A 56,784-nucleotide genomic window follows, 5' to 3' on the forward strand; every position below is an offset into this window, starting at 1 on the left:
TGCGCATACTGCGTGTCCTTCCGGCTCTTAATAACCGTTTCAATGGTTACTATGGTTCGCATGGGTGCCTCCACGCAAGAGCAACCCCGGCGGCGGGTGACCGAGCAGCAGCGTGAGCTGCGCTTCGACGCGGGTGCGCTCTGCCTCGACCTCGTGGCCACGGTGGGCCGCCGCCCCCTCGTGCCCGTCGAACGGATGGGAGACGCAGCGCGGCTCGCGGCGTGGTGCCAGGGCACGGGGGTCACCCCCCGACCCGGTTACGACGCGGCCGCCGCCCTCGCGTCGCTGCACGAGCTGCGCACGGCGGCGTTCGACATCGCGTCCTCGGCCGTCGACGGACACGTGCCCGACGGGCAGGCCCTCGCACTCGTCAATCGCCTGGCCCGCGCCCACCCTCCGGTCCCGCAACTCGAGCTGACACCCGACGGCGCGCGAAGCAGCCCGGACCACGAACTGCTCACCGTGCAGCAGTTGTTGTCCGTCATCGCCCGGGACCTGATCGACCTCATGTCCGACGATGCACGGCGGTCGCGGCTGCGCGCGTGCGCATCCGACGCCTGCCGGATGATCTACCTGGACAGGCCCCGCGGCAGAGCTCGCAAGTGGTGTTCGATGCAGCGCTGCGGAAACCAGGCCAAGGCCGCCAACCACCGCAGGAAATCCGCGACATGAAAGTCTCACGATGGACGCTGTGAGTCATCTGCTCCGCTTGGCGAGGGTCATGGCCAGCCTCGACCGGCGCTGTCTCCTGGGCGGCTCCACCAGGATGAACGTTCCCCCACGCCGTCAACTGGAGGCGCATTTCCACGTTCTGCTCAAGGGCGAGTGCCGGCTGCAGGCCGGCAAGACCGTGCTGAAGATGAAGGCCGGCGATCTCGTGCTCATTCCCAGCGGGTCGCCGCACCGCGTCATCACTCCCGGAGACGGCGCTCTGCGGACCACGACGGAGACGGTCGGGGACTCGTTCATCACCACGAACAGTGAGGGCGGTGGCGCGGCGGTCATCGATCTGTTCTGCGGGCACTACACCTTCGCCCCGGGGGCCGGGGCCGTCCTGTTCCGCAGCCTGCCGGATCCGGTGCACGTGTCCTTCGGGGACTCTCCGGAGACCGACAAGGTCCTGCGCATGCTCAGTACCTTGATGCGGGGCGAGGCTCAGCGAGACGACGCCGGCACCTCCGCAATCCTTTCGGCGCTCTCGACCGTTCTCCTCGCGATGGTCCTGCGCACGTCCCGGGGTTCCGCCACCACGGAAGCGCTGTGGACGGCGGCCTCGGATCCTCGTATCGCCTCGGCGATCGAAGGCGTTCTGGATGATCCCGGAGCCGACTGGTCCATCGAGCGGCTCGCTCGTGCGGCAGCGATGTCCCGTGCCACGTTCCTGCGCCACTTCGCGCAGGACACCGGGATGACCGTGGGCGCTTTCGTCGCCCGGGCCCGGGTGATGGCCGCCGCGGAACTGCTCGGATCGTCGGACGCGACCGTCGCCACCATCGCCGCGCAGGTCGGCTACCAGTCGGAGTCCGCTTTCTCCCGCGCGTTCCGGTCCGAGGTCGGCATGACCCCGGCCAGGTTCCGCCGTGAGCAGCGCCGCCAGGCCGTTGCGACGGCATTGCCCGACGGCGCGTTGGGCACCTGAGAAGTCGGTCACCCATCGCGTGGCCATTCGGTGGCGCCGCGCGTCGCGAAGCAGTGGTACTGGGCGCTGACGCCCAGCAGGTAGACGAGCGTCGTGGCCGCTCCGACGAGGCACCAGAGCAGGGGGCCCGCGCAGGCTCGTGTCAGCAAGAGGCTGATCAGGGCGGCGCAGGCCGCCGTCGGGAGGTGGAAGGCCGCCCAGACTCGAGGGCGGTGCCGGCCCGGTCGCTGCGACGGCATCGTGGCGCCGCCGTACGCGACGGTGGCCAGGGCGACGAACGCGAAGGTCGCGCCGGCGAGGAGTGCCAGCACGTCCGGCACGTCCGGGGTGCCGCGTCCGGAGGAGGTGATCGCGGTCGCCGTCCATAGCGCCAGGGTGTAGCCGTGCGGGGCCGCGCTCGCCGACACGGCCGCGCGGAGCCGTCCGCGGTAACCGCCGTGCGGCTCCCCTGGGGACGACCACCTGGTCACGGGGCGCTCCTTCCCGAGGGGCAGATGGGAGGCCGAATCACAGAGACAGCGACGGTGTCGCCGGGTCTGGCCCTTCCTCCAGCCTCACAGGCGGCGCGGGCACGGGGCATCACTCATTCAAGGGATTTCAGGCCGATCTACCCTGCGGCGGGCGGCCGTTCAGTCGGTGTCCTCGGTGCTCACGCCTCGCTCGATGGCCAACCGGGTCAGTTCCACCCGTGAGTTGATGCCGAGCTTGGTGAAGATGTGTTTCATGTGGGTGTTGACGGTGTGCACGGACACGTAGAGCTGGTCGGCGATGGCCCGGTTGGTGAGGCCCTCCACGACGAGCGGGATCAGTTTCCGCTCGGACTCGGTCAGGTTCCCCCATCCCTGAAGGTCGGGCCTGTGGGTGCTCGCGGGTGCGGTACGTACACCAAGTCGCCGCAGGCGACGCCTGATCCGGTCCTGATCGCGTCCGGCTCCCGAGGCCGAGGCCCAGTGCGCCGCCTCTTCGAGGTGCAAGATCGCCGAGGTCGTGTCCGCCGATGCCGCCTCGAGTTCGCCGAGGTCCTCGCAGGCGTCCGCCAGCGCGGCCGGTCTGCCCGTCGCCCGGTAGTGGGTCACTGCCGAGGCCAGCGCGCGGGGGTCGCGGTGGAGCAGGCCCTCCGCGTGGGCGTTCACCGCTCCCGCGATCTGCCGGGTCGCCGTCTCGGCGGTCAGGGCGCGCAGTGCACCGGCCACCGTCCGGCCGAACTGCCGGTCCCCGCCGCGCAGTGCGATGCGGACGAGCGCGGGCCAGTGGGACGGCGGCAGCGCGAGCAGTCTCGTCGGGCCGTAGGGGGTGAAGCCTTCGGCGAGGATCGCCGCCGCCTCCTTGTGCTCGCCCTCCGCGTCCGCCAGGCAGGCGCGCGCGACGGCGAGCCAGGGGCCGTAGCGCTGAAGGCTGGTGCCGGAGCCGGCACGGGCGGCGTGGAGGTGGGCCTTGGCCTTCACCAGGTCACCGCGCCTGGTCTCCACCAGCGCCAGCACCGAGCGGGCCTGCAGGTTCGGCAGGGTGATGTCGAGTTCGTCCGCGACCATCAGGCTGGCCTCGGCTTCCACGGCGGCGTCGTCCAGCGCTCCCTGTTCGAGCAGCGCGCAGGCGCGCACGGCGTGCCAGTGCGGCAGGGACCAGCCAAGCCCCAGCGCCTCCGCCTCGCGCTGTCCGTCCCGCAGCACCTGCTCGGTGTCCGCGAGGCGGTCGGTGACGGTCAGCACGGTGGCCAGCCACAGTGCGGGGATGCGCGGGGGCCGCAGGTACAGCGCGGCGGGTTGGGTCGCGGCGCGGCCGGTGGCGCCCTCGGCGAGTTCGAGGGCGCGGTCCAGCCGCCCGCGGTAGAAGAACGCCTGCGACTGGAACACCATGGCGCTGACCACGACGGCCGGGTCGTGGCTGCGGTACGAGGCTTCGACGAGCCCGGGTCCGGTCCGCTCGGCAGCGGTGATGTCCCCGAGGTAGATGTGGCCCGTCGCCTTGGTCTTGAGCAGGCGGTCGCGGAGGTCGGACGGCAGCGCGGGCAGGTCGAGTGCCTTCCGCAGGTGCGTCATCGCGGCGGCGTCGTCGCCCGCCGCCTGGTGGATTTCGGCGGCGACGAGGCGCAGACGGGCTTCCTGGAGGGGTTCGAGGCCGTCGGGCAGTGTGGCGTCGACGAGGTCGAGTGCGTCGTGCACCCGGCGGGTGCGGCCGAGGTACTCGGCGGCGTCGGTCAGCAGGACGAAGCGGCGCGGGTCGTGCGCCGGCAGCAGGCCGGCGACCCGCTGGGCGAGCTCCGCGGCCGCTTCGGGCGCGGACGACGACATGTCCCGTACCGCGGTGGTCATGGTCGTGACGGCCTCTTCGTCGACGGGGCCTCCCGACATGACGACGTGCCAGGCCACCTCCGCCTGCCGGGCCCCGGTCCCGCGCAGGTTCTCGGCCGCCTCCCGGTGCAGGGCGGTCCGCACGGCCAGGGGCAGGTTGTCGTGGACCGCCTGCCGCGCGAGCCCGTGCCGGAAGACCAGGCGCGGGCCGTCGGCCGAGAGCAGACCGGAGTTCAGGGCCGCCTCGACGCCCGACAGGAGGCTGCCGACCGTCCGGCCCATCATCCGGGCGGCCGTGACGAGGTCGAACTCGCGGCCGAGGACGGAACCGATCTGGAGGAGGTGCACGGCGTCTTCGGGGAGCCGGTCCACGCGTGCGGCCACACTGCGCCGGAAGCTGACGGGAATGCCGTCGCTCAGCAGGCTTCCGTCACCGGTCTCCGGTCCGGCGACGCCCGTGTCGGCGAAGGCGCGCGTCAACTCGCTGGCGAGGAAGGGGTTGCCGGCGACGCCCCGCAGGTGCCGAGCGAGACCGGGCGACGGTGCCGCGCCGAGGATGTCGGCCGCGATGTGCTGCAACTCCTGCTGCGGCAGCGGGCCGAGGGTCAGCCAGCGGGCGCCGAGGCGTTCGAGGTCCTCGCGCACCCTTGCCACGGTGGGCCGTTCGGTGTCCGACCGCACGGCCAGGGCCCACAGGATGCGTGCGGAGGTCAGTCGGCCGGGCAGCGTGCGCAGGACGAAGAGCGTGGCCGGGTCCGCCCACTGGGCGTCGTCCACGAGCACGGCCACCGGGGCCCGCTGCGCCCGGTCCTCCAGGGCGTCCGCGATGCTGTCCAGCAGCCACAGCCGCTGGTCGTCGGTGGCCGCGAGCGCGCGGTGGGCGCCGTCGGACGACTGCAGCGCGGCCAGCAGGGCCGCGCCCGCCGCGTACTGGTCGAGCTCGTCGGCCCGTACCGAGACCACGTCGAACCCGGACTGCCGCGCCATCCGGTCGAGCTCCGCCAGCAGCCGGCTCTTGCCGATGCCCGCCGCTCCCTCCACGACCACGCAGGCACCGCGGCCGCCGCGTACGGCGTCCAGGGCCTCGCCGGCGGCTTCGATCTCACGGTCCCGTCCTCGCAGGTGGGGCCCGGTCGCGGTCTCGCTCGCCCGCTCACCGTCCTCCTGGCCTGCGGGGTCTGTGCTCTGCATGGGCTCAGCATGGCTCACCCTCTCGGCGGTCCTCAATCGCAGGTCACCGGCGGCCGCCGCTTTCACCCGGGTGATTGCCGCTTCCCGGCCGTCGCCTCACCCCGTCGCGACGCATGCTCCGGGCCATCCAGATCTCTTGCCCCTGGAGAGGAGCACGACGTGCGTACAGGCAAGGAATACCTCGCCGCACTGAACGACGGCCGCAAGGTGTGGGTGGGCGACGAAGTGGTCGACAACGTGGCCACGCATCCGAAGACCCGGGCCTACGCCCAGAGCCTCGCGGCCTTCTACGACCTCCACCACCGCCCGGACCTCCAGGACGTCATGACGTTCGTGGACGAGGACGGGGTGCGGCGGTCGATGACGTGGTTCCAGCACCGTTCGAAGGACGACCTGCGGCGCAAGCGGCGGTACCTGGAGACGGTGCAGCGCGAGCTCGGCGGCGGGGCGATCCCGCGCACCCCGGACGTCAACAACTACGTCCTGCTCACCTACATCGACGACCCGGAGCCGTGGAGCAGCCAGTCCGTCGGGACCGACGGGAGGGACCTGACCGCGGGGGTCCTCGACTTCTGGAACGTGGTGCGGGACGGGGACCTCAACGCGCCGCCGGCGTTCGTCGACCCGCAGGCCGACCGCTCACGCGACTCCGCCCAGGCCGAGTCGCCCGCCCTGCGGGTGGTGAGCACCTCGGACGAGGGCATCGTCGTACGGGGTGTCAAGGCGATCAGCACCGGCGCGGCCTTCGGCGACTGGATCCACATCGGCGTCTTCTACCGCCCCGGCATCGTCGCGGAGCAGATCATCTACGGCGCGGTGAAGCCCAACACCCCCGGGATCACCATCATCTGCCGTGAGAGCAACGTGCGTGACGGCGAGGAGGTGGAGCACCCGCTCGCCTCGCAGGGTGACGAGCTGGACAGCATCATCGTGTTCGAGGACGTGCTCATCCCCTGGGACGGCGTCTTCCACATCGGCAATCCCCAGCACGCCTCGCTGTACCCGCAGCGCGTCTTCGACTGGCTGCACTACCACTCGCTGGTACGTGCGCTGGTCAAGGCGGAACTCATGCTCGGTCTCGCCCTGCTGATCACCGAGCACATCGGCACCTACCAACTGCCGCCGGTCCAGGCCCGTATCGCACGGTTCGCCGGCTTCCACCAGTCACTCAAGGCGCATGTGGTGGGTTCGGAGGACGAGGGCTTCTTCACGCCCGGCGGCATCTTCAAGCCCAACGTCCTGATGTTCGACTTCGGGCGGGCGTACTACATCGAGCACATCACCGAGATGGTGCACGAGCTGATCGACCTGGCGGGCCGGGCCGCGCTGATCTACCCCACCGAGGGGCAGTGGCAGCAGCCCGAACTGCGGCCGTGGCTCGAGGCGTTGCAGACCGGACCGGTCGGGCGGCCGCACGACCGGCTGAAGATCAGCCGCGTGATCCGCGACATGTTCCTGTCCGACTGGGGCGACCGGATCGGCGTGTTCGAGAACTTCAACGGCACGCCTCTGCTGGCCATCCGGACGCTGACCATGAAGCGGGCCGAGATGTCCCCGAGCGGCGCCATGGCCGACCTGGCGCGCAAGGTCTGCGGCATCGAGAGTGTGACCGAGGAGCAGGAGAGCGCGTACCTGTCCCAGGCGAACTACGCCCGGCGCCAGGACGCCTCACGTCAGGAGGCGTAGCCGCCGAGCCGGACGCCTCACGTCAGAAGGGGCAGTCGGCAAGGCCGGGCCCGGGTCACAGCACACCGCTCTCCCGGGCCCTGGCCACCGCCTCGCCCCTGTCGTGCGCGTCGAGCTTGCGGAAGATCGCCCGGACCTGCGTCTTGACGGTGTTGTGCGACACGTAGAACTCGGAGGCGATCTCACGCAGCGTCAGCGTGCCGCACAGGGCGCGCAGGATCCGGCGCTCCCCCACCGACAGGTCCTGGGGGCGAGGGGCGGTGGGTGCGGCCGCCGTCTCCCCGCCGGCCCGGGCGAGCAGTCCGGTCAGGATGCCGGGGCACTCGCACCGGGCCGCCTGCGCTTCGGCCTCCTCGCGCGCGTTCTGCGCCGCGCCGGTGTCGCCCCGCAGGCTCTCCAGCCGCGACCGCGTGAAGTGCCACAGGGCCCGCACATGGGGTTCCCCGTCCGCCCGCGACGTCCTGGCCATCGCCAACTCGGCGGCGTCCAGCATCTGTTCGGCCTCCTCGGCCTGCCCCTCCTGGAGCAGGAGCCCGGCCCGGCCGACGTAGGCAGGCACCGCGACGAAGTGCCGGTCGAGGCCCGCGGCAGTGGCTTCCCGCACCGCCTCGTCGCAGAGGGCGCGTGCCAGTCCGTGGTGTCCGGCCAGGAGTGCGCAGAGCGTCCGCAGGCCCAGCGCGCGGACGAGTGCCAGAGCGTGCCCCGCGGCGTGCGCGTCACGGGTCGCCTCGCCGAGCAGTGCCTCAGCCTCCTCCCAACGGCCGGTCCACAGCAGGGCGGTGCCCCTAGCCGTACAGACGAGGGCGCGCCAGGACGTCAGGGGCATCGTGCCGTCGACGGCGGACTCGCCGAGGCGGTCGGCGGCGAGCACCTCGCCCTTCAGGCAGCAGGCCACGGTCTGGGCGACGGCTGCCGCGGCGTCGACCGTGCTTCCGTCACCGACCGTCTGCGATGCCGACTGCCTCAGCCGTGCCACGTCCAGCCAGCGGCAGGCCGACTCGGGTGCACCGGCGGCCAGAGCCGTCATGGCCGCCACGACACACAGTCTCGCGTCCCCGGTCACCGTGCGGTGCGGCAACTGGTCGAGCCACCGGACGACTTGGGCACCCTGCCCTGCCGCCAGGGTCTTCTCCCACGCGTCGAGAACCGACGCGACGGCGGCAGGTTCGTCGCCGCCGAGCATCCAGTGCCGTACGGCTGCGGTGGTGCGCCCCTGCCCGGCGTACCACCGGGCCGCCGAACGGTGGAGAGCGGCGACGGTGTCCGCGCCCTCGGACGCGAGCGCGTCGGACAGCAGAGACGACAACGCGCGGTGATGCCGGTAGGCCGCCGGCTCGGCGGCCACGGGTACGAGCAGTTGGACGGTCCGGGCCAGTTCGTGCAGCACGACGCCCGCCCGCTCACCGGCCAGCGCCTGGCACGACCCGGCGCTCAGCTCGTCCAGCACGCAGGTGCGTACGAGGAACCGGCGCTGCTCGGTGGTGAGCCGGTCGAGAACCTCAGTGACCAGGTATTCACCGACGGCCTGCTTGCCACGCGCCAGGGAGCCGTCGGTGCCGGACCCTTCGGCGGCCCGGGCCAGACTGCGTCCCATGAGGCAAAGCCCCGCCGCCCATCCCTCGCTCGCCTCGTACAGGGCCGCCGAGTTCTTCGCTGCCGGGGCCGACCCCGTCAGCCCGGTGATCAGGGTGGTGGCCTCCTCGAAGGTGAACGCCAGGTCGCACTGGTCGAGTTCGGCCACCAGCCCCCGGGCCCGCAGAGCCGGCAGGGGCCTGCCGGGCACGTGCCGGGTCGCCAGGACGACACGGAAGCCGTCGGGCAGCCGGGTCAGGAAATCGGCGAGAGTATTGAGTGCGTCCGGATCCGTGATGGCTTCTAGTCCGTCAAGGATGAGGGTGAGCGGTTCTGCCGCGCCCAGGCCGGTCACCAGTGCCGGCAGGATCTCGCCGGGCCAGGCCGCGGCCGTCCACTGATCACTGCCGAGACGGGACGGCAGCTCCGGTCGTGCCCGGCGCAGCGTCCGCAGAATGCCCGTCCAGAGGCGGTCGGGTGCGTTGTCGTGGGCGTCCAGGCTGAGCCATGCGCATGCGCCGCGGGCCATCGGTCCGTACGACCACTCGGTCAGCAGCACCGTCTTGCCCGCACCGGCCGGCGCCGAGACCACCAACACTGGCTCCGTCGCCCGCTCCAGCCGGCTCAACAGGCGTGGCCGCGACAGGAGATGCGGGGGCAGGGGCGGGGGTTGCAGCTTGAAGTCCGGCACTGAGCTGGTCATGGCAGTTCCCGTGGAGTGGGTCGGGACGAGCGCAGCCCCCGACGGCCATGGGCTCGCCTCGCAGCAGCCGGACGTCGGGGGCGTATGGGAGGGCGAGGGCGCGGTGTGGCGCCAACTCCCGTCAGGCGTACGGCTTTCAAAGCTGCTGCGCGGTCCTCAGGGCACCGAAGCCACCGGCGAAGTGGACCAGCGGGCGGCAGTCCACCAGATGCGAGCAGTAACGGACGTCGCCTACGAAGATGGTGTGGTCGCCGCCGGGAAGCGCTTCGGCGACATCGCAGACGACAGCCGCGATGGCGTCCTTGAGCACCGGCACGCCGTGGTCGTCGACCGTCTCCACGCCCGCGAACTTGTCCGCCTTGGAGACGGCGAAGTTCCGTGCCAGCTCCTCGGCGTCCTCGCCGAGGACGTTGACCGCGAAGCGGCCGTGTTCAGCGATCGCGGTCCGCGTGAAGAGGTGGTTGCCGATGCAGACGAGCAGTTGGAGCGGGGACAGCGACAGCGCGGACACGGCGCTCGCGGTCATGCCGATGGGCGTGCTTCCGGACCGCGTGGTGATCACGCTGACGCCTGTGGCGAGCCGGCTCATCGTGGCGCGGAAGTCGACGGTCGTGTCGAGGGTTTCGGTCATCGGGGGCCTCCGTGGAGGATCAGTGGGGCGTGAACTGGCGAGCGGGACGCGGAGAGGTCAGCTCGCGGGCAGCGGTTCGAGGACGAAGGTCCGGCGCAGCAAGGTGTACGGCTCGTCGGTCAGGCCGCCGCAGGGGCCCGCGTCGGCTTCATGGGTCTCGTAGGTCTCCACGAGTGACTGCTTGACGCCGAACACGGGGTCCGTGTCGAGGTACAGGTCGTCGGCCGGGAAGAGCATGGTGGTCACCCGCTGGAAGCCTGGGGCCTCGATCAACAGGTGCACGTGTGCGGGCCTCATGAGGGACCTGCTGGTCGCACTCATGAGTTCGCCCACCGGACCGTCACCGGGGATGGGGTAACTGGCGGGGCGGATCGACCGGAACCCGAAGTGCCCCGTCTCGTCGGTCCGGAGCAGGGCCCGCATGGCGGTGTCCTCCTGTCCGGGCACCTCCATGTCGTAGTGGCCGTCCGCGTCGCTGTGCCAGACGTCGACGGCGGCACCGGGCACCGGCGCTCCGTCGCGATCCACGACGCGGCCTTCGAAGAACAGCGGGGTGCCGGGCAGGCCCCCGGAGATGTCCGCGCCGTCGTCGTGCTGAGGCCTGTCCTCCCTGAAGTAGGGGCCCAGGACGCTGTTCTGGGTGGCTTTGGCCGAACGTCGGTTGCTCAGTGCGTCGACGAGCATGGTGACGCCCAACACGTCGGAGAGCAGGATGAATTCCTGGCGGGTCGGCGTGCAGGTGTGGCCCGTGCGCGTCAGGTAGTCCACCCCCGCCGCCCACTCGTCCTCGGTCAACTCGACGTCGCGGACGAAGTCGTGGAGATGCCGCACCAGTGACTCCAGGATCTCGGCGAGGCGGGGGTCCTTGGTGTCCCGCATGGTCGAGATCACGGCCGGGGTGATGGTCTCGCTGGTCAGATCACGCATGGCGCGCTCCTGTGGTGAGGGGGAGGTTCGCTCGCGGGGTCGCACGGGCCGGTCCGCGTTCACGGTGTCTCGCCGGCCCAGGCCCGGGTGAGGAAGGCGCGGACGGCGTCCCGGTCGACCGGGCGGGGGTTCCAGTAGCCGTCCTGCACGACGAGTTCGGCAGCCTGCTCGATCCCCGCTTCGGGCATCCCGAGGTCGCGCAGTGCCGTCGGTGCGCCCAGCTGTCCGGCGAGTTGGAAGAGGGCCTGCGCGGGGTCGCTGCCTGACATCGCCTTCTCGGGGTCACTCCCCCGTATCGCCTGCCCGAGGCGTGCCATGGCCTCGTCCGCCGCCGGGGCGTTGAAGGCGACGACGTGCGGAAGGACGACGGCGTGGGTCTGTGCGTGCGGGAGCCCGAAGGTGCCGCCCAGCACATGGCACACCTTGTGGTGCAGCGCCATGCCCACCGTCCCGAGGCATGTGCCCGCCAGCCAGGCCCCGTACAGCGCGTCGGCCCGTGCCTCAGTGTCGTCCGGGCGTCGGACGACGCGGGGCAGGGACCGGACGAGTGCGTCGAGCGCCTCGCCCGCCATCAGGAAGGCGACCGGGTCCCGGTCCTCGGCGTAAAGGGCCTCCACGGCATGTGCCATGGCGTTCAGGCCGCTCACCACCGATACCGCGGGCGGGAGCGTGAGCGTCAGATCTACGTCGTAGACGACTGTCCTGAGCAGTACCTCGGGCAGTCGCCGGGTCTTCTTCCTGCGGCCTTCGGTCTCCCCGAGGATCGGTGTCATCTCCGAACCGGCATAGGTGGTGGGCAGTGCCAGCTGCGGCAGGCCGGTTCGCGCGGTGATCGCCTTGCCGAGGCCGATCGTCGACCCGCCGCCGACGGCGAGTACCGAGTCCGCTCCCAGGGACCGGGCGTGGGCGACCGCCTTCTCGGTGACCTCTACGGGAGTGTGCGGCGCAGCCGCGGTGAAGGCTCCGGCGGCCGCCGCACCCAGCAGGTCGGCGGTCCGCTCGGCCTGGTCCGTCTGGTCCGGCGTCGACAGCACCAGCACGCGCCGGCATCCGAGGGCTTCTGCCTCTTCGGGAATTCGATCGCGGGTGCCGCTACCGAAAACCACTTTTGTGATCTGCCCCCGATGCACGAAATTTCTCATGATGAAGTCCCCGGTCCTGCGTTTCTCAATGATGGGGAGTAGCGTCGCCGCGCCCCTGTCGTGCGTCAATGGAATTCACGGAGAACGGGTGCTTTCGGCGCGGGAATACCGTGTTCACGGGACAGGGCCGCTGCGGGCGCCCAGGCATCGCCCGGCAATATCACCCATCTTGGGGATGCGGCGGCAGAGCGCGGCGTTGGAGCCTGAGCACAGTCGTCGACGGAACGGATGCACGCCGCTGCCTCCATCGCCGCGGCGTCGCGCCCCCGATTTCTGTAATGCGCAAATGCGGCCGCAGAGACGGACCCTATTTCCGTCACTACTGCACGGCACGAAATGCGGGCACGCATGGCGAAAGGCAGAGTGAATAGAGATGGGCAAGGTGGTCACCGCGGACGAGGCGGTGGTGATTTCTGGGTTCCTTGCCGACGACGGAGCGGAACGAGCCTCACCGCTGGGCGTCGGCGCTCGCGCCCACCGCGGCTCAGGAACCGGCGTCGCCGCCCTGTACATCGGCGTCGGCCAGGACCTCGCGCTCGTACGCGAACGCTGATGGGTGGCGCCCCCTGAGCCAAGACGAGGGGGTGCGCATGGCGGCGACCCGTTGCAGCCGCCGATTGATCGGCGTACCACCCGCCCCATCGGCGACGAACGACTCCGGGCCGTCATTCCGGCGGCCCGCGACGACGAAAGAGAGAGGTGAGCCCATGACAGGGACGACCGGCAGGGTGGCACTGGTGACCGGCGCGAGCAGCGGGATCGGCGCGGCCACCGCGCGGGTGCTCGCCGCGCGCGGCATGCGCGTGGTGGTCAACTACCTCACCAGCAGCAAGGCCGCCGAGGAGGTCGTGGCCGGCATCGAAGCCGCGGGCGGCAGTGCCATGGCCGTGCAGGCCGACGTGCGCGAGGCGGACGCCGTCGAGCGCATGGTCGAGCAGGTGCGGACGGCCTGGGGCGGCGTCGATGTGCTCGTGCACAACGCGCTCATCCCCTACGCCGTCAAGTCGTTCCGTGAGATGTCGTGGGAGGAGTTGGGCGGCAAGCTCGACGCCGAGATGCGTGCGGCGTACGCCGTCACCAAGGCGGTCCTGCCCGCCATGACCGAACAGGGCTGGGGACGCATCGTCTACCTCGGTACCGGACTCAGCCGCCGGCCCCGCGAGGGCATGATCGCGCTGGGCACGTCCAAGGCCGCCCTGGAGCAGTTCGCCCGTTACCTCGCCCAGGAGTTGGGACCGCACGGGGTCACGGTCAACGTCGTCGCGCCCGGTCCGGTGGAGTCCCGTATCGCCGACGACGTCCTGGACGACGCGACCAGGCAGCGGCAGACGGCCGCGACCCCCTTGGGCCGGCTGGCACACCCGGACGACGTCGCCCATGCCGTCGCCTTCTACGCCGACGGCGACAACGCCTTCATGACCGGGACCACCGCCGCCGTCAACGGCGGCATGGCCATGTACTGAGAAGGACCCCACATCTAAGGACCGCACATCCATGGACACGATCGATCTCGCCTACGTCGGCCGCGGCCTGCACGAGGAACTGGCCGCCTACATGGCTGACCAGGAGAACTTCTACGCCGACGAAGGCGTCCACGTCGCCCTGCGCGACGGCTGCACCTGGGACGAGGAGCGACTGCGCCGCGGTGCCACCATCGGGCTCGGCCGCGCCCTGCTGTCCCGGCTGACCGACGGCACTCCCTGGATCGGGCTCAACGTCAACACCCACCGCCCGCTCTTCTGGTTCCTCGCCCGCCCCGGCCTGGAGTCCTTGGCCGACCTGGCCGGGCGACGCCTGGCGGTGCACGCTCCTCACACCGCACCCGGGTGCTTCACCCGGATCGTGCTGCGCCGGGCCGGCCTGGATCCGGACCGCGACGTCCGGACCGTCGTACGGCACCCCGGGGACTACGGCATGGACCTGCGCCGCCTGCGCGACGGCGCGCTGGACGCCGCCGTCGTCGGCAGCACCATGGCCCCGGAGGCGGTGGCGGCCGAGCACGGCTGGCGGGTGCTGGCGTGGATGGGCGACCACTTCCAGATCCCCACCGTGGGCCTGGCCGTCGACACCACGTACACCGACCCCGACGACCCCGCGGTGCAGGCCGTGCTGCGAGCGCACCGGCGTGCGCTGAAGGTGATCCACGACGACCCCGACACCACCGTGCGGCACATGCAGACCTTCCTCGGCGGCCACACCACGGAGGAGGCCCGCGCGCACTACGACACCTTCATCGCACCGCACTTCACCCTGGAGGGCCAGGTCGACCTCACCGTCGCCGACGCCGCCATCACCGCGGTCTCCACCGAACTCGGCGTCTCCCCCACCTTCACCGCGGCCGAGTTCTACCGCACCGCACCTGCCGCCCCGTGACCCTGGTCGCCTGACACCAGGAGATGCGGGGTGGGCAGCATCGGGGCCGGTCCCGGACACAGCGTCGAGACCGGCCTCGCGTGCGGGTTGCACACCCCGGCGCACCGTTCGTCGGGCGAGACCGCAAGCAGTGGGTCTAGCCGAACAAGGGGAACCGTTCGGCGTCCGTGCCCAGACGGATGCGCTCCGGATCCGTCAGGGGGATGCGGCCGGTGGCCACGCGCGCATAGTGAGTGTCGTCCCACTCGGCAGGCGGCTGCCCACCCAGCAGGCCGTCCAGGACGGTCCGGACGCAGGCGAGGCCGGCCGGCGCAGGGCCCTCGCCGGCCGGCAGGCCGACCAGCAGGTCCAGGTGGTGGATCGTGGCTTCGACGGCCAGGGTCGCCAACAGGTCCCCGGCAGTGAGCACATGCCCCTGGGTGCCGACGGGGCGGCCGGTATCGGCGCCCTCGGCGGCGACGACGAGAGCAGCCGCCGTCTCCAGGTACAACTCCCGCAACTGCGCGAAGTCGAGGAACATGCTCGCGCTCACCCGCGACCAGCGCCGCCCGTTGGCGGCGCCCGATGTGCCCGGCCGCCAGTCCTGCCAGTACGTCACGGCGTCCCGGTCCGGCGGCCCGGCCGCCGGCGTGTGCAGCGCGACCAGACCCCGCTGGGCGTCGGACAGGCAATGGAAGACCAAGTCCCGCACCGCCCAACCGGTACACCCGGTCGGCGCCCACGACTGCTCATCGTCCACACCCCGCACCACACCCGTGAACGCCTCGTACGCCGCGCGCACCGCCACCACCGCATCGTGACCCGTCCGCAGACCGCTCACGCCGACCACCCTTCCCACTCGTAGGCCGATACCGAGACCGTGCACCGTCAGGATCGCTTGCCCCGACTCGGCACCGGCATCCCGCCGCACCCCTCCTGCCCGGCGGGGCAACATCCCGCGAGAGCGCCGCCCTCCGGCCGCCCGACGGCACCGCTGTTCCCTGCCCCGACGATCCATCGGTAGAACCCCGCGTGCACCAGGCCCTGCCCGAGGCGACGCACACGATGGCAGGCGCCTGTCTGCCCGCCTCGGCGAACAGGTCCCGCACCCGGGCCGCACCCACGCCGACGTACCTGGTTCGCAGCTGGTGGCGTGCAGACCTTGGAGGGCGGACCGGCAGCACTGAGGCCCTCAGCCCGGCGCCTGTCCCCGTGGCCACGCCCAGCGCCATGGGTGATCCCACCAGCCGCACGAACACACCGAAGAAGTCCTGTCCGGCGAACGTCCCACGCCGCCCGGTCCGTCGGCTCCAGGGATCGCGCGCTCCCTGGGGCAACCCGTCCTGGAATCAACCCTGCCGACGGAATCGCCCCTGACAAGTCACACCTGTCCCGCCACCCGCAGCGCGGTCCGCAGCGCCAGGGGTGTCGCCGCCGCCCAAGCCTGGGGAGAGCAGGAATGGGGATAGGGCACGGGGCGGCTGGTGGCGCCCTTGGCGTAGCCGGCCAGCACCTCCGGCAGCCGGTAGTCGTTCTGGGCCGCCACCGCGACGAGTCCCCGGGTCACCGTGCGCACTTCTTCGGCGAGTCCGTGGCGGGCCAGCCCCAGCACGATCAGGGCGTTGTCGTGGGGCCAGGCGCTGCCGCGGTGGTAGGACAAGGGGTGGTACGGCTTCTGTCCGGCGGCCAGAGTACGGATCGCCCAGCCTGAGAAGAAGTCCGGCCGCAGCAGGCGCTGTCCGACCCGGCGGGCGTGCTCGTCGTCGAGGATGCCCGACCACAGCAGGTGCCCCGCGTCCGAGGCCAGGGCGTCGACCTGGCGGCCGTGGCCGTCCAGGGCGAGGGCGGGGAAGTCGGCGGCCCGCATCCAGAACTCGCTCAGGAAGCGCTCGCGCAGCTCTGCGGCGAGGTGGCGCAGGCGCCGCGCATAGGACTCGTCCTGCCAGACCTCGGCGGCCAGCCGGGCGGTGCGCACCAGGGCGTCGTAGGCGTAACCCTGCGCCTCCGAGACGGCGATGGGGCCTTGGGCCTGTGTGCCGTCGGCGAAGCAGATGGCACCCGCGGAGTCCTTCCAGTTCTGGTTGACCAGGCCGTTCGGGTCGGGCTGGTAGACGAGGTAGCCGTGTTCGCCGATGCCTCCGTCGGTGAGCATCCAGTCGACGGCCTGACGGGCGTGCTGCTCCAGCCGTACGGCGAGGGCGCGTTCGCCGGTGGTCTCGTAGTGGGCGTGGAGCAGGACCAGGAAGAGCGGGGTGGCGTCGACGGCGCCGTAGTAACGGCCGTAGGGGATCTGGCGGAAGTGTGCGAGCTCGCCGTGGCGTGTCTCGTGGACGATGCGGCCGGGCTGTTCTCCGCTGCGTGGGTCGTGTTCCCGGCCCTGGATGGCGGCGAGCGCGCTCAGGGTCGCGGCGGCCGTCCCGGGCCGGTATGGCAGCAGGAAGTACGACGTCAGCAGGGAGTCGCGGCCGAACAGGGTGAGGAACCACGGGATGCCGGCGGCGGGAACGTGGACCGGCTCGCCGTCGACCCCGGTGGCGGTGATGGTGAGCAGGTCCACGTCGGACAGACCCTGCTCGCAGCTGCGGTCCAGGTCGTCGGCGGCCGGCGCGGTGGTGGCCCGTGGCCGCGACGGGACGGGTTCCGCGTGCGGCAGTCCGTGCGGGTGGGCGTGGACGGTGAGGTGGAGTTCGGCCTCTCCCTGCGCGGCGAGTGCCAGCTCCCAGCTCAGGACGCGGGCGGTGGTCCCGGGTGCGCCGGGGTCGTCCGCGACGGTGGTCGGGGCGGGTTCGCAGGCGACCGTGGTGCGTGAGTGCCAGTCCTCGCGCCGGTAGGCGAAGTGCACGCCCTCGGCGGTACGGCGGGTCTCGTGCCGGGCGCCGGGTTTGGCGTAGTCGCGGTCGTCGGCCCGCAGTTCGAAGAGGTCGGCGAAGTCGGCGTCGACGGTGAGGTCCACGCGGGCGGTGACGGGGTCGGGGCGGTTGCTGACCAGCCGGAGGTGTTCCGTCAACGTGCCCGCGGACACGGTCTGTTCGCGGAACACGGTGTAGGCGGGCGGATGGTCGCGGGTGCCCTTGGGAGTGAGGACGGAGGTGGCCGTGTCATCGGTGTCGGCGCTGGCGGGCACCAGTGCCTCCGGCTCGGTGCCGTCCACGGTCAGCTGCCAGCGGCTGAGGTGGCGGGCGTCGCGCAGGAACAGCCCGTCGGGTGCGGTGCCCCGGGTCCCGCTGATGCCGCCGCCGGCGTCGAGGCGGGCGAAGGTGGCGTCCCGGACCAGCTGGACGCGGTCGTCGGCCGGGGTCATGGGGTGGGCTCCTTGGGGTCGGCGCACAGCAGGTCGAGCGTGAGCGCGGCGGTCCACGAAAAGTGCCGGGCGCCGCGCGGGTCGCCGGAGGCCGGGTCTACGTATTCGGCGAAGCCGGTTGCCCCGGCGTCGGTGAGGAAACCCTGCCGCAGGTCGGTGGCCTGCTGGAGTCGGCCGTGCGTGAGCAGACCACGGTGGATCAGCCAGGCGGTGTTGAACCAAGCGGGGCCGCGCCAGTAGCGGTGGGCGTCGAAGGCGTGGCCGTGCAGGTCATAGCTCGGGACCAGGCTGGTGGCCGGTGCGCTGAAGTGCGGTCCTGTGAGGGTGTCGACAAGACGGCCGACGATGTGCCCCGGCAGGTGCGGGACGAGGAGCGGGATCAGGCCGCTGACGCTGCGCTCGTCGACCAGGGCGCCGGTCAGCACGTCACGCGCCCGGAAGATGCCCGCCTTCTCGTCCCACAGGCGCGTCACCAGGTGCCGGGTGAGCGTGTCGGCGCGCCGGGTGTGCGCGGTGGCGTCCGCTCCCGTCTCCCGGGCCATGGCGGCCAGGGCCCGTTCGCTGGCGATCAGCAGGGCGTTGAAACCCGGGTCCTCCATGGCGAAGGCGAACCTGGTCGCCCCGTCGTCGTAGCCGGCGTCGCGGTAGTCGGTCGCCAGGCTGACGTAGCGGCCGTAGTCCAGATCGGTGGGCCGGTCGGCGGGGTGGCCGTGGTCGAGGTCCGCCCGCTGGAAGGCGTCGGGCGCGGCGGGCTCGACACGGTGCAGGCCCTGGTCCCAGCAGGGACTGTTGTCCATGCCTGGCTCCCACGGATGGATCACGGCGGCCAGTCCGCCGCCGCCGAGGTCGCGGTGGGCGAGGAGGTAGTCGTGCCAGGCCGCGAGCCGTGGCAGGACCCGGGCGAGGAAGCCTCGCCGACGGGATTCCACGGGGTCGGCACGGTGCACGAGCCAGGCTGCCAAGGCGTGCACCGGCGGCTGGACGATGCCGGAGGTCTCCGGGGCCGCCGGCGCGCCCGCCTGTCGTCCCGCGGTGGAGGAGCGCCAGAAGTCGGGGCTCGGGAAGTAGGCGTCGTGGGGCAGGGCCCGGTTGAAGACGATGTGCGGGACACGTCCGTCGTCCCACTGTCCGGCCAGCAGGGACTCCAGTTCCTGCTGCGCGCGGCGCGCGGAGAGATGGCGCAGGCCGATCGCGATGAAGGCGGAGTCCCAGCTCCACTGGTGCGGGTAGAGGGTGCGGGAGGGCACGGTGGACGTGCCGGTCCAGTTGTCGAGCAGGACCCGCGCCGCACCGCGCCGCAGTGTCAGGGCTGCGGCGGCGGTGGGCGCGGGCCGTTCCAGGAGGGACTTCACGCGCCGGACCTCTTGAGGAACGCGGGGACGGAGCGGACGGCCTCTGCGGGGTCACCGGTCAGCCGGCATTCGAGGGCCAGGTGGCCGTCGTAGCCGATCGTGTGCAGGGCACCGAGCCAGGCGGGCCAGTCGAGATGGCCCGCGCCCGGCTGGAACCGGTTGGAGTCGGAGACCTGGGCGTGTCCGATGACGTCGGCGTGCGCGAGGATCGCCGCGGCGGGATCGGTCTCCTCGATGTTCATGTGGTAGCTGTCGATGCCGATACGCACCGAGTCCAGGCCGGTGGTGCGGATCAGGTCGGCTGCCTGTTCCAGGCGGTTGACCATGTGGTCCTCGTACCGGTTGAGGGGTTCGAGGAAGAGCGTGACGCCCTCCTTGCGGGCGTGCTCGCCCAGTTCGGCCAGGCCGGCCAGCAGGACCTCGCGGTCCTCGGTCTCGCTGCGCGGAGGTTCGAAGGGCGGCAGGCGGCGGGAGAACATGCCGTACGAGGCGGGCGTCTGCGCGCCGAGACCGCCGATCTCGGCGATCACGGTGAGCTGGGACTTCATCTGGACGATCGCGTCACGCCTCCGGTCGGCGTCGAAGGCGCCGAAGAAGTGCAGCATGTCGACGCACACGGTGGGCATGACCACACCGTCCTTGCGGGCCCGGCGCAGCTCCTCGAGGCGGGAGGCGAAGTGGAGGTCGCCCTTGCCGCGCAGTTCGATGGCGTCGTAGCCCGCTTCCTGGGCGAACTCCCACTTGGCCTGCAGGGTGTCTCCGGGCAGGAGTTGCTCCTGCGCGGCGGTCTTGAGCATGAGGGGGCCTTTCGAAACGTTCAGAATTCCAGCACGACCTGCAGCGCCTCGGCGGGGCGCTCGTCCAGCAGCACATACGCCTCGGCGGCGTCCGCGGCCGGGACGACGTGGCTGACGAGGGAGCCGACGTCCACCTGCCCCTCGGCGACCAGACGCAGGAAGGTCTGCTGGAGGCGTTCCACGCTCCAGCGGTGCGACAGCTGCGGGGGCACGCCGCCGATCTGCGAGCAGACGAGCTGGACGCGGTTGTGGTGGAACTCGTCGCCCAGGCGCAGGCCGACGCCGTCGCCCTGGTAGAAGCCGGACGCCACCACGCGGCCGCCGGCGGCGACCGAGCGCAGTGCCTCGTGCAGCGCGGGGTAGGCGCCGCTGATCTCGATGGCGAGGTCCGCGCCGACGCCGCCGGTGGCCTCGCGGATGCGTTCGGCCACGGCGTCCGTGCGGGCGTTGAGGGTGTGCTGGGCGCCGTAGTGCTTGGCGGTCTCCAGCCGGCCGTCGAGGGCGTCGACGGCGGTGACGCGGGCGCCGTTGAGCTGGGCGAGCCGGGTGGTGAGCAGTCCGATGACGCCCTGGCCGAAGACGGCGACGTCCTCGCCGAGGTGGATGTCGCCGGCCAGGACGGCGTTGTAGGCGATGGCGCCGACACGGGCGAAGGCGCCGGCCAGGGGTTCGAGTCCGGCGGGCAGGGTGTGGCCGATCATGCGCTCGGCCGGGACGACGCCTTCGCTGCGGTGGCCCCAGATGCCCCACACCAGGTCGCCCGGCACGGGCAGGCCGGGGGTGCCGGCGATGTCGGGGGCGACCTCGACGACCTCGCCGACCTCGGAGTAGCCCCAGCCGGCGACCGGGTACTGGATGCCGGCCGCGCCGTCGCGGAACAGGCGTGCCTCCGGGTCCCAGGTGCGCGTCAGGTACGGATTTGTGCCGCGGTAGGCCGTGAGTTCGGTTCCGGCCGAGATACCCGAGTAGCGGGTGCGGACTCTCAGGTGACCGGCGGGCAGTTCGGCTCTGACCTGCTCGGTTACCTCCACCTGGCGAGGGCCGGTGAATTGGACGACGCGTTCCACGGATGACTCCGGAAGGGTTGCGGGTGCGGTTGCGTCGACAATAACCACAACTTATGTCTTGTCAACAAGCAAAAGTGATGCTGAGATGCCTGCGCAGTAGACGTAAGTCGGAACGAGGACATGCAATGCGCACCAAGAGCCGGCGATCCAGCGCGATCGCGGTGGGCATCACGGCAGCCCTGACAGCCGGGCTGCTCACCAGCTGCTCCAGCAGCACGGGGCCCGGAAAACCCGACCGGGAGATCACCGTCTGGTCCCAGGAGAACCTTCCCGACCGCATCGCGGTCACCCAGAAGATCATCAAGGGTTTCGAGAAGAAGACCGGCATCAAGGTCCACCTCGTCGGCGTCGACGAGGGCCAGATGCCCCAACTGATCATGTCGGCCGCCGCCTCGGGCACCCTGCCCGACGTCATCGGCGCCGCCCCGATGGGCCAGGTCTGGCAGATGTACAGCAACGGCCTGCTCAACACCGACATCCCCCACCGGATCATCGGCGAACTGGGACGCAAGACCTTCAACGCCAACGCCCTGCAGCTGACCTCCGACGGCGCCACCAGCCTGGGCGTGCCCTCCGACGCCTGGCTGCAGCTGCTGGTCTACCGCAAGGACCAGCTCGGCCAGAAGGACCTGCCCGCCCCGGACACCTATGCCAAGGCGACCGCCGCGGCCAAGGCGCTCACCGCCAAGGGCCGCTACGGCATGTCCGCGGCCACCGACCCCAGTGACGTCTTCACCTCGCAGAGCTTCGAGAGCCTCGCCCTGGCCAACGACTGCCAGCTCGTCGACGACCACCACACGGTCGCCCTGGACTCCTCGCGCTGCCACGGCGCGTTCTCGACCTACGACGAACTCGCCCGCACCTACGGCGCCCCGGGCACCCAGACCGTGGACTCCACCCGCGCGACCTACTTCGCCGGCCAGTCCTCGATGATCGTCTGGTCCTCGTTCCTGCTGGACGAACTCGCCGGACTGCGCAAGGACGCCCTGCCCAGCTGCCCGCAGTGCAAGAAGGACCCGCAGTACCTGTCGCACAACAGCGGCATCGTCACCGCGATGAAGGGCCCCGGCGCCGCCGAGCCGGCCCAGTTCGGCGAGATCACCTCGTGGGTGACCACGAAGACAGCCGAGACCGCCGCCTCGCGCGAGTTCATCGAATACATGATGGGCACCGGCTACGAGTCCTGGTTCGGCATGGCACCCGAGGGCAAGATCCCCGTCCGGGACGGCACCGCCGCACAGCCCCGCCGCTACCTCGACACCTGGCGGCGCAGCACGATCGGCGTCGACACCAAGAAGCCCTTCGACCAGGTCTACCCGCCGAGCCTGCTCAACCAGCTCGCCGCCGGCGTCAGCCACATGCGGCGCTGGGGCATCACCCAGGGCGAGGGAGCCCTCGTCGGCGCCACCAACGGCGAACTGCCCGTCCCCAAGGCCATCGGCGCGATGACCAGCGGACAGATCTCCCCCTCCGAGGCGGCCCACGAAGCCGACGACGACGTCGCCGCCCTGCAGAAGTCCCTCCAGTAGCCGCCCGCATGCACGCCACAAAGGTCCCTTCATGACTACAGCACCAACCGGCGCACCGCAGCGCCGGGACACCCGCACCAGGCCCGCGGACCGGCCCGCCGAGCGCCGCCGCCCGATGACCGCGAGCCGCCGCGCCAACCGCGCGGGCCTGGCGTTCGTCTCGCCCACGTTCGTCGTGGTCCTCGTGGTGGTGATCCTGCCCATCGCCTGGACCGTGCTGCTCGCCTTCCAGCACGCCAAACTGGTCGACATCCAGGGCATGGGCCTGTTCGGCAACTGGACCCTGGAGAACTTCACCCAGGTCTTCGCCTCGGCCGGTTTCTGGCAGAGCCTGACCACCACCCTGATCTACACCGCCGGCGCCACCCTCGGCTCCGTCGTCCTCGGGCTGATCGCCGCGCTCGCCCTGCGCAAGCCGTTCAAGGGCCGCGGACTGCTGCGCGCGGCGATGCTGCTTCCCTACGTCGCGCCCGTCGTCGCCGTCGCCTTCGTCTGGGAGGTCGCCCTCAGCCCGCAGTACGGCGTGGTCAACGACTGGGGCCGTAGGCTCTTCGGCTGGGACGACCCCATCGCCTTCCTGTCCACCCGCCAGTACGAAGTCCACCTGCTGGGCCTGCACTTCGACATTCCGCTGGCGCTGCTGACGGTCATCGCCTTCGAGTGCTGGCGCTACTTCCCCTTCGCGTTCCTGTTCATCCTGGCCCGCCTCCAGGCCGTCCCCGACGGGCTGGAGGAGGCCGCACTGGTCGACGGCGCCACTCCCACGCAGCGCTTCCGCCACATCCTGCTGCCGCAGCTGATGCCCGTCATCGCCCTGCTGTGCGTACTGCGCTTCATCATGACCTTCAACAAGTTCGACGACGTCTACCTGCTGACCGGCGGCGGCGCCGGCACCGATGTCGCGGCCGTGCGCGTCTACGACTTCCTCACCGCCCGCTACGACGTGGGAGCGGCCGCCGCGCAGGCCCTGGTCCTCGCCGTCTCGCTCATGATCCTTCTGGGCTTCTACTTCAAGTTCTTCGCCAACAAGGTTCAGGAGGAGTCGTGATGACGCGCGCTCAGTTCGAGGACCGCCTCTTCGGCGTACTGCGCTGGATCGTCATCGCCTTCCTCGCAGTGATCACCCTGCTGCCCTTCTACTACATGCTGCTGCTGTCGCTGAAGCCCATCGACTCCCTGCTGCTCGACCCGGGTTCGCTGTGGGTGTCGACGAAGGACTTCACCCTGACCACCTACCGCGACGTGCTGCGCTCCACCGACGACGGCGGCCAGGGCTTCGTGAAGTTCCTGCTCAACTCCGCATTGGTGTCGCTCGGTACGGTGGCCCTGACCCTGCTGGCCGCGGTGCCCGGCGCCTACGCGGTCAGCCGGCTGAAGTTCTTCGGCCACCGCCAGGTCAGCGCGCTCTTCCTGGCCGTCTACCTCTTCCCGGCAACCCTGCTGGCCGTCCCGCTGTTCGTCATCTTCGCCAAGCTGCACCTGTCCTCCAGCCTGGTCGGACTCGCCGTCGTCTACGTCGCCCAGACCGTGCCGGTGTCGATCTACATGCTGAAGAACTACCTCGTCACCATCCCCTACTCCATCGAGGAGGCGGCGGCACTCGACGGCTGCAGCCGCCTGCAGACCGTCCGCAAGGTGATCCTGCCGCTCGCCCTGCCCTCCCTCATGGCCACCGGGCTGTACGTCTTCATGATCGCCTGGAACGAGTTCCTCTTCGCGCTGCTCTTCCTGGCCGCGGACCCCGGCAAGTGGACGGTCTCGCTGGGCCTGGCCCAGTTGTCCAACGGCGTCGAGGTGCCCAAGACCGTGCTGATGGCCGGCTCCGTGGTGCTGACGATTCCCGTGGTACTCCTGTTCTTCGCGGCCGAACGCCTGCTCACCGAGGGTCTGACCAGCGGTGCCGACAAGAGCTGAACCCATGGGGGACTTGATGCTGACAGCGAATCAGATCAGCGCGGGCGAGCTGCTGCAGCTCATTCGCAGCGGCCGCGCCAACACCCGCGCCGATCTGCAGCAGGTCACCGGCCTGTCCCGGTCGACCGTCGGCCAGCGACTCGACCTGCTCAACCGGGCGGGCTGGCTCAAGCACAGCACCGGCTCGTCCACGGGCGGCCGGCCCTCGCAGAAGATCGTCTTCGATCCCGGCCATGCCTCGGTCATCGCCGTCGATCTCGAGACCCGTCATGCCCGCGCCGCGGTACTCGACCTCGCGGGCACGCTCCTCGCCGAACAGACAGGGCCCCTGCGGATCAGCGACGGCCCGGACCATGTGCTGGACCAACTGGCCGGCTGGTTCCCCGACCTGATCACCGCGGCCGGCATCGACGCCGCCCACGTCTGCGGGATCGGACTGTCCGTCCCCGGCCCCGTGGACTGGGAGACCGGCCGGGTCGTGGAGCCGCCGATCATGCCGGGCTGGGACCAGTACCCCATCCGCGAACGCATGCAGAAGGCCTACGCCGACCACGTGCACGCCAGTGCGCAAGGCAGCCCCGTCGCGGTCTTCGTGGACAACGACGCCAACCTCATGGCGCTGGCCGAACACCAGGCCAACCACCGGGACTGCAGCGCGTTCGTCCTCGTGAAGGTCTCCACCGGCATCGGCGCCGGCGTCGTCGTCGGCGACATGGTCTACCGCGGCGTCGACGGCGGGGCGGGCGACATCGGCCACATCCGCCTGCACGACCGGCCCGACGCCCTGTGCATGTGCGGCTCCCACGGCTGCCTGGCCGCGGTCGCCAGCGGCCGCGCCCTCGCCAAGGAACTCTCCGCCCTCGGCGCCGACGCCACCTCCGCATCCGACGTCAGGCGCCTGCTCGGCGAGGGGCATCCCGACGCCATCCGTCTCGCCCGTGAGGCGGGACGCCGCACGGGCGAGGTGCTGGTGACCGTGGTGACCCTCCTCAACCCCGGCGTCCTCATGATCGCGGGCGACCTCGCCGGCGCCCCTTTCATGACCGGTGTCCGCGAGCTGCTCTACCAACGCGCCTTCCCGCGCGCCACCGCCAACCTGCAGGTCGTCACCTCCCGACTGGGTGATCACGCAGGAGTCATCGGTGCCGGATCCATGGTCGTCGAGTTGCTCTACTCCCCCGCCCGGGCGGACTCCCGTCTCGCGCGCCTCGCCCTCTGAACCACCCGCGCCCGCACCTCCGGTCACCGGACCAGTGGCGCCCCGGCCCCTCCAGGAACACCATGAACAGCTCAGCCGCACCATGGCCGCACCAGCCCATCGACGTGGGCCTCGTCGGCGCGGGTCCATGGGCCCGCGCCATGCACGCCCGCATGCTCGCCGCCGGTCCCGAGACGCGCCTCACCGCGGTGTGGGCGCGACGGCCCGAGGCAGCGCGGGAACTCGCCGCCCACCACGGAGCGATCGCCGCCGCATCCTTCGACGAACTGCTCGGCGAGTGCCAGGCCGTCGCCTTCGCCGTACCACCCTCGGTGCAGGCGCAACTGGCGCCCCTCGCAGCCAAACGCGGCAAAGCCCTGCTCCTGGAGAAGCCCCTCGGACCGGACCTGCCCTCCGCCCGGAGTGTCGCCGACGCCGTACTGTCCTCCGGCGTCATCTCCCAACTGGTGCTCACCAAGAGGTACCACCCGACCACCGACGCCTTCCTCAAGGCCGCCCGCACCCATGAGGTCACCGGCGCGCGCTCCTGCTACCTCCACGGCGGCTTCCTCGGCGGCGATTTCGCCACCGGCTGGCGCCTGGAGCACGGGGCACTGCTCGACCTCGGACCCCATCTGATCGACCTGCTGGACAGCGCCGTCGGACCCATCAAGAGCATCCGCAGCACCGGCGACTCCCGCCGCTGGATCGAGCTCAGCTGCGAACACGAAAACGGCGCGGTCAGTCAGGCATCGCTGTCGGGATCCGTCGTCGTACCCAGGGCCGTCACCCGTGTCGAACTCTTCGGCCCGGAAGCGGCGTTGGCCTACGACACCGCCGAGATCGACCACGAGGAGTGCTGGCCGATCCTGCGCCGGGCCTTCGCCACCGCCGTGCGCACCAGCCGTCCGACGGAACTCGACGCGGCACGCGGTCTGTACCTGCAACGACTCATCGACCAGGCCGTTCGGTCCTGACGACCGCGGTGGCGGGCATGCAGGACGGCCACGAGGATGCAGCAGGCTGTCCTGCACGCTCCGTGCGCGCGACCGTCATCCCGGTAACCGGCTCGTCCGGATGTGTCGCCGTCCTGGCACATCCGCGCGCTGCCTCATCGAAGACACTGGCATACCGTGGATGGAGTGACGCGGCGCTCGCCCCGCCCATCGCGCCGGCCGGCCGCGTCGGCCCTTGGCCTGCGATGAGGAAAGAAGGCGATCCACACAGTGGCATCGCGATCTCGCGCCGGACAACCGGTGATGAACGACTTGGCGTTCGGCCCCAACGAATGGGTCGTGGACGAGCAGCACGAGCGCTATCTGGAGGATCCGAACTCCGTCGACGCGGCATGGCGGAACCTCTTCTCCTCCGAGCCCGGGGCCGGTGAAGCGTCCCGTGACGGCGCGACCACCACGAGCGACGGTGCCGAGCAGGCCGCGGTCAAGGCCGTCCGCGTCGCGGCCCTCATCCACGCCTACCGCGTGCGCGGGCACCTGATGGCCGACACTGATCCGCTGGCGGCGGGGCAGCAGGCCACGCCTCCCGAACTCGACATCGCCGCGTTCAGGCTCGGCGCGGAGGACCTGCCGCGGAGCTACGTCGTCGACGACTTCGCCGGGCGGGCCACCATGACGCTCGACGAGGTCCTGCGCGCGTTGAGAGAGGCCTACTGCGGAACCATCGGCGTCCAGTACATGCACATCCAGAGCTCCGACGAACGGTGCTGGGTCCAGGAGCGGATGGAAGGCCCGATCCCGCGGACGGACCGCGCCGAGCAGCTGCAGATCCTGTACCGGCTGGGCGCCGCGGAAGCCTTCGAGAGGTTCCTGCACACCAAGTACGTGGGCCAGAAGCGCTATTCGCTCGAGGGCGGCGAGTCGGCGATCGTGCTGCTGGACGTCCTGCTGCACCGCTGCATCCGCCACGCGATGCGGGAAGCCGTGATCGGCATGGCGCACCGCGGCCGGCTCAACGTCCTGGCCAACATCGTCGGGAAGTCGTACGCCGAGATCTTCCACGAGTTCGAGGACACGGCGGACGTCGAGTCCGTCCAGGGGTCCGGCGACGTGAAGTACCACCTCGGCGCCGAGGGCACCTACCGGGCCCTCAACGGGAGCACCATCGACGTCTCCGTCGTCGCGAACCCCTCCCATCTGGAGGTCGTCGGGCCGGTAGCCCAGGGCGTGGTCCGCGCCAAGCAGGACGTGCTCGCGGACGGCGACCACACCGACGCCGTACTTCCCGTCCTGGTCCACGGCGACGCCGCCTTCGCCGGTCAGGGCGTGGTCGGCGAGACACTCAACATGTCGTTGCTGCCCGGCTACCACACCGGCGGAACGGTCCACATCGTCATCAACAACCAGCTCGGCTTCACGACCACTCCCACCCACGGCCGCTCCAGCGTCTACGCCACCGATGTGGCGCGCAGCATCGAGGCGCCGGTCTTCCACGTGAACGGGGACGACCCCGAGGCCGTCGTACGCGCCGCACGGCTGGCGTTCGACTATCGCCACACCTTCCACAAGGACGTCGTCATCGACCTCGTCTGCTACCGGCGCCACGGCCACAGCGAGGTCGACGACCCCTCCATCACGCAGCCCGCGATGTACGACCGCATCGACGCCCGGCCGTCCGTGCGCGCGCTGTACGCGGATGCGCTGCTCCTGCGGGGAGACGTGAGCGCACGCCAAGTGGAAGGCGCACTGCAGGACTTCCGCGGACGCCTGGACCGTGCCTTCGCCGAGACGCACACGCAGGCCGACCTGACTGCCGTACCGGACACCGACGTTACCGGCGCGGCGGGCACCTCCGAGGTCGCCACCGCGATCCCGGAGGCAGTGGCCCGCCGCGTCATGGCCTCCCAGACCGGGCTGCCACCCGGCTTCACCGTGCACCCCCGTGTGCTGCCGCAGCTCAACAGGCGCGCCGCGGCACTCGACAGCGGAACCATCGACTGGGCCGCCGCGGAGACCCTCGCCTTCGGCTCCCTGCTCCTGGACGGGGTCCCGGTCCGGCTGACGGGGCAGGACTCCCGTCGCGGCGCGTTCGGGCAACGGCACGCCGTACTCACCGACCGGCACACCGGCATCGAGCACACACCGCTCAATTCCCTCGGCGCGCAAGCCCACTTCACGCCCTACGACTCCTCCCTGTCCGAACTGGCGGCCCTCGGCTTCGAGTACGGCTACTCCCTCGCACGGCCCGACGCACTGGTGCTGTGGGAGGCCCAGTTCGGCGACTTCGCGGACGAGGCCCAGACCGTCATCGACGAGTACATCGCGTCGTCCGAGCAGAAGTGGGGTCAGCGCTGCGGGGTCACGCTGCTGCTGCCGCACGGTCTGGAGGGGCAGGGCCCGGACCACTCGTCGGCCCGGATCGAACGGTTCCTGCAGCTGTGCGCGCAGGGGAACATGAGCGTCGCAATGCCGTCCACGCCCGCCAACTACTTCCACCTGCTCCGCCAGCAGGCACTCGGTACGCGGGAGAGCAGGAGGCCCCTGGTCGTCTTCACCCCGAAGTCCATGCTGCGCCTGAAGGCGGCCACCTCCACGGCGGCGGACCTCACCACGCAGGGCTTCCGGGCGGTCCTGCCGCAGGAGACGGCCGATGCCGGCCGGATCAGGCGCGTCCTGGTCTGCTCGGGCAAGATCTTCTACGACCTCGACGCGTACCGGCGTGCCCAGGAGGCGACCGGCACGGCGATCGTCCGCGTGGAGCGCCTCTACCCGTTCCCGGAGCGGGAACTCGGCAAGGAGCTGGCCAGGTTCCCCGCCGACGCCGAGGTGCGGTGGGTGCAGGAGGAGGCGGAGAACCAGGGCCCCTGGCTGTTCGTGGCCCCGTACCTGCAACGACTGGCGGGCCGGCCCGTCGCGAGCGTCAGCCGGCCGGCGGCATCTGCCCCGGCCGTGGGCTCCGCCCACCGGCACGCCGAGGAGCAGCGGGGCCTGGTGGCAGCCGCCTTCCGCTGAACTGCCGCCTGCCGGGCGCGACTTCTCCCCTCCCCAGGCTCACTGTCCTGACGCACTGTTTCGACCGACGCACCGTTTCGACGCCCCGTGGAGCAACCATCAACAGCGATACGTACCCGACGCTGGACGACGTCGTCGGCGAGCAGCTGGACGTCGTCTTCGTAGGCATCAATCCAGGGCTGGCGTCGGCACGTCGGGGCCACAGCTTCTCGACGCCGGGCAACAGGATGTGGCCCGCCCTCCACCGCTCGGGTTTCACACCGCACCAGCTCCGGCCCGAGCAGGAACGCGACCTGCTCGGCCTGGGCCTGGGCATCACGAGCATCGTCCGAAGGCCCACGGCCCGGGCGGCGGAACTCACGCCCGACGAGTACCTCCGGGGAGGTGAGGACCTCGTCCGGCGCATGGAGGCCCTGAGTCCCGCGTGGCTCGCGTTCCTGGGCGTCACCGGGTATCGCGCGGCCTTCGGGGCCGTCGACGCGGGCGTGGGCGCGCAGGAGGCGACCATCGGCGGAGCACGCGTGTGGGTCCTGCCGAACCCCAGCGGCCTCAACGCGCACTACCCGCCGCCGGCGCTCGCCGTGGAGTTCGCCAAGCTCCGGGTCGCCACCGGGCTCCCCGACCGCTCGGGCCTGATCGGCGACGGCCCGTTCGATCAGCAGGCCGTCTTCCGGCCGATGTCCTGATGTGAGGCACATCTGGCACGAGCGGCCCTCCGCCCCGCCCCTCCGTCCGTCCTAGCCTCGGCGGCGCGACGTGGTCACGCAGGTCTGCCTGACCGCGCCGGGATCGTACGGCATCGCACAAGGAAGAAGGCGTTCGCGCCATGGCGTCGCAATCGGACACCGCTCGAACAGTGATTCACGGCCTGGACTTCGGACTCAACGAATGGGTGGTGGACGAACAGCGGCAGCGCTATCTGCACGACCCGGGCTCGGTGGACGAGACGTGGAGGAACTTCTTCGGCGGCCCGGCCGCGGTGACCTCCTCGGCCTCCCTGACCTCGCCCGCGGCCGTGGTGCCACCGCCCGCCGCCGACCCGGCACCCCTCACGGCCGTGCGGATCGCCGCGCTCATCCACGCGTACCGCGTGCGCGGCCACCTGATGGCCGCCACGAATCCGCTCGGGCCGCAGCCCGCCGCCCCGCACCCGGAACTCGACCTCGCGGCATTCGGACTGCTCGACACCGATCGGTCGGCGACCGTCGTCGTGGACGGTTTCGCCGGACGCACCACGATGACGCTCGACGAAGTACTGGGCGCCGTAAGGGAGTTCTACTGCGGCACCACCGGCTTCGAGTACATGCACCTCCAGGACTTCCGCGAGCGCCGCTGGATCCAGCAGCGCGTCGAGGCCCCGCAGCGCCCGCCAGACCGTGCCCAACAGCTGCAATTCCTCTACCGGTTGGGAGCCGCCGAGGCCTTCGAGTCGTTCCTGCAGACCAAGTACGTGGGCCACAAGCGCTATTCGCTGGAAGGCGGCGAGTCGGCCATCGTGCTGCTCGACGCCCTGTTGCACCGCGCCATCGAGGCCGGCCTCACGGAAACCGTCATCGGGATGGCGCACCGCGGCCGGCTGAACGTCCTGGCCAACATCGTCGGCAAGTCGTACGCGCAGATCTTCGGCGAGTTCGAGGACGCCGTGGACAAGGCATCCGTGCACGGTTCGGGGGACGTGAAGTACCACCTCGGCGCTCGGGGCACCTACCGTGCGCTGCCCGGAGGTTCGATCGCCGTCTCGGTCGTGGCGAACCCCTCGCATCTGGAGATCGTGGGGCCGGTTGCGCAGGGAGTGGTGCGTGCCAAGCAGGACCTCGCCGGTGACGATGGGCCCGGGACCGTGCTACCGGTCGTCCTGCACGGCGACGCCGCGTTCGCGGGGCAGGGCGTCGTCGCCGAGACCCTGAACATGTCGCAGCTGCCCGGCTACGGCACGGGCGGGACCGTGCATGTGATCGTCAACAACCAGGTCGGCTTCACCACCCTGCCCCGCAGCGGCCGTTCGGGCACCTACGCCACCGACTTGGCCCGCATGGTCGGGGCCCCGATCCTCCACGTCGACGGAGACGACCCGGAGGCCGTCGACCGCGTCGCACGACTGGCCTTCGACTACCGCCGGACCTTCCACAAGGACGTCGTCATCGACCTCCTCTGCTACCGGCGCCACGGCCACAGCGAGGTCGACGACCCCTCCATCACCCAGCCGGTGATGTACGACCGCATCGATGCCAAGCCGTCGGTGCGGACCCTGTACGCCGAGTCCCTCGTGGCCCGGAAGGCCATCGGGGAACAACAGGCAGAAGGCGCCCGCCGCGACTACCAGGGACACCTGGAGCAGGCCTTCACCGAGACCCGGTCACTGCCCGCTCCGGCCTTCGCCAAGAATGTCGCGGCCGCCGTGCAGCAATCCCCGCGGTCCGAAGCCCACCCGCCGGCCACAGCGATCGACGAAGCGACCGCCCGGCGGGTCATCGCCTCGCAGAGCGAGCTGCCGGAGGGCTTCGCCGTGCACCCGCGCGTCCTGCCGCAGCTGAAGCGGCGCGCGGCGAGCCTCGACTCCGGCACCGTCGACTGGGCCACCGCGGAGACACTGGCGATCGGTTCGCTGCTGCTGCAAGGCGTGCCCGTGCGCCTGGCCGGGCAGGACTCGCGGCGCGGCACCTTCGGCCAGCGCCACGCCGTACTGACCGACCGACACACCGGCGCCGAACACACCCCGCTGCGTTCCCTCGGTCCGGGGGCGGCGACCTTCACGCCGTACGACTCCATGCTGTCCGAACTGGCCGCCCTGGCCTTCGAGTACGGCTACGCCGCGGCCCGCCCCGAGGCGCTGGTGCTGTGGGAAGCCCAGTTCGGGGACTTCGTCAACGGCGCGCAGACGGTCGTGGACGAGTACATCGCGTCGTCCGAGCAGAAGTGGGGCCGGCGATCCGGTGTGACGCTCCTGCTGCCCCACGGCCTGGAAGGCCAGGGACCGGACCACTCCTCGGCGCGCGTCGAACGGTTCCTGCAACTGTGCGCGCAGGACAACATGACGGTGGCCATGCCGTCGCTGCCGGGCAACTACTTCCACCTGCTCAGGCAGCAGGCGTTGGCCCCTCGCAAGCGGCCGCTGGTGGTGTTCACCCCGAAGTCGATGCTGCGGTCGAAGGCGGCCGTCTCCGCCCTGACCGATTTCACCGAGGGAGGCTTCCGCCCGGTCCTGCCGGACGTCACCGTGGATCCCGGTAAGGTCGCACGCGTCCTGCTGTGCTCCGGCAAGGTCTTCCACGACCTCGACGCCCACCGGAACGCGACCGGCACGACCGACACGGCGATCGTCCGCCTCGAACGCCTCTACCCGTTCCCCGAGGAGGAGCTCGCGGCGGAACTCGCCCGCTTCCCGGCCACGGCGGACGTGCGGTGGGTGCAGGAGGAACCGGAGAACCAGGGACCGTGGTCCTTCCTCCCGCCGCGCCTGTACCGCACGGCGGGACGCCTCGTGGACTGCGTCAGCCGGCCGGAGGCCACCGCACCCGCGGTCGGCTCCAGCCGCCGGCACGGCCTGGAACAGAAGGCTGTCGTGGCGGCGGCGTTCCAGTGAGCACCGGCCCGCACAGCCACTCGCCAGGAAGCCGTGACATGCGCATCGCCCTAAAATGCTCGTACGGCGAAAGCGGCCGGAGGACGTGTCATGAGTGAGCAGATCACCTACCACGGGGTCAGTGAGCAGACCTCCGCCTTGGACGGCCAAGCGGACGGACGCGCCATGGACCGCGGTCACGCCGCCGTCCTCGCCGACTGGCTCGCCGGTACCGGCCGCGACGACGCTGCCCAGCGCTCTGAGCCCTCATCTCCCGCGTTGGGGCCCGCCGACCCCGCTCCCCCGCCGTCCGGGTACCGCGCGGCCCTCTCCGCCGCGGTGACGCGCCTCAACGCCGCGTCGCTGTCCTTCGTCATGGGCACCGGAATCGTCTCCACGGCCCTCTACGTCAACGGCGCCGGCACGGCCTCCGCCGTACTCCTGTGGGTGGCTCTCGCGGGCTTCGCGGTGCTGGTTCCCTCCTACGGCTGGTGGATGCTGCGCCGGCGCCAACGCTTCGTGGCGACCCTCCTCGGGCCGCGGGCCTTCGTGCTGCTCACCCTCGCCGTCTCCGCCAACGTGCTGGCGGCGCGTCTGGTGCCGGACGGTCACACCGCGGTGGCCGGGGCGTTCCTGGCGTTCGGAGCCCTGGGATGGCTGGTGTTGGACTACGCGGTGCCGCTCGCGCTCATCACCACCTTGAAGCGGAACCCTTCGCCCGACCAGGCCAACGGCACCTGGTTCCTGTGGGCGGTGGGTTCGGAGTCGGTGGCCGTCGCGGCGGCCTCGCTGGCCCGGGCCGCCCCCAGCCACGCCCTGGCCGTACTGGCCGTGGTGTGCTGGGCCATCGGCCTGATCCAGTATCTGCTGACCGCGGCGATCGTTCTGACGAGACTGCTCGCCCGGCCCATCCAGCCGGAAGGCCTCATGACCTCGGTGTGGATCTTCATGGGAGCGGCGGCGATCGCCGTGCTCGCCGCCGTCCGGCTGACGGCACTGCCACCGGACGAGACGCTGCTGTCCCGTCCGCTGCTCGTCGGAGCGGCCGTCGTCCTGTGGGCCTTCTCGAGCTGGCTGATCCCGCTCCTGCTGGCCCTGGGCGTGTGGCGGCACGTCGTGCGCCGCATCCCGCTGCGCTACGACCTCGGCTGGTGGAACCTCGTCTTCCCGATCGGTATGTACGCGGTCACCACACACGAGTTGGGGCGCGCGACCGGAACCTCGTGGCTGACGAGCACGGGTCGCTGGGAGGGCTGGGTGGCCGCGGTCGTCTGGGCCGTCGTGTTCGCCGCGATGGCGGCCGCCATGGTCCGGCCCCGCCGGACGGGCGAGCTGGGATCCCGAACCGGTCAGGAACAGCCGGCCCGAGCGGACACATCACCCACTCGGACACGGCGGTAGGCGCGGTCAAGTCTGCGCCTCCACGGCTCGCCGGTCCCATCCGTGGAAGGACGAACGCTCGCCGGAGTCCCACTCCTCGCGCAGGCCGGGGGCGGCGAGGTCCCAGTCCGGCCGGATATCGCGGGTCACCTCGCGCAGGTCGTGCCAGAGGTCGTAGGCCGAGGGACGACCCCAGAACCAGTAGCCGTTGTAGACGCGGTGCACGACCAGGCCCGGCTTCAGAACCAGAGTGTGCGGGATCATCGGGTCGTGCTCGGGATCGGTGTACTCCTGGATGTCCAGCTCCCGTTGGACGATCCGGCCCGGGTCGGACAGGAACGTCCACTGCGCTCCGACCGACAGGCGGAACTCCTGCAGCGTGTGGTGCTCGTCGGTGGCGATGGTCGCCATCTGTGTATAGGCCACCGCCGTCTTCGGCTGGAGCACCTCGGCCATCTCCTGGTGCTGCTGGTGCTCCTTCGGGCAGTAGTGGCCGCGCGCCAGCGTGAGGACCAGCGGGTCGCGGCCCTGGAGCTCGCTGAGCGTGCGGACCGTGCCGGTGTGGTCGGGCAGGGCGAAGTCCGGGAAGACCCCGCCGGGAACGATGTCGGAACGCATGGCGTGAGCCACCTTTCTTCGTCTCCTCGTCGATGCAAGGTCATCCGCACGGACGGAAGGTCCGGGCGCGTCATGCGGGGATGCGTCCCTCGGCCGCGTGGCTCCGTGCCACCTGGTGGTGCAGGTCGTTGAGTGCGGCGACGTAGATCTCCGAGAAGGTCGGGAACGGCTGGATGGTGTCCCGCAGTACGTCCAGCGGGACTTGGGCGCGTACGGCCAGGGTCGCCTGCTGCAGCCACTCCCCCGCCTCCGGACCCAGCGCGTAGGCACCGGTGACCGTCCGGCCGTCGCTGAGCAGGGTCAGGAAGCCCACGGAGTCGGCGTACGCGCGGGTGTAGGCGGCCGTCTTGGCGACCTCGGAGATCGGGACCGTGGCGCTGAACTGCCCCTCGCCCGCGCCTACGGCCGCCGCCTGCGGGTCCGTATAGACCACGCGCGGCACGGCCGTGTAGTCGGCTTCGCGGGGATGGCCGAGGATGTTGTCGGCGACGACCTCGCCCTGGTACTTGCCGACATGGGTGAGCATCCACAGGCCGGTCGCGTCGCCGACGATCCAGAGCCGTTCGGCGGCGCGCAGCCGGCTGTCGACGGGGACGCCCCTGTCGGTGGCGTTCACGCCGACCGTTTCGAGGCCCAGGTCGTGGGTCCGTGGGCGGCGTCCGGTGGCCACCAGCAGCTTGTCGCCGCGCAGTTCCCGCCCGTCGTCGAGGACCAGGACGTAGTCCTCGGCGTCCTGCCGGGCGGCGACGGCGCGCCGGCCCAGGACGAGTTCGATGCCGTCGCGCCGCAGTGCCTCGCCGAGGGCCCGGCCCAGCGGCTCGGGCTCGCGCGGCAGTACGTGGTGGTCCTGGCCGGTGAGCACCACCTCGCCGCCGAGACGCCGTACGGCCTGTGCCATCTCGACGCCGACCGGTCCGCAACCCAGAATGAGCAGCCGCCGCGGGACCGTCTTCATGCCGGTCACCTCGCGGTTGGTCCAGAGGCCGTCCAGTTCGCGCAGGCCGGGCACGGGAGGCACGATCGGCGAGGCGCCGGTGGCCAGTACGACGTGGTCAGCCGTGTAGCGGGTACCGGCCACCTCCACCGCACCCGGTCCGGCGAGCCGGCCCGAACCCCGCAGCAGGTCGATGCCGTTGGCGGCGAGCCAGCGCTCCTGTCCGGCGTCGGAGTAGTCCGACACCATGAAGTCCCGCCAGGCCAGCGCCTGTTCGATGTCCACCTCGGCGGTGGCCGCGGCCTCGCGCGCGCCCTGCACGGCCTCGCCCGGGCGCAGCAGGGTCTTGGACGGGATGCACGCGAAGTACGAGCACTCCCCGCCGACCAACTCGCGCTCCACGAGCGCCACTCGCAGTCCGCCGTCCGCGAGGGCGCCCGCGCAGTGCTCACCCGGTGAGCCGCCGCCGATGACGATGACGTCGTAGTCGTGCTTCATCCGTCCGTCTCCCGTCTGCGTCCCCCGTCGCCCGTCCCCCGTCTGCGTTTGTCGTCTCCCGTCTCGCGTCGGCCCTGCCCGGTCACCACGTCTGGTCGCCGGCGCGCACGAGCATCTCGTTGACGGCCACCCGCCGTTCCCGCGTGACGATGTAGCCGATCGCGTCCGCGATGTCCGCGGCCTGCAGCGGCTCGATGCCGCTGACCTGCTGGAGGGCCGCGGTGCGGGTGGCGCCGCCGAGGTGGTGCACCAGCTCCGTCTGTACGGTGCCGGGCTCGACCACGCTGACGCGGACGCGCTCGACGAGGAGCTCCTGGCGCAGCGCCTCGGTGAAGCCGTTGAGACCGAACTTGGTCAGGTTGTAGACGCTGCTGGAGGGGCGGGCGACCCGTCCGGCCGTCGAGCTGACGTTCACGATGTCGGCCACCTGCCGCGGGGACGTCGCCGCAGCGTCGATCAGGTGCGGGACCGCGGCGTGCGTGACGTGCAGCAGCGCGGACACGTTCAGTGAGACCATCCGGTCCCACTCCTCGGTCGTCGTGTGCAGGGCCGTGCCGAGCAGCATGACCCCGGCGTTGTTGACCAGGATGTCCAGGCGCCCGAGCTCCTCGCGCGTTTCCTGCACCGCCTGGTAGGCCTGCTCGGGCTCGGTGATGTCGGCCTCCACCGCCCGGGCCCGGCCGTCCCGCCGCGTGATGTCCTCGGCGAGCCGGCGCAGGCGGTCCCGGCGGCGGGCGACGAGGGCCACCGCCGCGCCCTCACCGGCCAGCCGGCGCGCGGTCGCGGCACCGATACCGCTGCTGGCGCCGGTGACGAGCGCGACGGCCCCGTCCAGCGCTCCGGCGGCCGAGGGGCTCACGTCGGCGGCTCGGTGCCGGCCTGCTCGCTCACCATGTACCGCGCGTACCAGTCCGGCCAGTCCGGGTCCTCCTTGCCGGTGCGCGCCTCGTGCTCGCCGTGTGCGGCCGCGGCACGGCGCAGCGCGCTCGCCAGGTCCGAGGCCGAGGCGAAGGCCGTCGTCGCGGGGTCGAGGCGGCCGGGGAGCCTATTGGTGATCTCCTGCAGCACCCAGCCGTTGCCGTCCGGGTCGTTGAACGACAGGAACGAGCCGTAGCTGCTGCGGCGCGGGTCGGGGCCCGGCACCCGGGCGTCGGTCCCGGCGTGGTGGAAGACGCCTCCGGCGTCGTGGAAGACGTCGCCGGGGTCCGCGCCGCGCCGCTTGAGCTCGTCGTGGGCGGCGCCGATGTCGTCGACGATCAGATGCAGGCCCTGGGCCGAGCCCGGTGTCTGCGACGAGACCGACGTGCCGAAGATGACCGAGGCCGGCGAGCCCGGCGGGGTCATCTGCACGACCCGGAAGTTCTCGTCGGTGGCGACGTCGGCGTCGAGCCGCCAGCCCAATGCCGTGTAGAAGTCCTTGGCCCGGTCGACGTCCGTGACCGGCACCACGACGACCTCGAGCTTCATGTCCATGGTTCACGCCTCCGCACTGGGTCGAAAAGCCGACATGACGAGGGTCCTCCGCACGGCCGGTGCTTCGCGCCAGGGATTCTCACTGGTCGCGCCGCTACTTCAGCAGCACCAGCAGCCGCTCCGCCAGGACCGCGGCCGAGGCCGGGTTCTGCCCGGTGATGAGGTTCTGGTCCTCCACCATGTACGGCTTCCAGATCTCGCCGCGGCTGAAGTCGACGCCGATCTTCTCCTTGAGCTCCGTCTCCAGCAGCCATGGCGCCCTGGAGGCCAGCCCGACGGCCTCTTCCTCCTCGTCGGTGAAGCAGGTGATCCGGCGGCCGTTGAAGGGCGACTTGCCGTGGATCCTGGTGGCCAGGATCGAGGCGGGGCCGTGGCAGACGATCGCGAGGGGCTTGCCCGAGGCGAGCTGCGCCGTCAGGATCCGGCCCACGTCGGCGTCCAGCCACAGGTCCGACATGGGGCCGTGGCCGCCGGGCAGGTACACCGCGTCGTAGTCCTCGAGCCGGACGTCGGACAGTTGCAGCGGCCGCCGCATCACCTCGGCGGAGCGGATGATCTGCTCCAGTTCGAGTGCTCCCTGCTCGCCGCCCGCCATGGAGGGGCGCAGGCTCATCATGTCGACGTTCGGTGTCACGCCGTTCGGGGTGGCGACCACGACGTCGTGTCCCGCCTCGGTGATCGCCTTGTACGGAGCCGCGAACTCCTCGGCCCAGTAGCCGGTCGCGTACCTGCTGCCGTCCTTGAGGACCCAGTACGTCGCTCCGGACACCACGAAAAGTACCTTCGCCATCACGACCACTCCTGCCGTCCGGGATCCGGCCCCGCGTCCTGCGCGCGAGGCCGCTTGTGCTTGTCACGGTCCCGCGCGGAGGCGGTCGGTCGCACCGGTGGGACACCCTGGTCCTCACCGGCCCGCGCGGCCCGCCGACGCTCGGTATGTGCCGGGGCCCCCTCACATCAGGACATGATCAACAGAGCCACCCCTGCCCGAACTTAGGGTGCGGATCATGGATCTCTCCCTACCGACCCGTCCCTCACCTCCCGCCGCTCACCCGGCGGCACGCCCGCTCCTCGGCCCCACCTGGTTCGCGGCGGTGATGGGCACGGGCATCGTCGCCAACGCGGCGGCCACCCTGCCGCGTACCTTTCCGGGCCTGCGAGCGGCGGCCACGGTGGTGTGGGCGGGCGCCGGGATCCTGCTGGTCGTGCTGGCCGCGCGCTACCTCCGGCAGCGGGCGATCCGTTCCCACGCCGCCGACCCGGTGATGGCCCAGTTCTTCGGCGCGCCGCCGATGGCGCTGCTCACGGTGGGTGCCGGCGCGCTCCTGCTGGGCAAGGACGTGATCGGGCTCGACGTGGCGGTGGGCGTGGACTGGGTACTGTGGCTGACCGGGACCGCACTGGGCCTGGTCACCGCCTGTACGGTGCCGTACCTCATGGTCACGCGGCACCGCTTCGCTCCGGACGCGGCGTTCGGCGGCTGGCTGATGCCGGTGGTACCGCCGATGGTCTCCGCCGCGACGGGCGCGCTGCTCGTCCCGCACACGCCGGCCGGGCAGCCGCGGCTCACCCTCCTGCTGGGCTGCTACGCGATGCTCGGACTCGGCCTGATCGCGACACTGCTGGTCCTGGCCATGATCTACGGCCGCCTGGTGCACCACGAGGTACCCACCGGCGCCACGGTGCCCACCGTCTGGATCGGTCTGGGCGCGCTCGGGCAGTCGGTCACGGCACTGGGCGCACTGGCCTCGGTGGCACCGGGTGCGCTGCCCGCGCCCTACGCCCGCGGCACCGCGGTGCTGGCGCTGCTGGGCGGCATCGTGGTGTGGGGCTTCGCCATGCTCTGGCTGGCCCTCGCCACGGGGCTGACGGTACGGACGATCCGCGCCGGTCTGCCGTTCGCGCCGACGTGGTGGTCCTTCATCTTCCCGGTGGGTGCCTGCGTGACGGCCACCGGCACGCTCGCCACCCGTACCGGGTCCGCGCCGCTCGGCTGGACAACTGCCGCGCTGTACACGGCACTTGTATTCGCCTGGCTGGTGGTGGCGGGCCGCTCCCTGAGGCACACCACCCAGCATGTGCGCCGTCCGGCCGGTCAGGTCGTGGACCGACAGCGGCGGGCTCACGACGATGAGCGCGACCGGCGCCGGTCTCATACCGTGGAGAGGGCCTCGGGACCCGTTCAGGAGCGGCCCGTCCCGCGCGCTCACCGAAGGGACCACGCGATGGATCCGCACAGCGGCATCAGGGCCGCGATCGAGGAGCACTGGCGAGCCTCGGAGCGCGGCGACATCGACGCCGAGCACGCCGTCTACGCCCAGGACGCGGTCCTGGACTACCCGCAGTCGGGCGAGCGTTTCCGGGGACGCGCGGCGATCTCGGCGCAACGCGGCGGGCACGCCGCCGACCGGCACTTCGCCCTCCGCCGCATCGTCGGCGGCGGTGACCTGTGGGTGAGCGAATGCGTCATCACCTACGACGGGGTGCCCACGGTCTCGGTCAGCGTCATGGAGTTCGCCGGCGGTCATGTGGTGCACGAGACGCAGTACTTCGCCGACCCTTTCGCCGCCCCCGAATCGCGAGCCGCACTCGCGGAGCGGATGCCGGGCAGGGGCGTCGGCGAGGCGTGACGCCGGCCGGTCACCGGCCGGGCATCCACGTCGGCCGACTACCCCGAACTCCCCGCCGGTTCCGCGTCCTTGAGGCCTGTGCCGGTCGTCCGGAACCGGGAGCGGAAGACACCCGGGGTGACACCCAGGTGCCGTACGAACGCACGGCGCAGGGACTCCGGTGAGCCGAATCCGGTGCGGCGCGCCACCGCCGCCATGGGGTCGTCGCCCGTCTCCAGCAGCACCTGGGCGGCCTCCACCCGTACCTGCTCCACATACCTGCCCGGCGTCGTGCCCGCTTCCTCCTGGAAGAGCCGGGCCAGGTGGCGGACGCTGACCCCGGCGCGCCGCGCCATCGCCGGCAGGCTGTGGTTGGCACCCGGGTCCTCGGCCACCGCGTCCAGGATCCGGCGGAGCAACTCCTGGCGTGAGTAGGGGACTTGAGAGCGGACGCTGAACTGGGACTGCCCTCCGGGTCGTTGCATGAAGACGACCATGTCCTTCGCGACCGCCCGAGCGACGTCCGCGCCGTAGTGCTCCTCCACCAGCGCCAGGGACAGGTCGATCCCGGCGCTCACGCCCGCCGACGTCATCATCTTGCCGTCGCGCACGAAGATGGCGTCCGGCGCGACCCGCACGGACGGGAAACGCAGGGCCAGTTGGCGTGTGAAGCGCCAGTGTGTCGTGGCCCGGCGACCGTCGAGCAGCCCGGCAGCGGCCAGCAGGAACGCTCCCGAGCACACGGAGGCCGTGCATCCCGCCGTCCTGTTCAGCCGACGGACGACATCCAGCAGGGCATCGTCCTTGATCAGCGTCTCCCACTCCGGGCCACCCGGGATCATCAGCACATCGGAGGGTTCACGGACCTCGTCGACGGAACGATCGGCACTGATGCGGGTCCCTGCCGAGGTGATCACGTCGGCCCCGTCCTCGGACACGATCTGCACGCGGTAGCGGCCCCCGAACTCGTTGGCCGAGGCGAACACCTCGACGGGGCCGGTCACATCGAGCAGCCGCACGCCGGGGAAGACGAACACGGTGACGGTCAGCGTGTTCGTCCCAGGACGGTTGCCGTTCATCGGGTACCTCCGGACCGTGCGGGCGGGCGCCCGGACCGTCCGGCGGGTCGGGCGGACCGGTCGTCGGCGGGCCCGACGTGCCCAGCGCCTCACTCCCGCCATGCTCCGTCCCCGACCGCCACCCGCGCCACGACCTGTTGTCTCCCTGCTGGGAGGTACGGCCTCCCACCGCCGCTCAGTGACCGGCGCTCCGGCCTCCGTCGACGTGCAGTGTCACGCCCGTCACGAAGGACGCGGTGTCGAGGTAGAGAACGGCCTCGACGACGTCCCCCACCTCGCCCATCCGTCCGAGCGGATGTTTCCTCGCGAGTTCCTCGTCCTCCTCCGGGTGCATCGGCGTTCTGATGATGCCCAGCGCGACCGCGTTGCTGCGGATGCCGCGCGCCGCGTACTCGATGGCGAGGGACTTGGTGGCGGACTGCAGGCCGCCCTTGGTCAGGGAGGCGAGCACGGAGGGTTCGGTGGAACTGGCGTAGTCGACCAGGCTGGTGGTGACCTGGACGAGGTGTCCGCCGCCTTGGCGGAGCATCTGCTCGACGGCGAGCTGGGTGATCCGGAAGAAGCCGGTCAGGTTGACGCCGACGATCGCCTCGTAGTCCTCCTGGGAGTACTCCGTGAACGGCCTGCCGATGAAGAGGCCGGCGTTGTTGACCAGGGTGTCGATGCGCCCGAACCGCTCGATTGCGGTGGCGGCGAGGTGCTCCGCCGCGGCGGGGTCCGCGATGTCACCGCGGACGGTGAGGACGTCCGGGTCGTCGGAGGGAGAGATGTTGCGGGAGGTCGCGACGACCCGGTGGCCGAGCTTGCGGTAGGCGTCGACCAGGCCCGCGCCGATGCCCTGCGACGCACCGGTGATGACGGCGACCTTCTTGCCGGGGATGTTCATGATCGGCTGCCTCGGTCCTGATCACCGGTGGGGCGGTCCGAGGTAGGGAAACTCGGTCAGCATGTCGTCGTGCGGCGACAGCCCGTCCGAGGTGACCTCGCCGTGGGTCAGGAAGGACATACGGGCGCTGAACACGTCGTCGGTCAGGCTGCGGCCGTTGGGGTAGGCGGCGGGCCGGTCGCGGTCGTAGTGCAGGACGTCCGGCAGGACCGAGGCGGCCGCCTCGGTCGCCTCCGCGGCCGGATAGCCGTTCTCCTGGAGGAGTCTCGACCACGGCTGCAGATACGTCGCGACGTCGTCCGCCGGGTGTCCGGCGTTGTACCGGTCCTTGGCGTAGTCGGGATTGATGAACGGGTTGATGGTCGGGTTCCCGCCGCGGTCCACCTGGACCAGCGTGCCGTCGTGGCGCACGCTGACGGTCGCCCACACCGAGATCGCCGGGTCGGGTCCGAGCATGTCGTCGGGCACCTGGAGCGCGATGCACTGCACGTCCTTGCCGGCGAACGAGTCCTCGCCCGTCCAGTCGAAGCCGTGCAGCGCGCCTTCGGCATCGGCGAAGAAGGGATCGCTGCGCACCCCCATGAACAGTTCGCATTCGCCCGCCTGCACGGGGTGCGCCGCGGCGTCGAAGCCGACCGGCACCGCCGAGGCGATCACCTCTCCTGCCGGCTCCATCCGCCGGGCGTCGTCGCCTATGGCGTAGGAGACCGTGCCCACCTGCCTGCCGCCCTCCGCGTCCGTGAAGACGGTGGAGAAGGCGGCGTCGGCCTGGTTGTCCCCGTCGCTGTCGATGTTGATCCGGTACACCGCGTCCGGGTGGAACTCCGGGCTCATCAGGAAGGGCGGAGTGGCGCTGAGCCCTGTGGTGAAGGGGTTCACGTCGATGATCAGCGTCGTCCTCCCCGGGGCGCCGGGCGTCGGGAAGACGTACAGGTCGGTCAGGTCCAGGCGCGCGTCGTCGCCGGGGAACTTGAGGTAGGCCGCACTGAAGTGATTGGACATGCCCACTCCCTTCGGCAGCCGCGGGGAGGTCCCGCGTGGCCTGCCTCCAGCCTCACGCCGCGCCGAGCGCCTCGCGCCCGTGGAAGTCACTGGTCCGTCGTCGGGCAGCGGCGCGGAGGCGAGTGCGGCGGCCCGGGCGGTGGGCCTCACGGCCCCGTACGCGCGGCAGCGGCCCGGGCGGGCGCCCTGGGCGGCCACGGGCCAGTGAGTACCACGGGCGCGAGAACCGCCGAACCGTTCGAGACTGGTCCGGAGGACGTGTCCCCGCACCACCGGCTCGCGCCCGCCGCGCGGGCGCGAAGGGAGGACCAGTGAACGATCTCTCGGGAAGCACGGTCGTCGTCATCGGTGGCAGCTCGGGCATCGGCCTGGAAACGGCACGCCAGGCCCGCGCGGCCGGCGCGAAGATCATCATCACCGGTCGCGACCGGGAGCGGCTCGATGCCGCGCGTGACGAACTCGGAGCGTCCGCCGGCACCCTCGATCTGAGCGACGCCCCGGGACTGGAACGGTTCTTCGGCGAGCTGCCCGCTCCCGTCGACCACGTCCTCGTCGCGGGCGGCGGGCCGACGTACGCGCCGCTCGCCCAGATGGACTTCGAGCAGGTCCGGAGCGTGTTGGAGGAACACCTGCTGGGTTCGCTGCGCATCGCACGGGAGTGTGCGACGTGTGTCGCGCCCGGCGGATCGCTCACCTTCATCACCGGCACGCATGCCCGCCGTCCCGGCGTGGGGCTGAGCGTCGCGGCCATCGCGGCCGCCGCGCTCCCGGCCATCACGGCGAACGCCGCACTGGAGATCTCGCCGGTCCGGGTCAACGCGATCGCCGCGGGCTTCGTCGACACCCCGCTGTCGGCACGGCTGCTGGGCGACGCACTCGAGGAGCGGCGGCAGCAGCTGCGCGCCACCCTGCCGATACGGCGGGTCGTGGGGCCGTCGGACGTGGCCGAACTGGCCCTGCACCTGATGTCCAACACGGCCCTGACCGGGGCGACCTACGACGTCGACGGCGGCCAGCAGCTCATCGCCTGAACCCATGCTCCGGTGCGGGCTCGTACGCGCTGCGGGGCAGGGCGTCGCGGAGCTGTCTGCGGGAGGTGATCGACAGCTTGGTGAAGATCTTCCGCAGGTGCCACTCGACCGTCCGCGGGCTGAGGAACAGCCGGGAGCCCACCTCCGGGTTGGAGAAGCCGTCGCGCACGAGCAGCGCGATCTGCTTCTCCTGCGGCGTCAGCTCGTCCCCCGAGGACGTCTCCAGCCTGTGCTTGCGGATCGACTCGCCACTGGCCAGCAGCTCGCGGCGGGCTCGTTCGGCGAACGCCTCCATCCCGATGGCCGCGAACATCGTGTACGCGGTCCGCAGATGCTCGCGTGCCTCGACCCGTCGGCGCTTACGGCGCAGCCACTCGCCGTACAGCAGATGGGTCCGGGCGAGCTCGGGGCGCAGGCGCGTCCTTGCCAGCCGTTCTATCGCCCTGCGGTAGAGGCCGTCCGCGGAGGCGCCGTCACTCAGCAGTGCCCGGCAGCGGGCCAGGATTCCCTGCGCCCAGTCGGTGTCGCACGGTTCCGCCGCGTCCGTGAGCCCTTCCAGAGCCCCGCCGGCGGCCTCCGCGTCGCCGACCCGGACCGCCGCCTCCACGAGCTCGGGCAGGACCCACACCGAGACCCACAGTTCGGGGATCCGGGCACTGGTCTGCGCGGCCGCCAGCGCCTGCTCGTAGCGGGCCAGGCCGTTGTAGAGCACGGCGGCCGACCACTGGGCCACGGTGACCCCCATCAGCTGGCCACTCGCGCCCGCGTCCTCGACCGTGGCCGAGATGAGGGGCTCGACGTCGGCGGTACGGCCCCGCAGCGCACCGAGGCGGAGCTTGACGTGCGGGGCGATGGGAACGCCGGTCGCCGCGGCGACGATGTCCGCCTCGTCGACGATCGCCGCGGCCCCGGTGAAGTTCCCGGTCCAGGTGGTCGCCATTCCCAGCGACGCGAGACAGAACGGGAGCTCGGTGAGGGCGCCCGCGGCGCGCACCACCTCGACGGCCCGGCCGTACATGGTGCGCATGGCCCGGTCGTCCCAGACGGCCGCGCTGACGCCGTTGGCCACCCAGCCCCACTTGAGGAGGTCGAGCGCGGGCAGGTCCGCGAGCGCGGCGGCCGCGCGCTTCAGGACGGGTACGGCGGCGGCACGGCCGTCGGTGACCAGCAGCGCGTAGCCCTCGGTCACGAGATCGAGGGCACGGGGCGGCGCCGTCGACCGCGGCAGCTCCCTCATGGCCTGGGAGATCGCCCTGAGGCTGACGGCGTCGGCGGCGACCAGCGCGGAGGTGCCCCACGCCAGCAGATAGGTCTCGCGGGCGAGGTTCGCGTCGAACCGTTCGAGTCGCTGCGCGGCCGTGAGCAGCAGCGGTGGCGCGTCACGGTTGAGGCCGGCGGCGAAGGTGATCTGGCTGCGGACCAGGTGCGCCCGCACGCGCTGGAAATCGCTCCTGGCGTTCTGGTCGGCCACGTCGACGAAGCGACGGGCGGCGTCGAGGTCGCCGGCCTGGAGGCTGGCGTCGGCGGCCGCGAGGGCCCGCTCGGCGCGTCGTGAGGTGTCCACGGTCAGGACGACGGACCGCTGGAGGAACGCGGCCGCGGCGGCGAGCCCGCCCCGCGCCTGTGCCCGTCCGGCGGACCGTTCGAGCTCGGCGGCGACCGACTCGTCCGGGCCGGCCGTCGCGGACGCCAGGTGCCAGGCCCGGCGGTCCGGGTCCGCCCGCGGGTCGGTCGCCTCCGCCAGCGCCAGGTGTGCCGACCGGCGCTCGCTCTCCGTGGCCGACCGGTACACGGCCGACCTGACCAGCGGATGCCGGAAGGTCACGCAGAGGTCGAACGACAGAAGCCCGTCCGTGCCGTCGGCGAGCGCTTCCTCGGGTGTCACTCCGAGCCGATCGGCGGCCCGCCACACCAGGGCGGGATCGCCGACGGGGTCGGCGGCGGCTATCAGCAGGAGCAGCCGGGTCTGTTCGGGGAGGTCCTCGATCCGGCGCAGGAAACTCTGCTCGATCAGGCCCGGGACGGTGTCGGTGTTCAGGAGACCGAAGCCGCCTGCCAGCTGGGTCACGGACAGGGCGCGGGGCAGTTCGAGGAGGGCGAGGGGATTGCCTTGGGTCTCCGCCACGAACCGGCTGCGTATGTCGTGGTCGAGGCGGGTGTGCGTGGCGGATTCGAGCAGGGTGTGCGCGGCCGCGCCCCGCAGTCCGGTGACTTCCAGGTCCGGCAGTCCGAGCAGATCCGGGGCCCGCTCTCGGGCGCCGAAGACGAGGGCGATCGACTCCGCCAGGAGGCGGCGGGCGACGAAGCCCAGGACCTGCGCCGAGGCGCGGTCCATCCAGTGGGCGTCGTCGACCAGGCACAGCAGCGGGCGCTTCTGCGACGCGTCGCACAGCAGGCTGAGCACCGCCATGCCCACCAGGAAGCGGCCGGGCGGTGGTCCCGCGCGTATCCCGAAGACGGTCTCGAGCGCCGTACGCTGCGGGCCGGGCAGGTGCTCCAGGCGGTCGACCAGCGGCACGCAGAGCTGGTGCAGTGTCGCGAACGGCAGCTCCATCTCGGATTCGATGCCGACCGCGCGCAGCACACGCAGGTCGCCCGGCGAGTCCGTCAGGTGTCCCAGCAGCGCGGACTTGCCGATGCCGGGAGGCCCGTGGATCACGAGTGCGCGGCTCTCTCCCGTACGGACGGCGTCGACGAGCCTGTCGAGGACGGCACACTCCACCTGGCGCCCGAGCAGGCCGACCTTGTCCCCGCGCCCCGGTCCATGCTCCGGATCCACCACGGTTGCCCGCTTTCGTTCCGGTTGGTCCCTTGGTCTTCTTGCACGGTACAGGGGGGACATAGCGGTCGGAAGTCTCACCGGGCAAAGAAGGGCCCGCCGCGGAGCGCTCCGCCGTTCAGGTCGATATGTCCGCTTCCTATAGGTAGCGTTGTCCTGGTCGCGGATCCAACGGGCGTACTGCCACCGGTGCGGTTGTCGTGGACGGGTGCGCAAGGCGCTGACCCTGTCTCGCACTGCGAGGTGCCTCGCCCGGCCGAAGGAGTCACCATGGAAGCCATGGCCGAAGCGCTGGTGGTCCAACCCGGCGCGGCGGCGGGCGCGTCCCTCGCGGACGGCGCGTTCGAACTGCTCGCCGACGGTGGTGCGGTCAGCGCCAGTCGTCTCACCCTCAAGACCGGCGCCGACGGAGCACCACCGCACCACCACAAGCTCTCGCACGAGGTCTTCTACATGCTCGACGGAACGATGCTCTTCCGTCTGGGCGATACGTTGACGACCGTGCGAAAGGGCGGCCTCGTCATCATTCCACCGGGCCTGCCGCACGCTTTCGGGGCTGAGGACGACGACGTCGCCGACGTGGTCGTCGTCCTCAGCCCCGGCATCGAACGGTTCGAGTACTTCGAGCAGTTGGGCGCCATCAGCCGCGGCGAGGCGAAGTTCGAGTCGCTCGTTCCCGAACAGGACCGCTACGACGTCCACTTCGAGGACATGCCCGACTGGCGCTCGGCACCGGCGTGAGGCGCTGACGTCCCCTCACCTCGCGGTGGCGTCAGTCGGCCGTGCGGGCCGCCCACAAGAGGCGTGTGCCGAATCAGCTGACGTCCAGGGCCAGTTCGGCGTACATCGCGTTGGCCCAGGAGAACCATGGGCGGGTGAACCGGCGCGGGTCGTCCTTGTGGAACGACTCGCGTGCGACACCAGGTCGGATTGGCCTCGGAGAGGACGAACCTCCGTGTGGCGAGGTAACGAGGATCGTGGCGCCGTCGACGTCGCGCGCCACCTCGGGGAAACGGAAGTCGCCGCCGAAGCGGCCGGGTTGGCGGCGGAACTGCGCGAGGCGGTACTGCGCCACGGAACCGTCCGCCACCCCGAGTTCGGCACGATCTACGCCTACGAAGTGGACGGACGCGGCAACACGCTTCTGATGGACGACGCCAACATGCCCAGCCTTCTGTCGTTGCCCCTCGTCGCGAACGTTCCCACAACGGGCGGCGACGGCACAGAGATTCGCGGGCACGTTGTATCCGTAGACGCAGGCGTCGTCGCTCGGTCTGAAGCCGCTCCAGGTCATACCGGTCCGGCCGAACGGCGTTCCCCTCCCCGAGTTCGGCAGGGTGTCGCTCCGGGGACCGGCAGTGCGTACGAAGCGGTACGAGGAGAGGCCCTCGTGGTCCTGCTCGGTGCGCCAGACCGTGATGACGATGCGTGCGATGCGCGCCGTCTGGGCAAGGTGGTCGGTCCGCCCGCCGGCCGGCCAGGAGCGGTGGGCCAGCAGGAGCGGGAAGGCGAGGGAGTCGACCTCGTCCTTCTCCTCCCACGCCCACGGGTCGGTGCACAGGTCGTCCGGATCGTGGGCCGCGCCCGAGGGCTCCGCGTTGAACGCATTGGCGTAGGTGTTGCGCTCGATCTGCTGGAACTGCCGTCCCGGCACCGCCATCACAAGGTCCTGCAGAGGGGGATCGTCCCGCACGAGCGCCAGGAAGGGCATCAGTTGTGCGGAGGAGTCGCGCAGCCACATGGCGGGGATGTCTCCGGTCACCACGAAGGCGGTGCAGTCGGGCATCGGTTGAATGGTGCGGGCCAAGGTGTCGTCCAGGCAGCGCACCAGCGTCTGCCCGTAGCGCGGGTCACCCAGGGCGTCGAGGCGCTGGACCGCCTGCCGGACGATCGGGCGGTCCGCGACACTGGTGGGGAACTGCATGCTCAGCCTTCCTGTTGGCCGTTGGGCCTCCCTCGACGGTCCTTGCCTCTCTGGTCGCGCTCGTACGGAACACCAGCACCGGTGCAGGGCAGCCCTGTGCGCGCCAACACCGCACGTTGATGCGGGCCTTGGCGTCCCCCGCAGAGGGTTCACCCGGTGTGCGGGCCGTAGCGCATCACGCGGGTCGGCACGGTGATGCGGCGGGAGGCGGGCGGTTCCGCGTCGCGGTGGCCCAGACGGTCGAGCAGAAGACGTGCCGCCTGCCGCCCGATCTCGTCGGCGTCGTAGGAGACGAGTGTCAGAGGGAGGCCGAGGATGTCGGAGAGGTCGAAGTCGTCGAAGCCTGCCAGGGGGAGCGTGGTCCCGGCCTTGTAGAGGGCGCGGATCGCGCCCTGGCTGATGCGGTTGTTCGTGCAGAACAGCGCGGTGGGGCCCGCGGGCAGGCCGAGAAGTTCAAGGGCCGCCTGCTCAGCTGTCGCGGCGTCGACGAGACCCTGCCGAATGAGGGCGTTGTCAGGCTCGACGCCGCCCTCCTCGTGCGCCGCCCAGAACCCGCGCAGCCGTTCGGCGCCCGTGTACAGCGCCGGCGGGTTGCCGAGGAAGGCGATGCGGGTGTGTCCTTCCGCCAGGAGGCAGGCGGTGGCCTCGCGGGCGCCGTGGAAGTCCTCCACCAGTACGCAGTCGGTGTCCAGTCCGGCCGGGGGCCGTGCGGCGAGGACGACCGGGACATGGCGCATCGCCTCGGCCAGGTGCCGCTGCCGGCTGCCGGCCGGAACGACGATCAGCCCCTCGACCCGGTGGTCGATGAGACCGTCGACGAGTCCGGGCTCGCGTTCGGCCTGTTCGCCGGTGTTGCTGAGCAGCATCCGGAAGCCGTGGTCGGTGAGCACTTCCTGGACCCCGAGCGCGAGACGCGAATAGAAGGGGTTGGCGAGGTTGGTGACGACGAGACCGATCATCCCGCTGCCACCGAGGCGCAGGCTGCGCGCGGTCTCGTTGCGGCGGTAGCCGAGACGGTCCACCGCGGCGAACACACGCTCTCGGGTGGCCTCGGAGACGCCGGGATCGTTCTTCAGCACCCGCGAGACGGTCATGGCGCTGACCTGCGCGAGTTTCCCGACGTCATGCATGGTCGGCCCGCCTCCTCGGCGAGCGGTCATGCCCCTACTCCTTCCTGCGTGCCCGCGGGCGGCGCCCCGTACCTGAGGTCGGCTCTCACGGCGCCGCACTCGCTGTGTCCTGGGCCCAGTGGGCGGCCCCGATCAGCGGTGCCTGCGCCGGCTGCCTGGCCGGCAACACACGCGCGGTGGTACCGCCGGTCAGAACCAGCCCCGCACGGAGCGCAGGATGGATCAAATTCCACGACTGGGCCATGGAACCACCGACGACCACCGCGGTGGCCCCAAAGCGGTCGATCCACGGGGCCAGCGCCTGGCCGAGGGTGTCGAAAGCGTAGCGGAAAGCCTCGACAGCGGCGGAGTTGCCATCGGTGGCCAGCGCGGCGATCTCGTGCACGTCCGGCAGCGCGTGACCGTCCGGGATGGCCGCGAGGCGGGCGTGGTGCGCGCGGATGGCACGGCGCGAGACCAGGTCCTCCAACGGCCGGTCGTACACGGTCAGCCGGTACACGTGACCGCCGGGGGGCACCTGGGGGCCGTCGTGCACCGGCAGGCCCCTGCGCAGGAACGACGACCCCACACCGGTGCCCAGCGTCAGGCACACCACGCGATCGTGCCCCGCCGCGGCCCCGGCGTGATACTCGCCGATGGCGAAGGCGTCGGCGTCGTTGAGGAAGCGCAGCCGCTCGGCCCGATGCGCCAGCCGCCGGCGCAGACCGGCCCCGACGTCGACGCCGGAGAGGGACTCGAATTTCCCGATCCCCTGGAAGCGGCCTATCCCGGTGTCGTAGTCGAAGGGACCCGGCATGGCCACGCCCCAGCTCGGCCGGTGCTCGGCGGGCAGTTCCAGGGCGGCCCGGGCGATGGCGTCCAGGATGCCGGCGGCTGCCGCGTCCGAGCCCAGGGGCCTGCGTATCACCGAGGAGGGCAGGGGGCGGTTGGTCGCGGGGTCCACCAGGGCGGCGGTGACGTGTGTTCCGCCGATGTCGAGGACGGGGATCGGCGCACCGGTCCGCTCGGAGACGGTGCCGGTCACGGCTCGACCACCAGGGCCTTGACGATGTGCACCTCGTCGGTGCCCACGGAGCGGATGCGGTACGGACCGGTCGCCGCGGGCACGGTGATGGTCTCCGCGAAGGCCAGGAAGTGGCTGCCCGCGTCGCGGGTCTCGATCACGGCGCCCTGGCCCGACGCCAGGTTGAGGATGTGGAAGCGGCCGGAGGTGTCGTCGGCGATGCCGGTCTCCGGAGCTACGACGAGGCGGTGCACGGCGTAGAACATCTCCGGCAGGGCGCCGATGATCTCCTCGCGCCAGCCCTCGCCCGTGCGCAGCGTCCGCGGCTGCTGAATCAGGTCCTTCGTCACGTCCTCCCCGCGTCGGGCGGTGTCCAGGTTGGCGAAGCCGTGCTCGTAGGGCAAGGGCCGGGACGCGCCCGCCGCGTCCTTGCGGAGCCAGTCGTAGAAGCGCAGGGAGTACAGATACGGCGTCGCACTCACCTCCAGCACCAGGTTGCCCGCTCCGGAGGCGTGCGGGGTACCCGCGGGAATCATGAACAGCTGGCCCACGGTGGCCGGGTGGCTCTGGATGTGGTCCTCGACGGGCAGCGGGATGTCCTGCCCCATGGCGTCCTCCACCTGGCGGCGCATGACGTCGAGGTCCGCGTGCTCGGTGAGGCCGAGCAGGACCCGGGCTCCGGGCTCGCTGTCCGTGACGTAGTACGTCTCGTGCTGGGTGTAGGACCAGCCGAACACCTCCCGCATGTACTGCTCCCGCGGATGGCAGTGCAGTGACAGGTTGCCGCCCCCGATCGTGTCGAGGTAGTCGAAGCGAATCGGGAACGAGGTGCCGAACGTGCGGTGGACCTCCTCGCCGAGCATGGCCTGCGGGTGCAGGACGCAGAGCAGTTGGAAGGGGACCTCGACCTGCGGTCCGCTCCGGTCCCCGATGAGGACGCCCGACTCGGGAGCGATCAGCTCGTAGCCGAGGGCGGTGTTGCCGGCCTGCGGGGTGAAGCCGAGCTCGCCGGCCGCCCAACGACCGCCCCACGGAGTGGAGTTGAAGTACGGGCGGGTGCGCACGGGCCCGTGGGTCAGGTGGGCCAGCGTGCTGCGCAGCGCCGTACCGCCCAGCGAGGCCGGCGATGCCGCCTCCTGCATGTCGATCCACCGGTCGACCTGTGCCGCGTGGGCGTCGCGGTGCCGGTCGAGGACCGGCCAGTCGGTGTAGAACAACCGCACCAGGTCACCGGGTTCGCCGAGGCGGCCCAGGTTGACGCCCACCGGCAGGTACCCCTGTGCCACGGCGGCCTCGGCGTGGCGTTTCGGCAGGTCCGCGTACCACAGCACGTCCGGTTCGCACAGGGCCGCGCCCGGCCCGAACACGACCACCACCCCGTCACCCGGGAGCCTCTCGGCCCGAGGCACGCTGTCGAAGAGGTCCGCGACCTGCCCCTTGGACAGCGGGGTGAAGAACGGGTCGTCGATCGGCACGGGCCGGGCGACGATCCGCTCGGCGGCTGCCGGTGCATGGTGGCGGCGCACGTCCAGCAGCTCCACCTCACGTCCTGCGGAGCGCACGGCCGCCGACAGGCCGTCGGTCAGCGCGCTCCAATCGAGCGCGGCGGGACCGTCCACCGCCAGCACGAGCGGACCGGCCGGCAGCGCGGCGACCGCTGCCGGCCAGCCTGAGTCCACCGTTCCGCCCATGGGCGGGTAGCTGGGGTGGGGATCGTACGAACGAGACGCGGACGGCACATCTTCTCCTCGTTGGGCTCCACGATGTTCGTTAACGATAACAACAGCTGGCTCGAGTAGTCCACCCCGGCCTTCGCGCCATATTTCAATCAATGAGATGCCTCTGAACTGCACTTACTATCCAACCAGTCAGAGTTGGCGACTTCAGATGCCGACGGGGCCTTGATGTTGCCGGAGTGTTGTCGTTAACCTCCGAGCAACACGCGGTCGGCGTTCCAGGTGTTCTCCCTGGCCCCTCGTGTGCTCACTGGCTCACATCCGGCCATGCAGGTGGCCCGTTCGGTGAAGGTGATCAATGACAGCATCGAGCCCACCCCGCCGCGCAGCCGCGCCGCTCGCCCGGCGCCGCTTCCTCGCGACGGTGACCGCGGGCGCGGTCGCCGTCGCGGTGGAGGGCTGCGCTCGCGGGGACAGCACGTCCCCGCAGCCGGGGACCACGAGCATCTCCAACGACAACGCCACCTGGGACGACGGGTACCGCGCCGCCGGACACGCACTCGAGAAGATCACCGGCTACGCGCTGCGTCCGCTGTCGAATCCCTCGGTGACCTCCTACCAGCAGGTCGTGCAGATGACGCTGCAGACCTCGAAGGCCTCCGACCTGGTCAAGTGGGCGTCCGGCTACCAACTCAAGCGCCTGGTCCGCGCGGGCGGGCTCACCGACCTGTCGCACGTCTGGGACCGGTACGCGGCCAAGGGATGGGTGCGCCCGGCGATACGGGAGACGGTGTCGTACCACGGCAAGGTCTACGGCGTTCCGCTGTACGAGTCGTACTACGTGCTGTTCTACAGCAAGCCCGTGTTCAGAAAGCTGGGGCTGTCGGTCCCGGGGACCTGGACCGAACTGCTGCACTGCGCGCAGGTGCTCAAGCGGAACAAGATCACGCCGTTCCTCGCCAGCCAGGTCGGCGGCTGGCCCGCGATCGAATGGTTCCAGGAATTCGTCACCAAGGTCGACCCACGCTTCTACCAGAAGCTGGTGGCGGGCCAAGCCTCCTATCTCGACGCCCCGGCGCGTCAGGCGATGGACATCTGGCAGGACTTCATGCGCAAGGGCTGGATGACATCACCCGACTTCGACCAGGCCCGCGGCCCCGGTGCGCTCAAGGCCGGCACCGTGGGCATGTTCCTGCACGGCACATGGCAGGCGCAGGGAATGAGCGCCGCGGGCATGAAACCGGGCGTCGACTACGGCGCGTTCATCCTTCCCACGGTGCGCTCCTCCACCCCCAGGAGTGTGATCACCGAGTCCGGTGTCTTCGCCGTCCCCTCCCGGGCCTCCTCGCACACGGCAGCCATGGCGAACGTCGGCGCCTGGCTCGCCCCGCCCGTCCAGCGGGTGTGGAGCGACTTCCTTCAGGACAGCTCCGCCAATCCGACGGTTCGCTCGGCCAACCCGGTCGTGGCGGGGCTGCAACGCGACATCGCCCGGGAGCACCGGCTCCCGTTGATCAGGTACTGGGAGGCCGGCCCACCGAGCCTCATCCAGGGCAACACCAGCGACCTGGGCGGATTCATGGCGGGGCAGACTTCGCCGGCCACCACGCTGCGCCGGATGCAGGAGCGTGCACACGACGAATGGGCGGCCTGGAGGCGTGACGAAGCATGAGCACTTTCTCGACCGAGCAACGGACCCCCACCAGCGGCGGCGGAGCCCCGGCCGCACCCTCCGGCACCCCCGGGCGAGCACCTGAGCGGCACACCTGGCGCAGGACGCGGGAACGCCTGACGGCCGGGACGTTCATGGCACCGGCGGTGCTCCTGGTCGCCGCCTTCCTGCTCGCCCCCTTCGTGTGGACCGTCTACCGCAGCTTCTTCAGTGACACCAGGACCTCACCCTTCAGCGCGTTCGACAACTACACGCTGTTCGCCTCCGATCCGGCGCTGACCCGCTCCATCCAGAACACGCTGATGTGGGTGGTGGGCACGGTCCTGCTGCCCTTCGTCCTCGGACTCGCCATCGCGTGCCTGACCAACGCCACCCGCTGGTCGCGCCTGACACGGCTGTGCGTGGTGCTCCCCTACGCACTCTCGGGCTCCGCGGTGGCCGTGGTCTGGAACTTCATGCTCACCACCGACGGAGCCGTCAACCAGATCCTCACCACGCTGCATCTGGGCTCACTGACGCAGGGATGGCTGCTGACCTGGCCGGGCAACACCGTCGTGATGATCCTCGCCAACGCCTGGCAGGCCACGGGCGTGGCGGTCATCCTCTTCCTCGTCGGCCTGCAGTCCATCCCGCCGGAGACCGTGGAGGCCGGCGCCCTGGACGGCGCGGGGAGCTGGCAGCAGTTCCGGCACATCGTCCTGCCCCAGCTCAGGCCCGTCTCGATCATCGTGATCGGCATGAGCCTCGTCAACGGCCTCAAGTCGTTCGACCTCATCTGGGTGCTCACCCAGGGCGGTCCCGGACGGGCCACGGAGACCCTCGCGGTGTCCATGTACAACGAGACCTTCCTCAACCTGCGCCCCGGCGCGGGAGCGGCGATCGCAGTCGTCCTCACCGTGATCGTGCTGGCGGCTTCCTGGATCTACCTGCGCCGGCAGCTCGATGTGAAAGGCGAATAACCGATGTCCCTAGGCCGAGGTCTGCGCAATGGCGCCGTTGTGGTGCTCGCCCTGCTGTGGCTGGTTCCGACATGGCTCCTGGTGGTCAACGCACTGGTGCCCGCCGGGAGTTACACGGGCAGCCCGCACTGGCTGCCCGGGAGTTTCGGACTGTTCGACAACATGTCCCAGGCCTGGGACAAGGCCCAACTCGGACCCGCGCTGGGCAACAGCCTGCTGTACGCCGTCGTCAGCGCGCTGGCCGCCGTCGTCGTCGCCACCTGCGCCGCGTTCGCCACCATCGTCATGCCCGTGAAGCGGCAGGCACTGTGGTTCTGGCTGATCTACTCCGGCACACTGCTGCCCCTCCAGGTCTTCATCCGGCCGCTGTTCCTGTCCTACGCGAAGTCGTCCCTGTACGACACCCAGATCGGGCTCGTCCTGATCTACACGGCGATCGCGATCCCGTTCGCGTTCTTCGTCATGCGCAACTACGCGCTGACGCTGCCGAGGGAAGTCGTGGAAGCCGCGCGTATGGACGGTGCGTCGTGGTGGCGGCTCTTCTGGCAGATTCACGTCCCGCTGTCCAGGTCCGCCATGATCGCCGTGTTCGTCTTCCAGTTCGTCGCCGTCTGGAACGACCTGATGTTCGGCATCACGCTCACCACGAGCCGGAACATCCGGCCCATCATGGCCGCGCTCGCCGATCTGCAGGGCAACTACTCCAACGTCGGCCCCCCGGTCGTCCTGGCCGGCGCCCTCCTCGTCTCCCTGCCGACCCTGGCGTTGTTCTTCTCCGCACAGCGCTTCTTCATCAGCAGCCTCAAGATCCACCGCTGACCCGTGCACTCTTCCTCCTCGCCACGAAGGGCCACCATGCTGAGATCGCTGCTCCGTCGCACCACCGTGACCGCCGCCTGCGCGGGCCTGCTCTGGACCGCCGTCCCCGCACACGCCCAGCCCGCACGCCCTCACCCGGTCTCTCCCGGCGTCTGGGCCGACCGCGCCGCCGGCGCCTACGACGCCCTGCAGGCGCACCTGTACGAGGGCGCCGAACTCCACGGCCTGTACCTGGAACGCACACCCCGTCGGACGACCGACCCCGAGCACTCCTACCTGTGGCCGATGCGCGAGGCCGCCGCGGCGACGGTGGACATGGAACAGCTCCCCCGTACCGGCCCGGCCTACCGCCAGGACGCGGCCGAGCGGTTCGCCACCATCGAGCTGTACTTCGCGCCAGGTGACCGACCGGGCTACCACTCCTACCTGCCCGCTCCGCTGGGTTCGGGCGGCGATGTGTACTACGACGACAACGCCGTGGTCGCGCTGA

47 protein-coding genes and 2 pseudogenes (2 of these 49 only partly in view) are annotated in these 56,784 nt (G+C 71.0%); 23 read left to right on the forward strand and 26 right to left on the reverse strand.

Annotation, left to right across the window (positions count from 1 at the left end):
• A protein-coding gene (locus ACFU97_RS23150; RefSeq protein WP_384259496.1) for a ketopantoate reductase family protein crosses the window boundary here: on the reverse strand, positions 1 to 7 show its beginning. Its footprint begins 920 nt before the window's first position; the window shows 7 of its 927 coding nt (coding positions 1–7); the start codon lies at positions 5 to 7; its stop codon lies off the left edge, out of view.
• Between the two features lie 53 nt (positions 8 to 60).
• Here ACFU97_RS23150 and ACFU97_RS23155 point away from each other — a divergent pair, with 53 nt between their 5' ends.
• The gene (locus ACFU97_RS23155; protein WP_384259499.1) at positions 61 to 672 is read left to right on the forward strand and encodes a CGNR zinc finger domain-containing protein; all 612 of its coding nucleotides are present in this window, start codon (positions 61 to 63) and stop codon (positions 670 to 672) included.
• 10 nt (positions 673 to 682) lie between these two features.
• Positions 683 to 1,639: a cupin domain-containing protein gene (locus tag ACFU97_RS23160; RefSeq protein ID WP_384259501.1), complete on the forward strand. Its 957-nt coding sequence runs from the start codon at positions 683 to 685 to the stop codon at positions 1,637 to 1,639.
• A gap of 8 nt (positions 1,640 to 1,647) precedes the next feature.
• On the opposite strand, the gene ACFU97_RS23165 is transcribed toward ACFU97_RS23160, so the two are convergent.
• Positions 1,648 to 2,109: a hypothetical protein gene (locus ACFU97_RS23165; protein ID WP_384259503.1), complete on the reverse strand. Its 462-nt coding sequence runs from the start codon at positions 2,107 to 2,109 to the stop codon at positions 1,648 to 1,650.
• Positions 2,110 to 2,268: 159 nt separating this feature from the next.
• Positions 2,269 to 5,121 carry a helix-turn-helix transcriptional regulator gene (locus tag ACFU97_RS23170; protein ID WP_384259506.1) on the reverse strand — a complete coding sequence of 951 codons (2,853 nt, stop codon included), beginning with the start codon at positions 5,119 to 5,121 and terminating at the stop codon, positions 2,269 to 2,271.
• Between the two features lie 159 nt (positions 5,122 to 5,280).
• Here ACFU97_RS23170 and ACFU97_RS23175 point away from each other — a divergent pair, with 159 nt between their 5' ends.
• Positions 5,281 to 6,807, forward strand: a complete 1,527-nt coding sequence (locus ACFU97_RS23175) for a 4-hydroxyphenylacetate 3-hydroxylase family protein (protein WP_384259508.1) — start codon at positions 5,281 to 5,283, stop codon at positions 6,805 to 6,807.
• A 55-nt stretch (positions 6,808 to 6,862) separates the two neighbouring features.
• On the opposite strand, the gene ACFU97_RS23180 is transcribed toward ACFU97_RS23175, so the two are convergent.
• The 4 genes from ACFU97_RS23180 to ACFU97_RS23195 form a co-directional block, all read right to left on the reverse strand.
• Entirely contained in the window at positions 6,863 to 9,082 is a 2,220-nt protein-coding gene (locus tag ACFU97_RS23180) for a LuxR C-terminal-related transcriptional regulator (RefSeq protein WP_384259511.1), read from the reverse strand.
• 136 nt (positions 9,083 to 9,218) lie between these two features.
• Positions 9,219 to 9,713: a flavin reductase family protein gene (locus ACFU97_RS23185; RefSeq protein WP_384259514.1), complete on the reverse strand. Its 495-nt coding sequence runs from the start codon at positions 9,711 to 9,713 to the stop codon at positions 9,219 to 9,221.
• A 57-nt stretch (positions 9,714 to 9,770) separates the two neighbouring features.
• Positions 9,771 to 10,640: a dioxygenase gene (locus tag ACFU97_RS23190; RefSeq protein ID WP_384259517.1), complete on the reverse strand. Its 870-nt coding sequence runs from the start codon at positions 10,638 to 10,640 to the stop codon at positions 9,771 to 9,773.
• Between the two features lie 59 nt (positions 10,641 to 10,699).
• On the reverse strand, positions 10,700 to 11,782 hold the full coding sequence (locus tag ACFU97_RS23195; RefSeq protein ID WP_384259520.1) for a maleylacetate reductase: 1,083 nt from the start codon (positions 11,780 to 11,782) through the stop codon (positions 10,700 to 10,702).
• A 373-nt stretch (positions 11,783 to 12,155) separates the two neighbouring features.
• Between ACFU97_RS23195 and ACFU97_RS23200 the strand changes: the two genes are divergently transcribed.
• The 3 genes from ACFU97_RS23200 to ACFU97_RS23210 all read left to right on the forward strand — a co-directional run bounded on the left by ACFU97_RS23200 (position 12,156) and on the right by ACFU97_RS23210 (position 14,155).
• On the forward strand, positions 12,156 to 12,335 hold the full coding sequence (locus tag ACFU97_RS23200; protein ID WP_384259522.1) for a hypothetical protein: 180 nt from the start codon (positions 12,156 to 12,158) through the stop codon (positions 12,333 to 12,335).
• Positions 12,336 to 12,489: 154 nt separating this feature from the next.
• Positions 12,490 to 13,245, forward strand: a complete 756-nt coding sequence (locus ACFU97_RS23205) for an SDR family NAD(P)-dependent oxidoreductase (protein WP_384259524.1) — start codon at positions 12,490 to 12,492, stop codon at positions 13,243 to 13,245.
• Positions 13,246 to 13,276: 31 nt separating this feature from the next.
• Positions 13,277 to 14,155 carry an ABC transporter substrate-binding protein gene (locus ACFU97_RS23210; protein ID WP_384259526.1) on the forward strand — a complete coding sequence of 293 codons (879 nt, stop codon included), beginning with the start codon at positions 13,277 to 13,279 and terminating at the stop codon, positions 14,153 to 14,155.
• Between the two features lie 136 nt (positions 14,156 to 14,291).
• Here ACFU97_RS23210 and ACFU97_RS23215 read toward each other — a convergent pair whose 3' ends face one another.
• From ACFU97_RS23215 to ACFU97_RS23235, 5 genes are all read right to left on the reverse strand, one after another.
• Positions 14,292 to 14,975, reverse strand: a complete 684-nt coding sequence (locus ACFU97_RS23215) for a maleylpyruvate isomerase N-terminal domain-containing protein (protein WP_384259528.1) — start codon at positions 14,973 to 14,975, stop codon at positions 14,292 to 14,294.
• Positions 14,976 to 15,515: 540 nt separating this feature from the next.
• Entirely contained in the window at positions 15,516 to 17,435 is a 1,920-nt protein-coding gene (locus ACFU97_RS23220) for a glycogen debranching N-terminal domain-containing protein (RefSeq protein WP_384259531.1), read from the reverse strand.
• A complete protein-coding gene (locus ACFU97_RS23225) occupies positions 17,432 to 18,787 on the reverse strand; it encodes a trehalase family glycosidase (RefSeq protein WP_384259534.1) in 1,356 nt (451 codons plus the stop codon). The genes ACFU97_RS23220 and ACFU97_RS23225 overlap by 4 nt, the downstream gene beginning before the upstream one ends.
• Positions 18,784 to 19,584, reverse strand: coding sequence for a sugar phosphate isomerase/epimerase family protein (locus tag ACFU97_RS23230; RefSeq protein WP_384259536.1), 801 nt, complete (start codon positions 19,582 to 19,584; stop codon positions 18,784 to 18,786). Before ACFU97_RS23230 ends, ACFU97_RS23225 begins: the two co-directional genes overlap by 4 nt.
• 20 nt (positions 19,585 to 19,604) lie before the next feature.
• Positions 19,605 to 20,651, reverse strand: a complete 1,047-nt coding sequence (locus ACFU97_RS23235) for a zinc-binding alcohol dehydrogenase (protein WP_384259539.1) — start codon at positions 20,649 to 20,651, stop codon at positions 19,605 to 19,607.
• 125 nt (positions 20,652 to 20,776) lie between these two features.
• Here ACFU97_RS23235 and ACFU97_RS23240 point away from each other — a divergent pair, with 125 nt between their 5' ends.
• From ACFU97_RS23240 to ACFU97_RS23280, 9 genes are all read left to right on the forward strand, one after another.
• Positions 20,777 to 22,180 carry an ABC transporter substrate-binding protein gene (locus ACFU97_RS23240; protein WP_384259541.1) on the forward strand — a complete coding sequence of 468 codons (1,404 nt, stop codon included), beginning with the start codon at positions 20,777 to 20,779 and terminating at the stop codon, positions 22,178 to 22,180.
• Positions 22,181 to 22,211: 31 nt separating this feature from the next.
• Positions 22,212 to 23,228, forward strand: a complete 1,017-nt coding sequence (locus ACFU97_RS23245; RefSeq protein ID WP_384259544.1) for a carbohydrate ABC transporter permease — start codon at positions 22,212 to 22,214, stop codon at positions 23,226 to 23,228.
• Positions 23,228 to 24,094 (forward strand): carbohydrate ABC transporter permease, encoded by an 867-nt coding sequence (locus ACFU97_RS23250; protein WP_384259546.1) that lies wholly within the window; start codon positions 23,228 to 23,230, stop codon positions 24,092 to 24,094. Before ACFU97_RS23245 ends, ACFU97_RS23250 begins: the two co-directional genes overlap by 1 nt.
• A 4-nt stretch (positions 24,095 to 24,098) precedes the next feature.
• Complete coding sequence (locus ACFU97_RS23255) at positions 24,099 to 25,313, forward strand: ROK family protein (protein WP_384259548.1); 1,215 nt, start codon at positions 24,099 to 24,101, stop codon at positions 25,311 to 25,313.
• 62 nt (positions 25,314 to 25,375) lie between these two features.
• Positions 25,376 to 26,269: a Gfo/Idh/MocA family protein gene (locus ACFU97_RS23260; RefSeq protein WP_384259551.1), complete on the forward strand. Its 894-nt coding sequence runs from the start codon at positions 25,376 to 25,378 to the stop codon at positions 26,267 to 26,269.
• 282 nt (positions 26,270 to 26,551) lie between these two features.
• Entirely contained in the window at positions 26,552 to 29,260 is a 2,709-nt protein-coding gene (locus tag ACFU97_RS23265) for a multifunctional oxoglutarate decarboxylase/oxoglutarate dehydrogenase thiamine pyrophosphate-binding subunit/dihydrolipoyllysine-residue succinyltransferase subunit (protein ID WP_384259553.1), read from the forward strand.
• A 122-nt stretch (positions 29,261 to 29,382) separates the two neighbouring features.
• Complete coding sequence (gene mug / locus ACFU97_RS23270; RefSeq protein ID WP_384259787.1) at positions 29,383 to 29,946, forward strand: G/U mismatch-specific DNA glycosylase; 564 nt, start codon at positions 29,383 to 29,385, stop codon at positions 29,944 to 29,946.
• A gap of 140 nt (positions 29,947 to 30,086) precedes the next feature.
• The gene (locus tag ACFU97_RS23275; RefSeq protein ID WP_384259555.1) at positions 30,087 to 32,843 is read left to right on the forward strand and encodes a multifunctional oxoglutarate decarboxylase/oxoglutarate dehydrogenase thiamine pyrophosphate-binding subunit/dihydrolipoyllysine-residue succinyltransferase subunit; all 2,757 of its coding nucleotides are present in this window, start codon (positions 30,087 to 30,089) and stop codon (positions 32,841 to 32,843) included.
• Between the two features lie 90 nt (positions 32,844 to 32,933).
• Positions 32,934 to 34,223 carry a tellurite resistance/C4-dicarboxylate transporter family protein gene (locus ACFU97_RS23280; protein WP_384259558.1) on the forward strand — a complete coding sequence of 430 codons (1,290 nt, stop codon included), beginning with the start codon at positions 32,934 to 32,936 and terminating at the stop codon, positions 34,221 to 34,223.
• Positions 34,224 to 34,229: 6 nt separating this feature from the next.
• Here ACFU97_RS23280 and ACFU97_RS23285 read toward each other — a convergent pair whose 3' ends face one another.
• The 5 genes from ACFU97_RS23285 to ACFU97_RS23305 all read right to left on the reverse strand — a co-directional run bounded on the left by ACFU97_RS23285 (position 34,230) and on the right by ACFU97_RS23305 (position 38,515).
• The gene (locus ACFU97_RS23285; protein ID WP_384259560.1) at positions 34,230 to 34,820 is read right to left on the reverse strand and encodes a peroxiredoxin family protein; all 591 of its coding nucleotides are present in this window, start codon (positions 34,818 to 34,820) and stop codon (positions 34,230 to 34,232) included.
• A 70-nt stretch (positions 34,821 to 34,890) separates the two neighbouring features.
• Positions 34,891 to 36,252, reverse strand: coding sequence for a dihydrolipoyl dehydrogenase family protein (locus tag ACFU97_RS23290; protein ID WP_384259562.1), 1,362 nt, complete (start codon positions 36,250 to 36,252; stop codon positions 34,891 to 34,893).
• An 82-nt stretch (positions 36,253 to 36,334) separates the two neighbouring features.
• Positions 36,335 to 37,111 (reverse strand): SDR family NAD(P)-dependent oxidoreductase, encoded by a 777-nt coding sequence (locus ACFU97_RS23295; protein WP_384259565.1) that lies wholly within the window; start codon positions 37,109 to 37,111, stop codon positions 36,335 to 36,337.
• Positions 37,108 to 37,725: a VOC family protein gene (locus tag ACFU97_RS23300; protein ID WP_384259567.1), complete on the reverse strand. Its 618-nt coding sequence runs from the start codon at positions 37,723 to 37,725 to the stop codon at positions 37,108 to 37,110. Before ACFU97_RS23300 ends, ACFU97_RS23295 begins: the two co-directional genes overlap by 4 nt.
• Positions 37,726 to 37,819: 94 nt before the next feature.
• Positions 37,820 to 38,515, reverse strand: coding sequence for a type 1 glutamine amidotransferase domain-containing protein (locus tag ACFU97_RS23305; protein WP_384259569.1), 696 nt, complete (start codon positions 38,513 to 38,515; stop codon positions 37,820 to 37,822).
• A 217-nt stretch (positions 38,516 to 38,732) separates the two neighbouring features.
• Here ACFU97_RS23305 and ACFU97_RS23310 point away from each other — a divergent pair, with 217 nt between their 5' ends.
• Complete coding sequence (locus tag ACFU97_RS23310) at positions 38,733 to 40,355, forward strand: nuclear transport factor 2 family protein (protein ID WP_384259572.1); 1,623 nt, start codon at positions 38,733 to 38,735, stop codon at positions 40,353 to 40,355.
• 38 nt (positions 40,356 to 40,393) lie between these two features.
• Here the strand turns inward: ACFU97_RS23310 and ACFU97_RS23315 are convergent, their stop codons facing one another.
• From ACFU97_RS23315 to ACFU97_RS23325, 3 genes are all read right to left on the reverse strand, one after another.
• Positions 40,394 to 41,413 carry a GlxA family transcriptional regulator gene (locus ACFU97_RS23315; RefSeq protein ID WP_384259574.1) on the reverse strand — a complete coding sequence of 340 codons (1,020 nt, stop codon included), beginning with the start codon at positions 41,411 to 41,413 and terminating at the stop codon, positions 40,394 to 40,396.
• Between the two features lie 175 nt (positions 41,414 to 41,588).
• The gene (locus ACFU97_RS23320; RefSeq protein ID WP_384259576.1) at positions 41,589 to 42,299 is read right to left on the reverse strand and encodes an SDR family NAD(P)-dependent oxidoreductase; all 711 of its coding nucleotides are present in this window, start codon (positions 42,297 to 42,299) and stop codon (positions 41,589 to 41,591) included.
• 21 nt (positions 42,300 to 42,320) lie between these two features.
• Positions 42,321 to 43,301, reverse strand: a complete 981-nt coding sequence (locus tag ACFU97_RS23325) for a DUF4331 family protein (RefSeq protein ID WP_384259579.1) — start codon at positions 43,299 to 43,301, stop codon at positions 42,321 to 42,323.
• Positions 43,302 to 43,612: 311 nt separating this feature from the next.
• Between ACFU97_RS23325 and ACFU97_RS23330 the strand changes: the two genes are divergently transcribed.
• Positions 43,613 to 44,332 (forward strand): SDR family oxidoreductase, encoded by a 720-nt coding sequence (locus ACFU97_RS23330; RefSeq protein ID WP_384259581.1) that lies wholly within the window; start codon positions 43,613 to 43,615, stop codon positions 44,330 to 44,332.
• On the opposite strand, the gene ACFU97_RS23335 is transcribed toward ACFU97_RS23330, so the two are convergent.
• Complete coding sequence (locus ACFU97_RS23335) at positions 44,322 to 47,114, reverse strand: ATP-binding protein (protein ID WP_384259583.1); 2,793 nt, start codon at positions 47,112 to 47,114, stop codon at positions 44,322 to 44,324. The genes ACFU97_RS23330 and ACFU97_RS23335 overlap by 11 nt on opposite strands.
• 267 nt (positions 47,115 to 47,381) lie before the next feature.
• Here ACFU97_RS23335 and ACFU97_RS23340 point away from each other — a divergent pair, with 267 nt between their 5' ends.
• A complete protein-coding gene (locus ACFU97_RS23340) occupies positions 47,382 to 47,852 on the forward strand; it encodes a cupin domain-containing protein (protein WP_384259586.1) in 471 nt (156 codons plus the stop codon).
• A 73-nt stretch (positions 47,853 to 47,925) separates the two neighbouring features.
• Here the strand turns inward: ACFU97_RS23340 and ACFU97_RS23345 are convergent, their stop codons facing one another.
• Complete coding sequence (locus tag ACFU97_RS23345) at positions 47,926 to 48,114, reverse strand: glycoside hydrolase family 125 protein (RefSeq protein WP_384259789.1); 189 nt, start codon at positions 48,112 to 48,114, stop codon at positions 47,926 to 47,928.
• On the opposite strand from ACFU97_RS23345, the pseudogene ACFU97_RS23350 reads away from it, so the two are divergent.
• Positions 48,067 to 48,261, forward strand: a pseudogene (locus tag ACFU97_RS23350) (glycoside hydrolase family 125 protein); the annotation flags it as partial. The gene ACFU97_RS23345 and the pseudogene ACFU97_RS23350 sit on opposite strands and share 48 nt — an antisense overlap.
• 75 nt (positions 48,262 to 48,336) lie before the next feature.
• On the opposite strand, the pseudogene ACFU97_RS23355 reads toward ACFU97_RS23350, so the two are convergent.
• The 4 genes and pseudogenes from ACFU97_RS23355 to ACFU97_RS23370 all read right to left on the reverse strand — a co-directional run.
• A pseudogene (locus tag ACFU97_RS23355) lies at positions 48,337 to 49,035 on the reverse strand (glycoside hydrolase family 125 protein); the annotation flags it as partial.
• Between the two features lie 149 nt (positions 49,036 to 49,184).
• Entirely contained in the window at positions 49,185 to 50,195 is a 1,011-nt protein-coding gene (locus tag ACFU97_RS23360) for a LacI family DNA-binding transcriptional regulator (RefSeq protein ID WP_384259588.1), read from the reverse strand.
• 55 nt (positions 50,196 to 50,250) lie between these two features.
• Positions 50,251 to 51,189, reverse strand: coding sequence for an ROK family protein (locus ACFU97_RS23365; RefSeq protein WP_384259590.1), 939 nt, complete (start codon positions 51,187 to 51,189; stop codon positions 50,251 to 50,253).
• Entirely contained in the window at positions 51,186 to 52,859 is a 1,674-nt protein-coding gene (locus ACFU97_RS23370) for a class I mannose-6-phosphate isomerase (protein WP_384259593.1), read from the reverse strand. The genes ACFU97_RS23365 and ACFU97_RS23370 overlap by 4 nt, the downstream gene beginning before the upstream one ends.
• 343 nt (positions 52,860 to 53,202) lie before the next feature.
• On the opposite strand from ACFU97_RS23370, the gene ACFU97_RS23375 reads away from it, so the two are divergent.
• The 4 genes in view from ACFU97_RS23375 to ACFU97_RS23390 are tightly spaced (at most 36 nt apart) and all read left to right on the forward strand, a layout consistent with a single transcriptional unit that may run on beyond the window.
• Positions 53,203 to 54,516 (forward strand): ABC transporter substrate-binding protein, encoded by a 1,314-nt coding sequence (locus ACFU97_RS23375; RefSeq protein WP_384259595.1) that lies wholly within the window; start codon positions 53,203 to 53,205, stop codon positions 54,514 to 54,516.
• Positions 54,513 to 55,475: a carbohydrate ABC transporter permease gene (locus ACFU97_RS23380; RefSeq protein ID WP_384259597.1), complete on the forward strand. Its 963-nt coding sequence runs from the start codon at positions 54,513 to 54,515 to the stop codon at positions 55,473 to 55,475. The genes ACFU97_RS23375 and ACFU97_RS23380 overlap by 4 nt, the downstream gene beginning before the upstream one ends.
• Before the next feature lie 3 nt (positions 55,476 to 55,478).
• A complete protein-coding gene (locus ACFU97_RS23385) occupies positions 55,479 to 56,294 on the forward strand; it encodes a carbohydrate ABC transporter permease (protein WP_384259600.1) in 816 nt (271 codons plus the stop codon).
• A 36-nt stretch (positions 56,295 to 56,330) separates the two neighbouring features.
• On the forward strand, positions 56,331 to 56,784 hold the 5' portion of the coding sequence (locus ACFU97_RS23390; protein WP_384259602.1) for a glycoside hydrolase family 76 protein. Its footprint extends 728 nt past the window's final position; 454 of the gene's 1,182 nt are visible here — the first part of the coding sequence; the start codon lies at positions 56,331 to 56,333; the stop codon falls past the right edge of the window.

Source organism: Streptomyces sp. NPDC057616, from assembly GCF_042800575.1.
Classification (GTDB): Bacteria; Actinomycetota; Actinomycetes; order Streptomycetales; family Streptomycetaceae; genus Streptomyces.

Bases quoted from the DNA above. Each gene is read 5' to 3' on its own strand.
- ACFU97_RS23300 (WP_384259567.1), bottom strand. From the start codon at position 37,725: ATGGACATGAAGCTCGAGGTCGTCGTGGTGCCGGTCACGGACGTCGAC.
- ACFU97_RS23360 (WP_384259588.1), bottom strand. From the start codon at position 50,195: ATGACCGCTCGCCGAGGAGGCGGGCCGACCATGCATGACGTCGGGAAA.
- ACFU97_RS23205 (WP_384259524.1), top strand. From the start codon at position 12,490: ATGACAGGGACGACCGGCAGGGTGGCACTGGTGACCGGCGCGAGCAGC.
- ACFU97_RS23180 (WP_384259511.1), bottom strand. From the start codon at position 9,082: ATGACCAGCTCAGTGCCGGACTTCAAGCTGCAACCCCCGCCCCTGCCC.
- ACFU97_RS23315 (WP_384259574.1), bottom strand. From the start codon at position 41,413: ATGAACGGCAACCGTCCTGGGACGAACACGCTGACCGTCACCGTGTTC.
- ACFU97_RS23170 (WP_384259506.1), bottom strand. From the start codon at position 5,121: ATGCAGAGCACAGACCCCGCAGGCCAGGAGGACGGTGAGCGGGCGAGC.
- ACFU97_RS23320 (WP_384259576.1), bottom strand. From the start codon at position 42,299: ATGAACATCCCCGGCAAGAAGGTCGCCGTCATCACCGGTGCGTCGCAG.
- ACFU97_RS23200 (WP_384259522.1), top strand. From the start codon at position 12,156: ATGGGCAAGGTGGTCACCGCGGACGAGGCGGTGGTGATTTCTGGGTTC.
- ACFU97_RS23370 (WP_384259593.1), bottom strand. From the start codon at position 52,859: ATGGGCGGAACGGTGGACTCAGGCTGGCCGGCAGCGGTCGCCGCGCTG.
- ACFU97_RS23385 (WP_384259600.1), top strand. From the start codon at position 55,479: ATGTCCCTAGGCCGAGGTCTGCGCAATGGCGCCGTTGTGGTGCTCGCC.
- ACFU97_RS23285 (WP_384259560.1), bottom strand. From the start codon at position 34,820: ATGCGTTCCGACATCGTTCCCGGCGGGGTCTTCCCGGACTTCGCCCTG.
- ACFU97_RS23380 (WP_384259597.1), top strand. From the start codon at position 54,513: ATGAGCACTTTCTCGACCGAGCAACGGACCCCCACCAGCGGCGGCGGA.
- ACFU97_RS23240 (WP_384259541.1), top strand. From the start codon at position 20,777: ATGCGCACCAAGAGCCGGCGATCCAGCGCGATCGCGGTGGGCATCACG.
- ACFU97_RS23340 (WP_384259586.1), top strand. From the start codon at position 47,382: ATGGAAGCCATGGCCGAAGCGCTGGTGGTCCAACCCGGCGCGGCGGCG.
- ACFU97_RS23280 (WP_384259558.1), top strand. From the start codon at position 32,934: ATGAGTGAGCAGATCACCTACCACGGGGTCAGTGAGCAGACCTCCGCC.
- ACFU97_RS23275 (WP_384259555.1), top strand. From the start codon at position 30,087: ATGGCGTCGCAATCGGACACCGCTCGAACAGTGATTCACGGCCTGGAC.
- ACFU97_RS23190 (WP_384259517.1), bottom strand. From the start codon at position 10,640: ATGCGTGATCTGACCAGCGAGACCATCACCCCGGCCGTGATCTCGACC.
- ACFU97_RS23265 (WP_384259553.1), top strand. From the start codon at position 26,552: ATGAACGACTTGGCGTTCGGCCCCAACGAATGGGTCGTGGACGAGCAG.
- ACFU97_RS23325 (WP_384259579.1), bottom strand. From the start codon at position 43,301: ATGTCCAATCACTTCAGTGCGGCCTACCTCAAGTTCCCCGGCGACGAC.
- ACFU97_RS23255 (WP_384259548.1), top strand. From the start codon at position 24,099: ATGGGGGACTTGATGCTGACAGCGAATCAGATCAGCGCGGGCGAGCTG.
- ACFU97_RS23375 (WP_384259595.1), top strand. From the start codon at position 53,203: ATGACAGCATCGAGCCCACCCCGCCGCGCAGCCGCGCCGCTCGCCCGG.
- ACFU97_RS23155 (WP_384259499.1), top strand. From the start codon at position 61: ATGGGTGCCTCCACGCAAGAGCAACCCCGGCGGCGGGTGACCGAGCAG.
- ACFU97_RS23245 (WP_384259544.1), top strand. From the start codon at position 22,212: ATGACTACAGCACCAACCGGCGCACCGCAGCGCCGGGACACCCGCACC.
- ACFU97_RS23305 (WP_384259569.1), bottom strand. From the start codon at position 38,515: ATGGCGAAGGTACTTTTCGTGGTGTCCGGAGCGACGTACTGGGTCCTC.
- ACFU97_RS23250 (WP_384259546.1), top strand. From the start codon at position 23,228: ATGACGCGCGCTCAGTTCGAGGACCGCCTCTTCGGCGTACTGCGCTGG.
- ACFU97_RS23230 (WP_384259536.1), bottom strand. From the start codon at position 19,584: ATGCTCAAGACCGCCGCGCAGGAGCAACTCCTGCCCGGAGACACCCTG.
- ACFU97_RS23310 (WP_384259572.1), top strand. From the start codon at position 38,733: ATGGATCTCTCCCTACCGACCCGTCCCTCACCTCCCGCCGCTCACCCG.
- ACFU97_RS23260 (WP_384259551.1), top strand. From the start codon at position 25,376: ATGAACAGCTCAGCCGCACCATGGCCGCACCAGCCCATCGACGTGGGC.
- ACFU97_RS23290 (WP_384259562.1), bottom strand. From the start codon at position 36,252: ATGAAGCACGACTACGACGTCATCGTCATCGGCGGCGGCTCACCGGGT.
- ACFU97_RS23220 (WP_384259531.1), bottom strand. From the start codon at position 17,435: ATGACCCCGGCCGACGACCGCGTCCAGCTGGTCCGGGACGCCACCTTC.
- ACFU97_RS23210 (WP_384259526.1), top strand. From the start codon at position 13,277: ATGGACACGATCGATCTCGCCTACGTCGGCCGCGGCCTGCACGAGGAA.
- ACFU97_RS23195 (WP_384259520.1), bottom strand. From the start codon at position 11,782: ATGAGAAATTTCGTGCATCGGGGGCAGATCACAAAAGTGGTTTTCGGT.
- ACFU97_RS23160 (WP_384259501.1), top strand. From the start codon at position 683: ATGGACGCTGTGAGTCATCTGCTCCGCTTGGCGAGGGTCATGGCCAGC.
- ACFU97_RS23185 (WP_384259514.1), bottom strand. From the start codon at position 9,713: ATGACCGAAACCCTCGACACGACCGTCGACTTCCGCGCCACGATGAGC.